Origin of the sequence: Paenibacillus ginsengarvi (assembly GCF_003626695.1) — a bacterium.
Classification (GTDB): Bacteria; Bacillota; Bacilli; order Paenibacillales; family NBRC-103111; genus Paenibacillus_AB; species Paenibacillus_AB ginsengarvi.
This window is the reverse complement of record NZ_RBAH01000013.1, coordinates 173,014-217,190: the sequence shown is the minus strand read 5'-3', so window position 1 is coordinate 217,190 and position 44,177 is coordinate 173,014. Positions and strand designations below refer to the sequence as shown.

Genomic DNA, 44,177 nt, shown 5'->3' with positions numbered 1-44,177 from the left:
CACCGACAAGCATAGCGAATGAAGAAAATCCCGCCATGCAAAGTGCGGATGGTTCAAGAAACGGTAAACGACATCCTTGCCTGGCAAAGAAGATCCGCGGCTGCTTTCTAATAAACGAAACCAATTCCTACCCTCAAAGACAAGCGAAAACAGCAACTGAAAAACAGCAAGTGCAGGGAGACCAAAAGATTTTCGAATCCCCGCCTCGCGAAGCAACTTGCCGATTTGAAGAGAATGGAACACGGAAGAAAAACGAGACTGGTCAGATAGGGAACGATGGTGTACCATTGAGATTACACACCTTTCTTTGTTTGCATGGTTGCTCGACACTTCCATGATATCAAACAAAGAGGGTGTTTTTTTGTCAATCAATAGAAAAAGAGGCTTTGGCTCTTAGAACCACAAGGGATTCGACCTATTTTGTTGCTGCGAAAGTTGAATAAATTATATTATTGGGGTTTGGTCTTTGTTCAGACTTGGCCTCAAGGAATTAAAAAACTTCTTCAAAACCGTTTCTTCGTCATCTAGAGCGTGTCTTCAAACTATAAATCCATCCTGAAACATGGTAAACTTCTCCTATGAGAAGACGATACGAAATACGAGATGATCAGTGGAATCAAATTAAAGATTTACTACCACCAGAACGTAAACGTCAAGGCGGACGAATTGCGAAAGACAACCGTATCATGTTGAACGCTATGCTTTGGGTTGCGAGGTCCGGAGCACCATTGCGAGACCTACCCGACGTTACGGCTCATGGAAGACGGTAAATACGCGTTTCCGTCGCCGGCAGATTGCGGGCATATGGGATGAAATCCTGAAGCATGTTTCCGTTTCTCCTGATTTTGAACATATCATGATAGATGCCACCATCGTCCGCGTTCACCAGCATGGTTCGGGTTCAAAAGTGGGCAACAATTCCAAGCAGTCGGACGCTCCAGAGGCGGAATAACGACCAAAATTCATGCCATCATAGATGCACTTAGTAATCCGCTACGCTATGAACTGACCGCTGGCAATAGCCACGACTGTGTGAAAGGCAATGAAATGCTTCAAGATATGGATCTAGCCGGCAAGACGGTGATTGCCGATCGAGGTTATGACATGAACAACATTCTGGAACTCATTGAGAAGCAGCAAGCGATCGCCGTCATTCCGAGTCGGAAACTTCGAAAAGTCCAGCGAAAGTGCGATTGGTGGCTTTACAAAGAACGCCATCTTGTGGAATGTTTATTCAACAAACTTTAACATATCGCAGACTGGCTACTCGTTGCGATAAGCTCACCTGTACTTTTGCGGCCTTTTTATTGCTGGCCTCTATTTTGTTATGGTTAAATTAGGTTTGAAGACACACTCTAGTCGGGGATACTTTAAATCAAGATCCCTGATTCCCCTGTGATTAACCGCAGCTAGTCTATGTAAATATCCAATTTTAGATCCATATTGATAAATAGTTGGACGATTTAGCAAGAGTCGCAAATGAGTCAACTCCAAACAAAAACAAAGTCAGGCAAATTTTTTTCATGGCTGACCTTGTTTTTTTTGTATATTTGTTCAAAAAAATGAATATACTAATTTTTCTAATATATTCTGGAACAATCCGTTTATCGAATTATGAAACAAATCTAATTAATTCTGGAATTTCACACAAGGAGAAAGGATGCGGCGATGATCGCACGCCGATCGTTACGTCCGATGCGGTCAAGAAGGAGCTGGGCAAAGACTCCGTATACAAGGATCGTAACTGGAATGCGCTCGTCGAGTACAAATTCGCGCCGCTTGCGCTCAGACCGGCCTACTATTCGCAGCTTAATGCGATCTACCAGAAGTATTTCAAAGCAGCCTCTCTTGGAGAGAGCGATTTGAACACCGCGTTGCGCTCGGCCGAGGAGGAAGCGGCTAAAGCGATCTCCGAATTCAAGAATAAATAATACGGCGAAAATCCGGTATGGCCGGGGAAGGCGGCTAGAAATGCGCCTCCCCGGCGACTCCGGAACACTTACACCTGTGCATACAACCGCCGCAGTTGCGGCTGCCTCGGGATTTTACAAGGGCTCGAAGGCGATATTATTCTGAATCGAAGTATGGCTGCCCAGAACTTACATTCGCATCTTTGTAATTGCAATCGTTTACAAATCGCATCGAAGCTGCCAATTTACTTCCGCGGCATTTCCGCGATCTTCCGGTTAATTTCTTCTTCCGTTTCGCGAAGAATCGTATTGACGTCTTTGGCGCGGGTATAAAAATCTTTGCCTAACGCCGTCTTGTAAAAGACGTCCTTGGCGATGCCGTCATACGGGGTCACGACAGCCGGTTTCCCGATTTTGTCCTTCAGAAAAGCCCCCATATTTTTCCCCGCTACTCCCGGCAAATCCGCCGCATACACCTGCGTTGCAGCGGGACTGTTCACGATCGGCACCTTTCCCTGTCTTGCCTTGGCTACCTGCACTTCTTCCGACAGCAGATAAGCAATCAGCCGGAACGCCTCGTCCTTATGCTTGCTGGTCGGAGGAATCGCATAAAACGGCGCTATCATCTGCGTTCCGCCGCTCGGGTTGTCGGCAAATTGGGGCAGCGTGGTTACATCCCAGTTCAAACCGTTACTCGCCGCGGCTTCGACTACGGACGATACAATATTCGGGCCGGTCCACATGGCAATCGTCTGTTCCTTGTAGAAGGTCAAGCTTTTGTAGTCGTTATTCGGTAGAAAATAAAATCCGCCCATAACGTCCAGCCATTTTTTCCATTCCGACGTATTGATCGCCGCTTTGTTCGTCTTGGGATCGACGAAAGGAAGACCGAGCTGGTTTTTCCATACCAGATTCTGATGCTGGAACATAAAGCCTTTATACTCCGTACCGCCTTCGATTCGGGATACTTTGCGCGCCAGCTCGGAAATCTGTTCCCAGGTCATCCCGTCTTGCGGATAGGTCACGCCGAACTTGTCGAATATCCCTTTATTGTAGAAAAGAACGTTGCTGTTCAGCTCGAACGGCAGCAGCAGCACCTCGCCCCGGTCGGAATACGACCGCACACCGTCCATCACGCCAGGAATAAACCGGCTTTCGTCGAACTTGTACTTCTTCATCAGCGGAGTCATATCCGAAACAAGCGCATAGTTCTTCAAATCCCAGAACGAGCCGAGACTGAACGAGAGGAAGTCCGGGATCTCCCCGACGGCCGCCAGCTGATCCATCTTCTGTTCTTTCTCCAGCGTTACTTTCAAGGTTACGTTCGGAAACTTGCTGGCAATCAGCTTCTGCTCGATCTCCAGCCACTTTGTGTTGTCGTTCGTATAATAGTGCAGCGTAACCGGTTCCGGGAAGCCCGTTTCGGGTGCGGGGGCCGTTTCGCTTCCGGCAGCCTTCCCCGGATCGCCTCCATTTTGCGAGCAGGCGGCCAGCAGAGCCGCGCCGATGGTCAGTACATAACCCGCTCGATACCATCTTCTCATTTTCGCCATTCGATTCTCCCCTTCTGATTGTACTTCCGCCAAGTCCAAAACAAGCCTGCGCCAAGTTGTATTCATTCCCAAATTCAAATTGATTGTATTGAAATAAAAGCTTCATTTCCAGTTGAAAAATACTTCAATTTTAACTACAATCAAATTAGAAATTGAAATAAAGGAGCTTCAACATGCGGAGGAAGAAAACGGTAACTTTGCAGGACTTGTCCGAGCAGTCGGGGCTTTCGGTTCATACGGTGTCCAAAGCGCTTCGAGGTCTGCCCGGCATGTCGGAGGAGACGCGGAATCATGTCCATAAAATCGCGCGGGAGATCGGGTACCGAAGCAAGGATCAGGAACGCGCTCATGCGGTCGAACGGATACCGGTGCATCCGCTTAAGCCTTTAAGGTTCAAAATGGTCATCTCCGACAGTACCCAAACGTTTGATATGATCCATCTGATATTAAGCGGACTTCAGGAGAAGCTGTCGGAATACGGCCACTCGATCGAAACGGTGACGATCCCGTATCGTCTCGAAAACAAAGCCACACTTGCGAACTGGGCGAAAATCCACCAATTGGAATATTGCGACGGTATTTTTATTACGCCTATGATCGGCCAGGAGCAGGAGGCGCATTTGCTGCGCTATGCGATTCCGCGCATCCTGATCAATTTCCCCGGACCGGCCGCCAAGGTCGATAGCGTCGCTTGGGATGTCGGGACAGCGATACACGAATCGGTGCGTTACCTGCGGTCCAAGGGCCATACCCGGATCATGTACATCGGCAAAATCGGCCATCACAGAGGGTTTGTATTGCGCTGGCAGGCGTTCGTGGCTGCGATGAACGAAGCGGGGATCCTGGCGTCCCCGGACGATCATATGACAGGAGGTTTGGAAGGGCAAGTCAATTGGAATCCGCAGTTAATCGAAAAGCTGAATCATTTTGAGCCGACGGCCATCTTAAGCGCAATCAATCACGATCTCGTCTGGATTTATAACGCTTGCAGCTCGATCGGCAAACGCATCCCAGACGACATTTCGCTCATCAGTCTCGCCCATGCCGAGAATCCCTTCGTGCCGGAACTGACGCGGCCGCTGCTCATGATTCGCGAATCCGGAATCCGCGCAGCCGAGCGAATGCTATGGCGAATGGCGAATTCCCACCTGCCTTACGAGCATATTTTGCTCCAGGGAGGTTTTTATGAAGGGGCCACGGTGAAGTCGTTTTGAATCCTACGAGAACCCCACAAAGTGGAGTTTAGGCTTCGAAGCTTATTCCAAATACTTTGTGGGGAGCCCCGAAACTTATGAATTCCATAGAGGTAACAAAAAAGGAACACCTGACCGCCGTATAGGCAGATCGGTGTTCCTTTTTGCGCGGGCGGGCTGCCCGGCCTTTTGCCGTTTAGGCATGTGGCGCATGGGACGATTTGACGCGCTTCATGAACAGCGACAGCACCACCGCGAGTACGGCAAAGCCGAGGCCGTACAGGAAGGCATTGTGCACGCCGGACGCCATCGCCTGGGCGATTTGGCCCGGATTGGCCGGATCGGTCGAATTTTCGAGAAAGTGACGCTGACCGGACGTCATGATGCCGATGAAGAAAGCGACGCCAATCGCTCCGGCTACCTGCTGCAGCGTGTTCAAGATCGCCGTTCCGTGCGGATAATATTGCGGCGCCAGTTCGTTCAATCCGTTCGTCTGGGTCGGCATCATAATCATCGAGATCGCGACCATGATACAAATGTGCAAAATGAGAAATACGGTTTTGGACGTATCCACCGACACCTGCGTAAAAAACCACATGATGATGGCGAGAAACACGGTGCCCGGAATGACGAGCGCGCGCGGACCGAATTTGTCGAACAGCTTGCCCGTCACCGGCGAGATGAAGCCGTTCAGCAAGCTGCCCGGCAGCATAATCAGGCCGGACGCGAATACGGTCATCCCGAGAGCGCCTTGGAACAGGAACGGCAGCAGGGCCATCGTCGAAAACAAGGTCATCATCATAATGATCAGCATAAGGGCGGTCAAGGTGAACATCGGATAGCGGAATGCCCGCAAATCCATAAGCGGCTCCCTCACCTTGAGCTGCCGGATCGTAAACAGCAGCAGCGAGATGCCGCCCACGATTACGGTGCCATACACGGATGGGCTTGACCAGCCGCCATGTCCTTCACCCGAGCTGCTGAACCCGTATACGATGCCGCCGAAGCCGATCGTCGAGAGCAGAATGGATACTACGTCCACCTTCGGCTTCGTCGGCTGCGACACGTTTTTCAGATAAATGGAAGCAAAAATAATCGAGAAGACGGCAAACGGCAGCACCATGTAAAACAGCCAGCGCCATTCGAGCGAATCCAGAATAAGACCGGAAAGCGTCGGTCCGATGGCCGGCGCGAACATGATGACGAGGCCGATGCTCCCCATCGCGGCTCCCCGCTTCTCAGGCGGATACAGCACGAGAATCGTGTTCATCAGCACCGGCAGCATGAGGCCGGTGCCCGCCGCCTGCAGCAGACGGCCTACGAGCAATATCGAGAAGTGCGGCGCAATGCCGCAAACGAGCGTCCCGATTGTAAATAATGACATGGCGCCCAAAAACATTTGCCGCGTCGTAAACCATTGCACGAGCAGCGCCGAGGCGGGCACGAGCACCCCGACAACGAGCATATAGCCGGTGGCCAGCCATTGCATCGTAGGAGCCGACACGTTCAGCTCGACCATTAGCTCGGGAAAAGCGATATTTAGCAGCGTTTCGTTTAGTATCGAGAAAAAAGCCCCGATAAGAAGCGAAATCAAAATCGGCAGCCTTTTGACGCCCTGCAAATCGAAAGGCGCCGGAGCCGATGCAGCATGATCGGTATTCAAAAAAGTTCCTCCTTTTAAAATGGGCAACCTTCCCCAGACACGTCCCTATTGTAGCATGGAGGGCGCGAAACGGTTTCTTATCGATTGCTAAAGTTTGTGTAAACCTGAACTCGAAAAAACGGCGCAGCTAACATTTTAATACAAATGAAGCATTTTTCAAAATGAGGATATCGTTATAGCCAAACTTTCCTTCTTTGATCTTTTTTAGTATACCCGTCAAAGCGGACAACCTCTGTCATATTGAGCTTTTTGCAGAAAAACGAAAAACTGCCCGGATACCCGGACAGTTTCCTGCTTGCCTGTTCAAGTTTGATCGAGCCGCTTGAACTCGTAGCCTTGCGCACGCGCCTGATCGATAATATCGCCCATCGCATCGGCGTTGTCTTTGGACACGGAATGGAGCAGAATGATCGCGCCGGGATGCAGCTGGCTGACCACTTTATCGTAGGCGTAGCGGGCGCCCTTTTGGTTTTTCGGCTCCCAATCCACGTAGGCGATCGACCAGAACACATTCGTATACCCGAGCTTGCGGCTTACATCAAGCACACGGTCGTTAAAAATGCCGCGAGGCGGACGCACGTAGCTCATCTCCGTCTGCCCGGTAATCGCCGCAATCTGCTGCTTGACCTTATCCAGCTCGGTCGCCATCCGCTCATCCGAAATTTGCGTCATATCGGGGTGACTCCAGGAATGGTTGCCGATCAGATGCCCTTCTTGCACCATCCGCTTCAGCAGCTCGGGCTGGTCTTCGATATAGTGGCCGGTGACAAAAAATACAGCCGGCACATTTTTGGCCTTGAGCGTATCGAGAATTTTCACGGTATGCCCGTTCTCGTAGCCGTTGTCGAACGTAAGGTACAGCGTCTTCGCTTCACCTTCCATGCGGAAGAGCGCGCCGTTCTTGGTCAGTACTTCCTTGAAGCCCTCTTCGTCGATCGAAGCGGGGGCTCCGTTTTTGCTTTTTTTGAAGCCGAAATGATACGGTCCGTCGCCTTGCGCCAGCGCCGTCCCGCCCCATGCCGCAAGCAGCATAAGCAGCAGCAGCGCCGCTTTTACAGGTAAACGTTTCATTCGCGTTTTCGCGTGCCCCTTTCCGGTTCACAAGTTTTGGTGATCGTTCCAGCTTTCTGAAGCTTTCCCGCGAACGCCGAAATGTATGCGAAACATGCAAAAGAGCCCGGTTCGGGCTCTTTATGCCTGACTTAAACTTGCGGCAGCAGACGCAGCAGCCGGGCCGCGCCGGCTTCCAGCCGCAGCTTCCAATACCCCTCCGAATCCGGCCGGATAGCCGCTTCGCTCGCCACATCGATGCCAGCCGCGGGCATCGCAATCGCCCACTCTTCGTCCGATTCGCCGAAATTGGCCGCCAGCATATACATGCCGCCGTTCGCCCCCCGTACCGTTACGCCGCGAAGATAAGGGGAATCCGAGTCAATCGCGGACAAGAGACGGCTGTCGCCCGCCAGCTTCGCCGTCTCGTCGCAGGTTTTGCCGGATAGCATGACGTAGCCGGTATCGAGGATCGTATCGCCCGCCGCATACGATTGCAGCTTGGCTGTACATGGTCCGGCGATTACGTCGGCATAAAGCGTCCGCTCCATGCCCGTCGTCTTCGGACCGTCGGATAAGCCGATCTGCCTGAGGCCCGGCCGGCTTATGGCGATTTCGTCCGTACCGTAAATGGCGATGACGCCAAGCTTGTTGTCGACACAAAGCCACCTGGAACCGGTCGGCACGATCTCCTCGGCGCTTCCGTAGCCGTGCAGCAACAGCTTTCCGTTCGTCGTATAATAAGTCCGGTGGTTGCCGTTGAACACATCGTTCGGCATAAGCAGGTTCAGTCCTTTGACGGAACGGATAAACGTTCGCTGTTTGACCGCTGTCGCCTGCTGCAGAACAATCATTGTCGCATCGTCGGGCAGCGCCGCGCAGACGATCCGGCTCCGGGCCATATCTTCGTCCTGCTCGCCCTCGCCGAGCAGCGCCATCGTCCGCACCGTGGTGACGCCCGAGGTAAGGAAGCCGCCGGGGAAGGAACATCCCGCGTGCTTTTCCAGCTGCTGCTTCGTTATTTGCCCGAGCCCATGAAGCCGCGCGGCCATATTTTCCTTCCATTCCGCCATATCGCTTGCTTCCGGCGGCAAGCACAGCCCTTGCGGCTTCTCGGCCGCATCCCATACCCAGGAAGCGATTCTGCGTTCGCCGCGCTGCAAGTAAGCTCCGTGATAGTCATCGTGCCACGCCCCGTAAGCAGTAACGGAAACCGCCTCCGTCGCTGCCGCGCTCGCAGCCGGAGCCTTGCATTCCCCGCCGTCGCGCTTCTCCAGTACCATATCCCGCCATGCGAGCGCCATGGACAAGACGCACGCCCGGTCCGACTCGAGCCGGGTGAAATACAGCGGCGACGCCTCTTGAAGCGACCGGCAGCGATAGGACAGAAACGTCCCGTCGCCGCTCGCTTCCATTTCCGACTCGATCTGCGCCAGCCATCCTGCCTCGAAGCCTTCGCAGTCCGGGTCGCCCGCGAGGTCCGCCGCCATGTGCCACACCGGAATGACGTAATCCTGGCAGTACGTGTAGCGCACTCTCGTGTCGCCGCCGATCCGCGCGAGCCTACCGTCCGGAAACGTGCACAGCTTGACGACGTCCCACAGCTCACGCCAATGACGGTACAGCGATTCGGGCGGACGGAAGCCATTTCGTCTGCAAGCGAAGTGGTACATAGCCATGTTCGACAAACAGATGACCATATAACCGACATTCAAATAGCCGTGATGGTTAAGCGCATAGGAGGAGAAAAAATTCGCCCCCGCATATCGCTCGGCGATCCGTTTCCCGTCCACAATCTCGCCGCTCTCGGCATCTTCCGGCACCGATATCGCATTCACCAAAAAGACGCTACCCTTCTCCCGGTATAACGCCGCTCTCGGGGCGTCCGGGTACATCGCCGCCGTGCGGTGCAGGAAGGCGCCGTTCCACAAATTGCTCTCCGGCTTGTTGTTCCCGTCCTTCGCGTATAAGCCGGCTACGATCTCGTAATGCTCGAGCAGCCAGTCGCTTTCGGACAGCAGCACCGTCCGCAGCAGCGAGCGGTCCTCTGCGGTCATAAAAGGCTCAATCGCCTCTACCGCATGCATCATCCGCTCCGTACCGAGAACGCTGATCCAGGTATGCCCCCATGAGGTGCCGTCCGTGCACGTATACGTCCCTTCCTTGTGCGTATGCAGGCAGTAGCGCAGCAGCCGCAGCGCGGTGTCCAACACGTAGTCGCGGCTTCGGCCAGCGCGCGCTTCGTCGTACCCCGGATGCGCGGCCAGCATCGCGAAGGCGGTGAACGCCTTCTGGTTCGTTTGCACGCCCCATGTATTGACACCTGTGCCGTAGCAGGTCAGCTCCGGCCGATCCGGACAAACGTACAAATACGGCTTCGCCCCGCGAATCCATCTCTCCAGCAGCCTTACGTACCGCCCCGTTTCTACTCCGCCCATTCTCCATGCTCCCTTTCGCGCCGAAATCCGCGATTTATTTTTTCAGATTGGCAATGGCTTTGTCCGCCGCTTCCTCCATCGCGCGTAACGCCGTATTCAGATCGGTTTCGCCCAGCATTAACTTGATGATTTCCGAGGAATACGCTTTCTCTACGGGACCGTCATAGATCGTCCGGGGTGAAATCGGAGCGAACTGATCGTAGAAAGCCGCTTTTACATTTTTCCCTGCGTATGGCGTATCTTTGGCGAACGCGTCCTTCACGCCTTGTGTCTTGATAACCGGCAGCGCGCCCTTCTTCGACAGCTCGGTCTGGTATTCGTCCGACACCAGATACTGAATGACGTCCATCGCCTGCTCCTTATTTTTGCTGATCGCCGATAGGCCGAAGTAAGTCGGGTAAGATTGCGGCCCGGTGTTCGGCTTCTCCTTGAATACGGGGTAGGAAACCGCGTCCCAATTGAGCGACGAAAAATCCGGGTTGGTGTGGGTGTTGGCCAGCGCAGCCAGCATCGCGACGTCTTTGTTTTTGACGAAGGCGTTCACGTCGGGCACTTTATTTTCCTTTCGCACCTTGTCCTTGAACGTTTGCGTTTCCGCCATCCGCATATAGACCTGGTAAAGCGTTTTCCATCCCGGGTCCGAAATCGCCGGCTTTTGCGTCTGCGGATCGACAAAAGGCAAAGAGAGCGAGTTGGTCGTGAAAAAATGGCCTAGGCCGAGTCCCGCATATTGGACCGAGCCGTCGGTGCGCGAAAGCCGGGTATTCAGATCAAGCACGTCGTCCCATGTCATGCCGTCCTTCGGATACGTGACGCCGAACTTGTCGAAAATATCTTTGTTGTAGTACAACATGACGGTATTGTTGAGTACCGGAAGCGCATACATTTTGCCTCCTCCGGACATGACCTTCATCGCATCGAGCAGAGTCGGCTCGATCCGGCTCGTATCGACGCCCCTCAGCTTCATCAGCTCGGTCATGTCGTATTGCAAGCCGTATTGCATCGGTCCTTGCGGGAATAAGCCGACCGATTCCCAGACGATGTCGATCGCCTGTCCGGCTGCGATCAGATCCGGATATGTCGATCCCTTAGCGCTCTGGATGTAAGTGAACGTATGCTGAGGAAATTTTTTGCGGATCGCATTTCCGAACCGTTCGTCGAATAACGCCTCGGTCCAGCCGCTCATCGAATGGATGACGAGGTGCGCCGGAGGCGCTTCCTTTTTCACCGGTGTGGCGGTGTCGCTCCCCATATTTGCGCTCCGGCTGCATCCGGCCGCAAGCGACGCACATAAGATTCCGGCGGTAACCGCTGCTGCGGCAGTGCGGTATCGCATTTGCATCTCTCCTTTTCTTTTTTAATTCCCCTTGATTCCCCCGATTCGACACAACCCGGCATAAGATCAGCTCTACTTACCAGATCATCCCTTATCCATTATGTAATTCCCCTTGATGTACAATCATCATAAATCGAGCGAATCAACGTGTCAATCTAATTATTTTTGTTCCATAGCGATCCGCTCGGCCCGCTAGTTCCGCGAAAGGGAACCAATGTGCTGTACAATCGGCTGTTTCATTTGCTATCATAAACCATAGCCCATTCTGGAAATACGCATCAATTCCTATAGATCAAGCAAAGGTTGGAGACGTGAATGAGCACTACGGAATCCGGCAGAAGAACGTTTCGTTCCCGCTTGAACGAAATGATCGATCAGCTGCGCGACGGGATCGCTACCGGCAAATATAAACACGGGACGTATCTTCCTCCCGAAAAAACGCTCGCCGCCCAGTTCCGGCTCAGCAACAAAACGGTCCGCAAAGGACTTGAGCTGCTTATGTCCGAGGGGCTTATCGAGAAAATACCGCGTGTCGGCAGCATGGTGACGGCCGCTCCTCTCCTGTCCGAGGCGGAGCCTGCCGTTACGATCGTAATGGGCTGTTATTCGACGAATGAAAAGACACTGATCTTGTCCCCGCTTCTGGACGACTTCCACAAGCTGCATCCTTCGATTCGCGTTGAGGTTGTCGCTCTTCATTCCAGCAGCCAGTTTATGGAGACACTGCGCCCCTGCCTCGACAATGCCTTACTGGACGTGTTTACTGTTAGGGACTGGCACTTTAGCGAAATCGCCGACGGCGGCTTCGCGGATTTGCTCTTACCGCGTTCAGGAAGCGAGCAATATTATCCGTTCCTCGCCGGTTCGTTTACCCGCGGCGGCGTGCTGTACGCCGAGCCGCTATCGTTCTCGCCCGTCGTGCTCGCCTACAACAGGAAGCATTTTCGCGAAGCCGGCTTAATGGAGCCGGACGCCGGCTGGACATGGGACATCGCGGCGGCGAATGCGACAAAGCTGACGGTTCCCGGACAACGCTTCGGCCTGCATTTTCAGGTACATATGGACGACCGCTGGCCGATCTTCCTGCTGCAAAGCGGGCGGCATCTACCGTCCGGCAGACCGCAGGATGGCGAACAACGCAAGGTAGTGAACTGGATGAGCGGCATTCGAATCAGCAAAGACATCATCGGGAATCAGGCTCTCTTCCCCCATCCGCTGTACGGCTCCGACAACGATATCGGCACCTTGTTCATGCAGGAGCGCACTTCGATGATTATGACCGGCTACGAGTCGCTGAACCGGTTCGCCGCCACAGGCATCGAGTACGATATATCGTCCGTGCCGTACATCAGCGATCCAAGGACCCTTATGACCGTTACCGGAATAGCCGTAAACAAACAGTCCAAGCACCGGACGGAAGCGGATTGCCTCGCCGTTTACCTGGCATCGCCCCGCGCCCAGCGGCTGCTTCGCGAGCGCACCCTATGCATCCCGGCCCTGAAGCCTGCTGCGGAAGCGCCGGTCGCCGCGGTTGATACGCTGAACAGGCCGTCCCGCTTCCAGCTGTACCGCGACATAATCCCGAGCTTCCGCAAGCTCGGCGAGCTGCAGCTCCCTCCGGGCGGGCTTCGGCCGCTGCATGAAGCGATGAAAGATTATTGGACCGACTCCATCGACGAAACGGCGCTGCGCGTTAGGCTGGAGACGATCTTGTCCGCCCCTGCCGATTGCCCGGTCCATTCTTGACCGTTTCCAGTCGGTCTCCGCGGCATTAGGCGCGTGCGGAGGCCGGTTAGCCGCAATTGGAACGACCTGACGGGAGAGATGCCCGATGAGCAACTGGCACCGCCTGCTATGGATCGACAAACAAATTCGCGAACGCCGTTATCCGAACGGCCCCGGTATCGCGGAGAAATTTAACATATCCGTCCGCCAGGCGTCGCGGGATATCGAATATTTGCGCGACTCTCTGGAAGCCCCGGTCGTCTACTGTCCGAGGCGCAAAGGGTACCGTTACGAGGAAGCTTCGTTTCAATTGCCGGCAACTACGATTACGGCGGAACAAAGACTGGCGCTCCGGCAGCTTTCGACCTATTTCGGCATGAAACCCGAAGAAGACCAATTCGGTCTCGGCGAACTGTTCCGCAGGCTGGAACGACTGGCCGGAGACGGTGCTCCCTCTGCGGCGTTATCGCTGCCGGACGCTGGGCGCCGGGAGACGGAGCGGCACATGGAAAGCGCGATTCAGGCCGCAGCAACAGCCGCTGTTATGCCGAGTTCGGAGCCGTACTACGCGGACATCCAGTTCGAAGCAGCCGGCATAGCGGAAGCCTTTCGATTGGACGCGGTCGATCTGGGGAACCGTACGTTTCGCGTTCGGTACGACAGCGTAGAGCGTTTGATCGGCTTTCTGCTATCGATTCCGTACCCGTTTCGCGTTTTGTCGCCGAGCTGGCTCGGCACTATGATGAAGTTTAGGCTGGAAAAAAAGCTGCGGGCCATGAACAGGTAATGATTGACAATCCCATGGACCCGTAGTATCTTTTGATGTAATAGTTAAATATAAATTTAACTAATTAAATTATAGTTAAATATATTTTTAATAAAGGAGTGTGCACTAAATGCCTCCCCCTTCTACTCGGCCCGATCTTACGTTTGTGTTTAACCCTCTGTTTGAATATTGGACTGCGCTCTCCATCATTGCCAATCAAGCCCAGGTCCGCCAAGCTTTTCAGGAGCATGGGGAGAAGCTGGAACAGATCGGGCTAATCGAGCGAATGGACGAACATCTGTCCCGTTTTATGCGGGATGAGCTTGTTTACTTTTTCGGACATGCGCCAAACCAAACGCCGCTGGGCGATGAAGCGATCGCAACCGTTGCGTTTGCCAGTCCGTCTCCGCTTGCCGTCCCGGACGGTTTGCACGCCGTGGAACAGCTTGCCCCCATACCGTTAGTCGCCCAAATGGTCAAGTCCGTATTTAAGCAGCAGCTCCCCGCCTTGCTGGCCGGCCGGTCGTGGGAGGAAACGCGTAACGACCGGGATTTTCTGTTACATGTGCTGGATCAGGCCGCTGCGCCGGACCAACAATTAGCCGGCCGGCTGCGCGAATGCTTGAAGTTTCCGGACGAAACGAAGGTCCGATTTTTGATGCTGCTGAGAACGTTTTACGAGCATGTGTACAAACCGCTCGAGGAACAGATCGCCCTCTTATCCGGAAAAGGCGCTGAGAAATATAACGATTATTACAAGCAGCACCCCGACCATTTTCTCGAAGCATACTTGATCGGTATATCAGAAGACGCCCTTGTGCGGCCTACCCGGATTCACATCAGCCTATTCGATCAGGCGTGCAGCGACATGCATTCGCATGTTCGGCAGGATGAGGCGCACAACTGGATCCGGATAGGGGTTCATCTTGACCGATTTCTCGGCGGCAAGCCGCAGCGCAAGCAGGCGGAGCTGTTTCTCAAGCTGCTCTCCGACCCGAAACGGATCGCGATTATCGAGGCGCTCGCTCAGCGGCCGTGGTACGCTCAGGAGCTGGCGAAGAAGATGAATTTGACTCCGGCGGCGATTTCCTACCATATGAGCTTTTTTTACGGGCTCGACGCGGTGCGCATACGCAAATCGGAGCAAAGGCATTATTATTTGCTGGATAAAGAGAAGATGCGAAGCTATTTCGCTTTGACGGAACAAGTGCTGCTGCAAGATTGACCAGTCGCGGGCCAATACGATTGGAGGCGTTCCGATGCCCAAGCGCGTGAGCAAGCCGGTATTCGTTCAATTGCTGCTGCCCTATGTCGGGCGATTTTGGTTCATCTACTTTTGTTTGGCTCTAGTGTTGCTTGCCGGCATCGCCGACGGATTGCTGTTTACGTGGTTTTTTCAGACGATTACGAACGCGGCGGTCAGCGGGGATGAATCAACGGTACGTACCTATTTCGCACTTGGCTCTATCCTTGTTATTGTCATGATGACGGTGCAGTATATGAATATGTACTTGGAGTCGCTGGCAACAAGCAAGGTCAAAACGAGCCTGGCAAACGATCTGTTCGCCCACCTTATCAAGCTGCCCACCCGGTATTATACGAGCCATCATTCGGGGGATCTCGTCGCCCGAATGACTCAAGATGTAGGGCAAATCGGCGGAGCGATCGGAGGAAATCTGCTCAGCTTGATCCGGCAGCCTTTATGGGCGGCAGCCTCGTTTGCCTATTTGGTGACGATCCATCCTCCGCTGGCGTTAATCGCCCTTATGCTGGGTCCGCTCACTGCGGTGCTGGCCCATAGCTTCGGCCGGCTCATGCGACGGAACGGGCGACACATTCAAGAGCTGACTGGCAAACAAACCGAATATGTAAACGATTCGTTCGCCGGGCATTTGGTCATCCGAGCGTTCGGACTGGAAAGCGATCGGTCGCGGGGATTTCGCAGGCAAAATGATAGGCTTCGGGGACTTCAGTTGAAAGAGGGACGATTGAAGGCGGGCTTGCAGGCTGGCTCGACCGGAATCAGCATCGCCGCCCAAATCATAGTGCTAGGCATCGGCTCGCTCCTCATCGTTCGCCAGGAGCTGTCCATCGGGGAACTCGTCGCTTTCATTTCGCTGACTCAGGGTCTGATCGGACCGTTCTCGAGCATGGCCGGGACGTGGGCGGGATTTCAGCGGTCGCTCGCTGCGGCGGAGCGCATTTTTCAGGTTATGCGGGAACCGGCAGCCATTCAGGCTCCCTCCGCTGCGACGGACAGCGCGCCAGCCTTGACGGACGGAATCCGTTATGAGAACGTTTCCTTCGCATACGATACGAACCGTACCATACTGAAACATTTCGATTTGTATATTCCCGCCGGCAAAACAGTTGCGTTCGTCGGACCAAGCGGAGCAGGCAAAAGCACCGTTTTTAATCTGACGCTTGGTTTGTACGAGGTAAATGCCGGGATGATCCTGATCGACGGACAAAGGCTCGGTGAATCGGCAGACCGTAAGCGGAACTATCTCTCTCTCGTGCCTCAAGAGACGTTTCTGTTCAGCGGTTCGATCCGCTCCAATATCGCGCTAGGCCGAAGCGGAGCAACGGATGAGGACATTACCCAGGCGGCTATAGCGGCGGAAGCGCACCGGTTCATCATGGAGCTGCCGCAAGGATACGAAACAGAGGTCGGTGAACGGGGAATCCGGCTGTCCGGCGGACAAAAGCAAAAAATCTCGATCGCCCGGGCGCTGCTTCGGAACGCCCCGGTGCTGCTGCTGGACGAGGCGACCTCCGCCCTCGATTCCGAATCGGAGGCTTCGATTCAGAGGGCGCTGCGGACGCTGATGCAAAACCGGACTACGCTCGTTATCGCGCACCGGCTGTCGACCGTTCTCGATGTGGATTTGATCGTAGTGATGGATCAAGGGCGGATCGCCGAAATGGGGAACCACCTTCAACTGCTTGAGCAAGGCGGCCTGTACGCCAGCATGTTTGCGATTCAGTATAGAGAGTACATGAAAGCCCCGGCCGTCCAAGATTTAGTCTAGCGCTGCAAACGGGTAGGACACTATATGGCGTACCGATCCTGTATACTGGATTCAAATGGGCTGAGGAGCGTGAACGGGTTGGCTATCAAGCACGAGAAGCTTTTGTGGCGTCCTTTCTGGGCGACGCATATCGGGGCGATCAAAGGGTGTACCGACTTTCTTGGCATCGGAATGTCCGACGCCTGGTTATCCGGCGGCAGCGGCCACGCGTTCGTCCTGAACGTAAACGATACTGTATCGGCAGCAGGTCCGACAGCCTGGAATACGGAAATGGTAAGGCTGCTGGGCCACAATCTCGGCTACGGCATCTCCGGGGTATTTGCACGGCGAAGCGACCCGCAATTCCAATCGAAACAAAAGCTGGCTTGGGAAACGGCGAAGCAAGCGCTCGACGACGGACTTCCGTGTTACGGCTGGGAGCTCGGCCTGGCCGAATATTATGTCATTAACGGCTACAATCAGTACGGCTACTTTTATTCCGGAATCGGGACGGCTGAATACAGGTTCGATCTGGTGCAGGAGAGGAGAGCCGAACTCTCGGACGGCCTGTTTTCTTCCGCGCATCGGCAAGCTTTCTCCATGCGGGGCTTCGAGCTGTCCGGACATGTCCGCATTGAACGCCGTTTCGGCTGCTGGATTATTGTCGATGAGGCAAACGGCGACCGTTTTTCCGTGCTGGAGGATGCGAACGGCAGGCTGATGGTTCACGGCGACTATGCGATCAGCCAGGGTTTCAAGCAATGGGACGATTTGGGAGCGGCTCAAACCGGCCTGCTCGAGCTGTATACGGTGGAGCGCGCCTACAGCTCCGACGACAAAGCCGTCGTCAAGGAGTCGCTCGAATTCGCATTGGAGTTTGCCAAAGCTCCGCGCAAATGGGTAATGGAAGGGTTTCATACGGGGGACTCCGGCTATGGCACGTGGATTCGCGCCTTGGAGAACCACCGTGCCGACGGCTTCGGAACCGCGTACAATGCGGCGTGCTGGCAGGAGAGCCGTATGCTGGCGGCGTTGTTTCTGAAGGAGGCGGCCGACCGGCTTGGCGAGCCGTATGCCGACCGGCTGCGGGAAGCGGCGGACTGGTACGATACGGCGGCGCAGCAGCTGGACGTCGTCGCGAGGCTTTTTCCGTTTCATACGCGAAAGTTTCAGCATATTCGCGAAGATGAAGCAATCCGCGATGCGGTCCGCGCGTTGTCCGAAGCCCGACATGCCGAGCGGCGGGGGATGGAGAAGTTGGAGGGTATCGTAAAAGTTCTGGGATAAATACATCTATTCCATCTTCGCATGTACAATAAGACGGTGTGTTGCATTTACGACCGGATCACACGTAATCAAAGTAAGCCGCTTCTCCTTCCCGTCGCTCTCCAGCACGGATACATCGTCGGGCGCCACGAGCAGCGTCTCGTAAACGGTATACTCGTATGTCGCGTTGGCCGTTCGAATGAGAATCGAATCGCCCACTTTCACTTCGTCGAGACGGTTAAACAACCGCCCCTTCGTGCGCGCCCGGTGCGCGGCGATGGCGGCGTTACCGACTTCGCCGAGCGGTGCGGTCTCCGTCATATGGGTGGCGGCAGCGCTCATATTCGCTTCCGTCGCTCCCTCCAGCACCGGGAGCTTGACGCCGATCGAGCCGATTTCAATGACCGCGATCGCTTTCTCTCTCGGTTTGTCGGCCACAGCCTGCGGCGCCGCTTCCCGGACGTCTGCTTCGTTTGCAGCGGCGGGCACGGGGAGCGCAGCCGCTTCCGTTTCGGCCGGCACGGAGGGCTCGTCCTCTTCGGGACGCGTGCTTACTTGCGCGAGCAGGTTGGACACGCGCTCGTAGCCGGAGATAACCGAAGTATCAACGATGGCCCCTTTCGGCTGCACCAAATGATCGGCCTCCCGCAGCAGCTTGTTCATCTCCCAGTCCGACCGCCATTCCATCCATTTGGGCGCAACCAGCACGACAAGGCCAAGCACGATCAAGCTGTACGAGAGCACTCTCCATCTCATGTGATTTCCCTCCTTTGCTTCGATTATACCGGTAAAACGCGGCTCCCCTTATCCCGACAAGTTTAAGCAGGACAAGGGGAGCCGGCCGCTTACAGGCCTTTTTTCGATTTCATGCTTTTGCGTCTGGCGTAAAGTCCGGCAGCGATCAAAGCAATACCTGCGATGTACATCGGCAAAGGATTCGCCTCGCCGGTTTGCGGAAGCGCCGGAACCGCTACTTTTGGAACTCCGCCCTTCGGCGTTTCCTCATCCACGATTTCGATCGAAGGTACTACCGGCGTTGGGGCCTCAGGCTCCTTCGGAGTTACACCGCCTTTCGGCGTCTCTTCCTCATCGATTTGGACCGGAGGCACCTCCGGCGTTTTCGTCGAAGGCTCTTTCGGAGTCACCCCGCCCTTCGGCGTCTCTTCATCCGTTACAATCTTTTCTCCGGTAGGCGTTTCCGGCTTGCCCGGATTTACCGGGGTTCCAGGATTCGAAGGAGTGTCCGGATTGCCGCCCGGTTCCTCTGGATTGCCACCCGGATTGCCCGGATTGCCTGGCTCCACCGGCGTTTGCTTCTTGCTGTTCGTTACCGTTACTTTCACGGCGGACGAACCGATTGTCACTTCGTACTTCGCTTGATCGATCGCGTAGCCGTTCGGAGCCGTCAGCTCTTCTAGGATATAGTCGTCGTACGGCAGATCGCTGAACGTCGCTTTGCCATCGGCATCCGTCGTTTGCACGAGCCGCGCTCGCTTGCCCGCTTTGTCGTACAGGGCGAACTCCGCTCCCGCCAGCACCTTCGCCGAGTCGTCCTTAGCGACCTTCGTCACTTCCAGACTTCCCTTCGGCTCCACCGGCGTTTGCTTCTTGCTGTTCGTTACCGTTACTTTCACGGCGGACGAACCGATCGTCACTTCATACTTCGCTTGATCGATCGCGTAGCCGTTCGGGGCCGTCAGCTCTTCCAGGATATAGTCGTCGTACGGCAGATCGCTGAACGTCGCTTTGCCGTCGGAATCCGTCGTCTGCACAAGGCGCACACGCTTGCCCGCTTTGTCGTACAGAGCGAACTCCGCTCCTGCCAGCACTTTCGCCGGATCGTCCTGAGCGACCTTCGTCACTTCCAGACTGCCCTTCGGCTCCACCGGCGTTTGCTTCTTGCTATTCGTTACCGTTACTTTCACGGCGGACGAACCNNCAGAGCGAACTCCGCTCCTGCCAGCACTTTCGCCGGATCGTCCTGAGCGACCTTCGTCACTTCCAGACTGCCCTTCGGCTCCACCGGCGTTTGCTTCTTGCTATTCGTTACCGTTACTTTCACGGCGGACGAACCGATCGTCACTTCGTACTTCGCCTGATCGATCGCGTAGCCGTTCGGGGCCGTCAGCTCTTCCAGGATGTAGTCGTCGTACGGCAGATCGCTGAACGTCGCTTTGCCATCGGCATCCGTCGTTTGCACGAGCCGCGCACGCTTGCCCGCTTTGTCGTACAGGGCAAACTCCGCTCCTGCCAGCACTTTCGCCGGATCGTCCTGAGCGACCTTCGTCACTTCCAGACTGCCCTTCGGCTCCACCGGCGTTTGCTTCTTGCTATTCGTTACCGTTACTTTCACGGCGGACGAACCGATCGTCACTTCGTACTTCGCCTGATCGATCACGTAACCGCTTGGTGCTGTAAGTTCTTCCAGAATGTAATCGTCGTACGGCAAATTCGTAAACGTCGCTTTGCCGTCGGCTCCCGTCGTCCGGGTAATAGGCGCTAGTTTGCCCGCCTTGTCGTACAGGGCGAACTCCGCTCCCGCCAGCACCTTCGCGGGATCGTCCTTAGCGACCTTCGTCACTTCCAGACTGCCCTTCGGCTCGGCCGGTGTTTGCTTTTTGCTGTTCGTTACCGTTACCTTCTTCACATTGCCGTCTTTCACAATGGCGGAATCGATCGTTACATCCCGCTTGGCCTGGTCGATCACATAACCGTCCGGGGCGGTAAGCTCCTCCAGCACGTAATTATCGTACAGCAGGCCGGTGAACAAAATTTTGCCGTCCGCACCGGTCGTCTTCACCTGCGGCGCCCGGCTGCCCGCCTTGTCGTACAGGGCGAACTTCGCGCCAGCGAGCACTTGCTGCGGGTCGTCCTTAGCGACTTTCGTTACTTCCAGACTGCCCGTCACTCCGCCGCCGGAGCCCGAACCGGACGAAGTGCGCACGACAATATCTTTGCTCGTTTCGCGAACCTCGGTTGTCAGGCGCTCTCCCTCGAGCGATACCGCGTTGCTCACCATCTCTTTGTCGGCAGCAGTAATGAACGACTGGTATTCCAAAATGTACAGCGAAGCAATTTCTTTGGTGAACACAATCTCGAACGTTTCCTGATTGCCGCCAGCATTTTTGATCGTCAGCGTATAATCCGTTCCTTTGACCAGCTCGCCATCCTTGACCACGGCGTTTTTGCTGTCGTACTTCGTTGCGAACAAATGGAACGAATCTTCGATCAGAATCTGGTTGGCGCTCGGCTGATCGATAATTTTCGCATTAGATACATAAGACTGCCCTTCGTTGATCCGGATCGTCCAATCGATTTTGTTGCCGTTTTGCGCGCCGCTTTTCGTCACATACTCGCCGCCGTGAGGAACAGTAACCTTGGCGCTCCACTGCGCTACCTGCGTGGCCCCGTCCTTCAGAACGGCGACGTTCTGAATCTCCTTCTCGATCAGCGCATCCTTCAGCGTCGTCTGGAACGTAATCCAGTACGGCGAGTCGATCGGGCCGAGGAAGCGAACGGACAGCTCATTGCCGTTTGCAGCCGACGGAGGCGTTACTTCATACAGGCTAGTATCGACCGCGTTGCCCTTCGATACGCCGTTGCTGGATCCGAGCAAATTCATCTCGTATACTTTTACGGAGTTCGGCACGAGAGCTTGCCCTTGCTTCAGTACGTCGGTCACGACCGCCTGGGCGATCGAATCCAGATTGTAATTCAGCATGACATCCCATGTAATGATTTTGTTAACGGGATCGTATTTGCCACTTTTGGCGCCGTTATTTTGCGTATAGGTGTCCGGGTTAAAATTGGCCGAGGACTCGACAGGCCCTTTCGCCTTGCCGCCTTCTACCCAAGTTACGATCGCTTTGTTCGTGATGGCTTTATTTTTGTCCGTTTTCCAGTCCAGGTCGAATTTCGTGTCGAACGTAATGACATAAGGCTGGTCGAGCGTTTTCGTGAACTGAATGTCAAAGCCGTTACGGTTGTTAGCAGCGACGAGCGTGTAATCGCCCGGCTGATTCAGCACCGTCTTGCCGTCCGCGCTTTTGATTTGCAGCGTTCCCGGCACGAACTCGAGTCCGCCATTCGTAAACGTATCCTTCAGCAGCACACTATCCATGCTGTAGTAGGTGCCATCCGGCTTTTTGTCGTTATTGACCGTAATTTTCCACGATGTCGTTTTGGTCTTGTAGTTAGCGCCCGTATTCTGCTTCACGACAATTCGGCTGGACAGCGTGACGCTCGACTCTTTGGACACGTTCCCGGCCGTCGTTACTTTGTTCACGATCTTCTCGTTCGCTTCAATCCGTTGAACCGGCTTCGTTTTATACTTGATCGAATACGGCGAGTTGATGTCGTTATTGAACTGGAGCGTAAATCCGTTCGCCGTTTCGGTCAGCGTATAGTCGCTTGCCGGAACGATATCGCTCGTATCCGCCTTGTACACAGTGAACGTGCCCGGCACGAGCGTTTGACTGGCGTTGAACGTATCGGTTAAGTAGGCGTTAGCTTTCGTTATGTTTTTTTCGCCGAAATTGTACTTGATGACCCATGTAATGATACCGGTTTGCAAGTCGCTGCTTTCATACCCTTTGGTCAGCAATTCGCCGCGCTGAATCGTTACCGTCGAGGTAGCGGTCGCATTCGCCATACTGTCGCCCGAAAGCACCGCCGTATTCTTGAAGTCGCTTTGCTCTCCCGTTACTTTCGTCGAAAACTGCACCTGATACGCTTTGCTGATCGTTTCGTCAAGGAACTTCAGCTTGAACCCGGTACCGCTGCTCGTATCAACCGAATACAGGCTGGGATCGGCAAGCGCGCCCAGCACGGTTGTCCCGTCGCCGTTCACTTGCAGATGGTACATCTTCACCGAGCCCGCAATCAGCTCCAGACCGGCCGGAAGCGTATCGGTCATGACGGCATGCTTGATTTTGTCGAGCGTCTTGTTTACCTGGACCGTCCAGTCGATCTGGTCTTTGCCGACCGCAATGCCTTGCTTGTCAATGACTTTGCCGGTTTGAGGTTTCAAGTTCACTACCGCAGTCTGCACGCCGCTTCTCACCGGAATGGCGATCACGACCTCCGTGCTGCCCTTGATCGTCTGCAGGCTGAACTCGGTCCGAACTTCCAGCTTGCCGCTTACGTTGGAATGACTCTCCACATAGTCGTTGAAGGTCATAACAACCTTGCCGCTGCGATCAACCGTGAAACTGCCGACCGTGCCCTGTCCGCTTACGAGCGGAGCGGATATGTCCGTATAAATCTCGAACTGGGACGGCAGGTTGAATGTGAAGGTGTCGCCGTCCTTGTAGCTATGGCCGTTCGGAAGCTCCCAGTCATAGCTCAGTCTTACGGCCGCGCCTACATTCAGCTGACTGCCCGGATTGTACACGGCATCGATAACCGTACCGGCATCGTCCATTATCGTCAGCTTGGTCAAAATGCTGCCGGTGTTGACGCCGTAAACGGAGCCGTACACCGAACCGTAAACGGAACCATACACCGAGCCGCTGCCCCACAAAGCTCCGCCAAACAAGGCCTGAATAAACAACATAATGGCAAAAAACAAAGAACCGATTTTCTTTTTCATAACTATTCGTTTCGTCTCCCATCACCTTTTTCCGCGCACCCGGAACAGGTGCGTACTCTCTCATGTGCCGGCGCCGTCAATCTGTAGCAGCACTAGTGAGCGGCTGGACTTGATGACAGCGCGGAAAAAACGTACATAACCTCCTTTCACCCGAGCAATCTGCTCATCAAATGGATACTCGATTTCTTGCAGTATAGACCTCGAATCTGTACAATTTCTGAACAACTGGAAAAAACCCCGGACCTTATGGTCGGGGCTTCCCAGGCTGCACAAGCTTAATACGTCTTGGCAGGGTTATATTTCGCAGCATCTTTTTCCATTTGGAAGGCGGTGCCGCTTCCGTTCCAACCGGCATCAACCGTCGTATCGATCGTGACCCATTGGTTATTTACATAAACTTCGTTCCAGGCGTGATAGGCGCTGACGTATTCCGTCGTTCCCATGATAAGCTTGGCCGGAATATCTATACCTCTCAGCATACCGGCAAACAATGCTGCGTAGCCGTAGCAAATGTCTGTTTTGGCCGCGAGCGTGCGGTCGATATCCGGTATATAATCGGCGGGTACATTTGCAGCCAGCGCTTCGTCGTATTGAATGTTGTTGATGATATATTCGTAGATGGCTTGTACTTTTTCCCGATCGGTTGCCAGCGTAGCTGTCAATTCCTTCGCTTTTTTTACGGCTTCATTCGCAGCCGTAAAATTTACATTTTGGATTGGGTTCAGATACACTTTCGTGCTGTCCGCGACTTCGAGCTTGACGGTTGCTTCTTGCACGATCTTGTACTTGTTTCCTTCCATTTGCTCCAGAACCGTAACCGTATAATCGCCGTTGCCCATTTGCAGCGCGAATGTCTCTTCGCCTTTGTTCGGCAGCAGTGTGTACGTATATTTGTCTTGACCCTTCTCGATCATTAGCTTCGTCTTGACGCCGGGCTTGACATCGTAGGCGACGCGGATGGCGCCGTTAGTTACACCGTCCAGATTAAGCCAATCGCCGACCGGAGCGGCTTGTATAGCAGGCGGATGGACCAGTAAAGCGAAAACGAGCGCTAAGGCAAGCAGCATATGGCGCATGCCCAAAACTCCCTTCGGTAGCCAGGCTGCCATCTGACAGGAATGTCAGGAAGGCCCTGTAGCTTTGCGTCCTTGCCTTTCGGCAAGTTTGCTATTATCGTTATAGAGTTTCATATGCATATCTGGTAGAATCGACAACCCGGAAACAAGCACAAAAAAAGCATACCCGTTCGGTAGCTGGCTGCCATTGACCGAGGTCAAGAAGGCCCTGTAGCTTTGCGCCGCTGCCTTTCAGCAGGTTTGCCGTTATCGTGAATCAGCTTTCCTATTTGTATCATACCAAATTTGACGAACAAATCAATAGAAAGTCCGAAAAAGATGAAGTTTGTCGAAAACAAAGAAAAGCTTCCTGCCGAAGCTTTTCCATGGGTCTTAAAACGGGAGCTGGAACAAATCATCCGTTTCGATCCGATACGTCCGTTCATCAATGAGTACGGCATCGGGACGTTTTCTCGCGAGCCACTCCTCGCTGAACGGTTTGTAATATCTCGCTTCGAATACATACGGCGCCCGCAGCCGGTCAAACGGCGGAATCCGCTCCATACGGCGGACGGCCCGCGCCGCTCCTTCGCGGATACGCTCGACCGATTCGTCTAAGCTCAAATGGTCGGCGCTTTCCAGTCCTTTGCCGTACTTGGTGACGACCGTTTCGATTTCGGGTACGAACAGTTTCGCCTCCAGAGCGGCCTTGTCGTCCCCGGCCAAAAAGATCGTCGGAACCGACCACACCCCCGCTTGCAAGGCATGCGTGGCGAACTCGCCGACAAATACGCCGTTCAGCCGGTAATACATCACTTCGACCGAGGAATACGTATGGCACAGCGGAGCGTCGATCGTGCCCGCCATCGCGTGCTGCCCGACGAACAGCAGCGCCGAGTAGCCGTCCAGCCTATGATGGGGACGCCGTCCTTCCTTCGTATCGAGATAGCTGCAGTTTACGAGATCTTCCGGAAACAAGCCCCCGCTGCCGTGGCCGTCCAGCACATCCACGACCGCCTCCGGGTAAACGGAACGGATCCCTTCGACACAGCCGTTCACTTCCCTCGCTAGTTGCTTCATGGAAGCTTGTTTGGCAAGCACATCGTTCGTGCGGGTTTGGGTAAACGAATCGGTTCCGGCGACACCCTCCAAATCGGTAATGATGAAAAATTTCATCCCTGTTCCTCCTGAATAGGTAATCGAGCAAAACTCCTACTCTAACGCGCAATCAGCAAGTTTCGTTCTCGTTCTCATAGTAGTGCATCCCCCGAGTGAAGACAACGTCATCATGTTGTCCATAAATGAATGGCTAAAAGCCCGGGTTCTCCGGGCTTTTCAGCGTGTTGGGCTCTGCAGCTGCCGCCAACGATGCGAATTCGTTTACGAACGGGTGAGAAGTCCTGCGTAAAGCTGGGCCATCAGGCCCATTCCCATCTGCGACAAGACACGATAGCCGCCGCGCTGCAGCTCCACTCCGCCGGCATTGTGCTGGGCGACGCCGGAGAGGATACCGTCCGGCGTCAAATACGGCCGCAGGGAGGCCAAACTTTCGGCCGCCGCATCCAGATGGCGCTGCGCCAGCAGTCCATGACCGGCTCCGAGCGCCAGCGCGGCGGCGATGCCGGACGAGCCAGACGTGTCGATTCCCGTTTGCGGCTCGTCCAGAAAGCACGACCATAGACCGGACGACTGTCTCCAGCCGAGGGCAACGTCGGCGATTCGCACCAGTTCCTCCTCGATCGCCGCCATTTCGGGCAGCCCGGCGTGATCGGACTGCTTCAGCTCGATCCACGTTCTCGTCATGCCAAGCATGTACCAGGCAAAGGCTCGCGCCCAGCTGCGGAACGTGCGCTCTCCCGTCCGCTGCGCGTACCTCAAATATACGTGTGGGCCGACTGCGAGCGTATCCCGGCGAAGCAACATCTGACGTACGGCCTGCTCCGCCAAGTCGCCTCGCTTTTCCCGTGAAGCAATAACGGCAAGGGGATACGCAACTGTGTACATCCCTTCCGCCGTGACAGTTTGGCCGTCGGTAATCGCTCCGGCGCCTCCGTCCGACTTCGCCGTCCAATACGCCAGCGCGCGCTCCACGACCGGATGGTCCGGCCGGTATTTGGCGATGACGGCGAGCGGGAGCGTCGCCTCGATCGTTGTAAACGAGTCGTCCGCAGCGCGGCCGTGAAGATCTTCATAATGTAGGCGGCCATCCGCTGCGACATATTGAGCGAGGTGATCATCCAGCGCCGGATCGATCTTCACAGCGCCCAGGACCGGACGAAGCGCGTACAGTCCGTCCAGCACGCAGCCTTCGAGCCAGCCGAAAGGCTGCAGAGACGAAAGCGAAACGAAACTGTCCAGAAAACGCTCCATAAGGTCCGTCTCAGCATTAGCATCCGCGCCGGCAACCAGATGCGGGGCAAACAGCCGAAGTTTCACCTCGCCCCCCAACTCGTCGAAAATCCACAGCGGCAACTCGCCGCCGCAGCGCCGCAGCACGACACCTTCGCACAGCGCCGCTTCCGCTTGTTCGCTCGTTAGCGGCAGTTCGAATAGTTGGAAAACGTAGGCGAACCGGATATCAAAGCAGCCCAGCAAAGCGCCCGACTCGGCCAGACGCGCCTCCACGAGCTGGGCATCGCGGTAGTCGAGCGCGACCGACAGGCGCAGGCGGCAGTCCGTGCCTGCCGGAAGCTTTTGAGGGCGAGTATCGTCCGCTGGCCACGTCAGGCGCACGCCCGCAGCTTGGTCGAGCGGCACCGCCGTCCAGCCGCTCGGCAATCTTTTGCCATCCGGTACGTTTATGCTCGCTTTGTCATCCATCCGCGCCGGGTAATGGATTACTGTATCGATAGAACTCCCTCCCTAGTAACCTTGTCCCGCCTGCCGATAGGTGAAAGACGGCAGGCTGGGGACACTATCTACTATTTTATTCCTATTCTGATAGAGTGCCATAAAGAATACTCCGATTTGTTTAACGATTATTGGTTAGGTGTGTCTGGATAGGCTTTGGAGCGAAAAGCAGAAAAAGTCCCGTATCTTCCCAATGTCCGCTAAGATTCGGCAATTCTTGTCTAGTAATTCTTATGCAATAGAAGCTATGTGCAAGTGCGATCGCCGCGCGTTATCGATAAGGAGCATTCCTATGTTTGGTCGTCAGCAGCCAATACTTTTGCTATACCACGAACTTAAACTTTCTTAATCGTTAAAAAAAACTGTTCCGTAAGCAGATCCCTCTGCCGCGAAACAGCCTTTTTTGAACGTCATCCTGCACTCCATGCAACCATTCATTACGGGCCAGCCCGGAGTAAAAATACTTTCCCGGCAAATGCACTGGCATTCCGTTGCCGGAAGGAGCAGCTAGTATTGTTTGGCTCCCCGCTCCCTTCGGGCCTGGGGCAATCTTTTCATGTATCGCTCCTGTTCGCGCACAAACCCGAATTGCTCGTACAACCCGTGCGCGTCCTTCGTTCCCAGAACGCCCGTCATCCATTCGAACTGCGGATCGTTTGTAATGACTTCGATCAGTTTTTTGGAAATTCCCTGGCCCCGGTACGGCTCCAATACAAACACATCGCACAAATAATACATCGTTGCTCCATCGGTGACGATTCTCGCGAAACCGATCATGCGCTCTCCGTCGTAAACGCTGTAACAAATCGAGTTTTGGATTGATAGTTGTATCGTTTCCGGGGACCTCCGGCTGGCCCAGTAACTGTTTGCCAAAAAATCGATGACGGTCTGGACGTTAACTTTCGATCGATCGTCGCTAATGACATACTGCTTATACGTCATTTCCATGAGTCAACCTCCGCATCTTTTTACAAAGACCAAACAACCTTCCCTTCCGGCTCCAGAAATTTGACACGCGCATTGAAGAACGCTCCTCGTTGAATCGCTCTCGCCATTATTTCTTTATAATACTCGGGAACGGACGCATGAGACGGCAGCTCGTCCAACTCCACCCAATAAGGGATATGCTTGTGAGGCTCCTTAACAAGCAGCTCACCGTTCACCTCATCCGTCACGAAATAGAAAGTAACGGTATGCGCGCCGTCTCTGCGGGACATGGAAGTTTCCACACCTGTCATCTGCGGATTGCGGACGATCAGCCCCGTTTCCTCATCCATTTCTCTTATGCACGCCTGCTCCAGTGTCTCCTGAAATTCCACGCCCCCGCCGGGTGGCGTCAGTTGATTGTAGGTGACATAAGAGGGCACCAGCTTTTTCATCAATACGATTTTCCCATCCCGAATACAAATGCAAGTTACTCTAACTCGAATGGACATTCAAACCGGCTCCCTTCCTCTGGATCGCCCTCTTCAGGGGAAAACGGGTCGCCGCCGTCAGGACCGGCATCGCCTTGTTCCACCTTTGGTCAGAGGGCCGAATACTCTCCGCCGGAATTTGCACCGCGCCTGTACGCCGGTTGCCGCGGCATCATAGGGCCACCCCTCCGCCGAAACTGGTTGAAAAGATCGTATTCGGTTTGCTCTATCATACGGAATTTTCCTTAATTTTACAACCGGTGATTTGGGCCAGAAAATGTGGCCGAAAGTGTTCAAAAGAACACTACCATCCACCACCGCGAAACACTCGCGGAACTGGACGGCTCCATCGAACACCGGGCTCGCCTTCTGCCAACCAGCATCAAAAAAAGGCACCTTGGCGGATAGCTCCGCAAAGGTACCTTCATTTTTATTCGGCGTCAAGGCGCCGGATCGCCTCCGCGCCGGGCAATGCCCGGACATCGTCCATGCCGATGACCAGATGAATGTTGTTCATCGTCCGCAGCGAGCCGGAGACGATTCCCGCCACCCGGCCGAACCGGTCGAGAACCGGCCCGCCCGACATGCCGCTTGCGATCTGGGCCGAGGTCAAGATCCGGCTGCGCCCGTTAATTTCGGCGCTCGGACTGTTCACGATCCCTTCGGTAATGATCGGCGTGTTCGCCATCGGATAACCGATCGCAAACACTTTCTCTCCGTACAACACCGCCGTCTGACGAACCGGCACATAGTCGTAGCCTTCCCCGTTCCCGCCGGGCAGTGCCGGCAGCCGGATCAGCGCCGCGTCGGTCAGTTCGTCGTAGCCGACCACCTCGATCGGGCTTACGACGCGGCCGTCGCGAAGCGTTCCTTCGATACGCTCCGCCTCCTTGACCACATGGTAGGCAGTTGCCGCAAGCCCCTCCGGGGAGAGTATCACGCCGCTTCCCGTCGCCTTGAGCGAGCCGTCTTCCCATAAAATCCGGATGTACAGGACGGTCTGCCCGCTTTTCGCATAAATGTCCTCTGCATTGTAAACGACGGGTGTGTCCGCCCGAGCGTTCATCCAGACGGCTGTGCCGGATACCAGACAAATGAGGATGCATAATGCCGCTGCCGCGATTTTTCGTTTCATCGGCTGTTCCCTACCGCCTTTCCGAGTATCGAGGTTTTACTCCGCCGCCGCCATAATGTCCTGGAACGCCCAATGATCTGGGGTCAGGTCGCCGAATACGGCCGGCGCGTCCTGCTTCTTCTTGCCGATAATCCGGTTGATGATGACAACCGCCTGAGCCCGCGTAATTTCGCCGTCCGGCTGGAACGTGCCGTCCGGGAAGCCTTCCACATAACCCGCTTTCGTGAAGGCGTTAATGTACCATTCGGCCCAATGTCCGTCTACATCTGTCAGCACCGTATTCCCGCGAGTATTCGCATCCAGTCTCAGCACCCGGGACATCATAACGACGAACTCGGCGCGGGTCAATCCGCGGTCTCCGCCGAACGTGCCGTCCGGATACCCTTCGATAATACCCGCCGACGTAAAGAAGGCTACCCGGTCCTTCGCCTCTTCCTTCACTTCCGCCAGCAGATTGTCTACACTGACGTCCTCCTTGTCCAGCAAGGAAGACAGCGCCTCGATCAGCTCGTAGCGGGTAATGGCCGCATCCGGCCGGAATTCCTTACTGCCGCTACCTGCGCCGATATACTTCACATCCGCCGCGTCTTTCTTGATATCGAATTTCGCGTTCTCGACCTTGTACTCGATCGTGATGAGGCGATCATCTTTATCGGTTATCGCCTTGATCGTCATATTGCCTGTGATGACGATATCGCCTTCCTTGTACACCTTGCTGTTTTTGGTCGGCGTGCTGCCGTCGGTCGTGTAATAGATCACTTGACCCGCCGGAGCCTTCAGCTTCAAAATGCTGTTTTTCGCCACTTGGAGCGGTTCCTTGACTCCGACGGCATTTTTACCGCTGCCGATAGAAGCTTCAATCGCAGGTGGAGAAATGAAAGCTCCTCCCCCGCCGCCTACAAAGGCGAACCGCTTCGTCCAAGTCCCGCTCATCACCGGGCTATCCTCCCTATCTTCGGCAACCGCGATCGCCTTGATCGTCGTTGTCGCCGTAAGCGTAATCGGCGCCGTATATCGCGTGGAGTAGACGCTTGGCTCGCTTCCGTCCAGCGTGTAGTAGATGATTGCCGAAGGTTCGGCGGCCGAAAGCGTAACAGCGACGTTTTCGTTAAATGTAGCGCCCGCTGGAGTCGCCTCCGGCATCGAGGCCGTTTCCGTGTACTTAAGCGCCGGCGTATTGACCGCGATGACGCGGCTCTCGTTTCCGGCTTGGACCGTCAGCAGGGCGCGCTCGCCTTTCTTCACAGTTCCCGTCAAAACACCCGCAGCGCTACGGGTTAACGTCGCTCCCGCATCCGCTTGCCACTGAAGCGAAGCGTCCGAGGTAAGCGTAAAGCTTGTGCCGACCCGGCTCATCCAATCTTTCTCGTTCAGGATGACGGCTGCAGTGCTCAGCTTGGACGCGTTCGAGCGGCCAAATGCCTTGAGCGCCGGGTAATAGCCCTCGTACGCTTCCCAAATCCCGTTGTCGAACCCTTGAGGCAGTCCCTGCGTAAGCTGCTTGGCAGTCAAACCTGCTGCTCCGCTGCTTTCTGCGATTGCCTTCTTGCCGTCTGCGCCGTAATAAGCCACGTCGGCTTTCAGAGCTTGCTTGTTGTAGTAACTGTTCGTTATGACGGCCTCGGCCGCCTTCTGTCCGGCTATACCGCCGAAGAACGTCTTGCCCCGCTCGATCTTATCGTTAACGCCGGCGACGACTTCGCCATAGCCGAGCGAGCTGCCGATCGTGCCGGTCGCCGCATAACCTGCGATGCCGCCCGCCCTCGCGAGCGACCCTCCCGCGGCTTTCACGCTGCCGGAGGCGTACGCATGGCTGATCGTACCGCCGCTGATGCCTGCAATTCCGCCTGCTGTCGCGGAGTCGCCCTTGGCGGCAACATCCCCGTATGAGAACGACTGCTCCACAATTGCGCCCCGGCTCAGTTCGCCGACAATACCGCCTGCTGCGCCGCCCGCAGCGGTAACGGAAGCGTTAGCGGACGAACGCTCAATCGTACCGCCGTTGATACCGGCCAATCCGCCGATACCCGATTCGCCTTCTACGCGCAAATCTGCCGCCGTAACCGCGGTCAGCTTGCCTTTGTTCTCCCCGGCTGCGCCGCCGGCAGTGTCCCGGCCTTTCACTTGTCCGCCGATCCGAACGTCGCGGATAACGCCGTTCGCACCGTTAACGCCGGCAACGATGCCGACCTTCGATCCGGCCGATACGTACGCGCCTTCGAATTGAACGCCCGTAACAAGACCATTGTTTTCGGCCATAAAGCCTTGAGCTTCAGCCGTATCGCCTGCCACATGCTTGAAGCCTGTCAGCTTAAAGCCTTGACCGTCGAATTGTCCGCGGAAATCGGCAAACGGCGTCCAACGTTTACCCGCCAGATCGATATTCGCGCCAAGCGCGATTTTGCCGATCGACGGCTTTTCAGCAGCCGTTCTATGGAACAGGCTATAGTAAGCCGGTCCCGTGTCCGCATTGTACAGACGAACGACACTGGACAATTGCGATCCGTTCACGATCGTCCAATCGGCTGCGACCTGACTATTCAGGAAAGCCGCATCCAGATCGAAGTTCCAGCCGGCGAAGCCGCTGTACGTACTTGAAACGTCTTCCCGCACATTGCCGTTCGAAGCGCCCAGATTGTGTCCGATCGGGCCTAGCTCTGCCGTATTAGCGGACGAGAGCAATTTGCCGTCGCGGAAATTGTAGCCTACGAGCGCTCCCTTGTATACGTTAGCTGCGCTGACATTTACCGCAAGTTCCGCCGTTTTGGCGAAAACCCCATCCAGCGTGCCGTCGTTGTAACCGGCGAAACCGCCCGTATACGATCGGGTCGGATGATTGACGCCCGTCGTGCTGAGAATAGTCTGCGCCGCGTAAGCATGGCGGATCGTCGCCCGCCGCTCCACGGCGCCGGCGAAGCCGCCGCTGCCGGTATCGTAGCCGGTATTGACCACTTGACCGGTCGCATAAGCGTCCGCGATATCATACCGGTCTACAGAGCCGGCAAAGCCGCCCGCATACGAGCCGGTAATGCCTTTCGCCTCGACCGAACCTAATGCATACACCCGTTCCATCGTGCCGGTGCCGCTGCCTGCATCGCCCAGCAATCCGGCGAAGCCGCCGGCGTAAATCGTCGTATCCGCGTTATCGTCGGTTACCTTGACCGGCATCGCCGCGTACGCGTTCGTTACCTTCGTATTGTCGCCGCGTCCGATAAGGCCGCCGGCATGTACTGCCGGTACCGTTCCCGGCTTCGTTACGGCCCGTTCCACAACGATCGCTTGTCCGTCCGGAGATGCCGCCGACGTGTAATGAATTTGTCCGCCGGACGCCCGGCCGACAACGCCGCCGATATCGTATACGACGCTGGAATCGGCCCTGATGTTCTGAACCGGCTCCGAGCTGACGATGATGCCGCTGCTGGCCCCGGCTATGCCGCCCGCCGCCGCGATTTTAGCGCCGTGCACCGCCAAATCGACATTCGTCTTGGCATAATAAACGGAAGCCTGATTCAGTTTGCCGGCAATGCCGCCTACGTTCAGATCGGCGCCGCCGTCTCCCCCAGACGCGCTGAGTGCGTTTCCGCGCACTTTCGCTTCATAAATACCTGGATATAGCGGCGCCTTTCTGCCGAAATCAAACGCCTGATCCGGAGCGTTCGCCGTCATTACGCCGGCGATGCCGCCCAGGGAGCTGTCGCCCGACTTGGCTGCAAACGTGATGTCGGCTGCCGCCTCGACTTGATCCAGAATGGAATCCACTCCGTTGCCGATGATGCCGCCTGCGCTCACTTCTCCTCCTGCCGCACGCAGGGCTACCTCGGAAACCGCCTGATGCACGGCTGCACTGTGCAGCTTGCCTGTTATGCCGCCAAGCGTCGCTTCAGGACTTGTCTCAAGCGAAGCGATCGTCAGCTTGTCCGCTTTGACCTGCTCCATGTCGAAGCGGTTCGTACCGCTTCCCGTCTTGCTGCCGACGATACCGCCCAGCGTTCCGCTGCCCGTAAGCTGCTTGCCCGTTGCCGAGGCGGTAACCGCTACGTTTTTCAACCCGTTGCCCGCTTCGGATACGCCCGTCACACCGCCGACGATGGAGCCGGCGCCAGAAGCCGTTACCGTTCCCGTCGTATACGTCAGCGTTATGTCCTCGGTATTGCCCGAAACATGCCGGCCGATCAAACCGCCCGCCACGCTATTCGGACCATACGCCGTTATTGCAAAGTCTACTTCGCGGCCGAAGGAGCGGACGGAGCCCGTCTGCTTGCCGATCAAACCGCCGAGCGTCGCATTTTCGGCCGAGCTGTTCAACGTTACGCCTGCCGAGCGGAAGGTGAACAGGCTCGGATCAAGCGCCTGTCCGTTGTCTCCGATCAAGCCGCCCGCAACAGCGCCCGTGCCGGAAGCTTCCAGCATGCTGCCACTGTCCATCGTAACGTTCACAGCACGGAACGTCCCTGTGTTTTTCCCAATCAAACTGCCAACCGTGCCGCCGCTGATCTTGAGGTCTTTGGCGATCCGGATCGACACATTCGAAACCTGGCCTTTGTTATACCCGGCGAGTACCCCGGTATAGCCGGTCCCGGCTACGGACAGAGGCTCCAGAACGACACTGCCGACTTTCGCCTTCTCGCCGATAACCCCGAACAATCCGGAATAGCCGTAATCCGGCTGCAGCATGAGACCGTCGATCAGATGACCGCCGCCTTCGAAAACACCTTGGAACGGCGTGTTTTCCTCCTTGCCGATCGGCACCCATTGCCGCGACTGCATATGAATCGGATTCGCGATGCGAATCGTGCGGCCTTCAAAATCGAACCGGTCGGCGCCGGTTACGGTGCCGTTTACAAGCGCCGCCAACCCGGCCAGCTCCGCTTCCGTCTTGATGTCGTACGTAAACGCGTATTTGTCGCGCATGTACCAGGCGATGTTGGCGTTGACTTCGCCGCCGCCGACTGTGCCGCCGCCGGTATTGGCGGTCCGCTGAAGCTCGGGATACTTGTACTCCGCCTGCTCGGAGCCGTATTTCCACGTATTCGCGAAATCCCACCCGGACAAGGTTGGGAATGCCGTACGATCCATCAGCGTAGCCGCTTGCAGCGTGCTAAGCCGCGCATGCACCTGCAGCCAGCGATGATTGCCTTCCGCGAAGTCCGGCAAATCCTGGTTGATCGCTTGCGACTCATCCTTAATATAGTACGCCTTGTACAAAAGCTCCTTGCTCGCATTGTCGTAACGCCCGGCGAAACCGCCTGCGTATGCGCCGCTGCCAGCCTGCACGAGCGCTGCGGAATAAACGGTGTTCACCTGACCGTTCGTAATCCGGCCGAGCAAGCCGCCGACGTAAGAGCCGTCAGCCGCTGCCGCGACGACATTGCCGGCATAGGAATTGGAGATCGTTCCGCCCGCCTGTTCGCCGACGAGACCCCCGACGTTCGTATAGGCACCGTTTGCCGTCACTTTGGAGACGGAATGCGATTTATCGATCGTCCCTGTATTGCGGCCGGCAAGGCCTCCCAAATAGACCGATTGGCCGGAAGTGCCGCGAGCGTTGCCGACGACGTCAATATCGACATAGGACGCGATCACGCTACCTCGGTTGTCGCCGACAAAGCCGCCTCCGAGCGTGCCTTCCCCATCAATCGTGAGATTCGAATTGGAGTACGTATAGTATAAAGTGCCTGTTTCCGCGTTAACTCCGGCCAAACCGCCGACGATGCCGTCCTGGCCTTTGGAGGAAACCGGAATTTTGTCCGTAATGCTATTATTGGCGATCAGACTGCGGTTTTCGCCGACCATGCCGCCGGTGACGGAGCTCGGCGCGGCAACCTGTACCGAGCCGACGAAACGGCTATTCTGGATCGTACTGACCCCGGTAACCGGACTTGCCGCAGGATCGCCAGTCTGTTTGTCGTTCAGACCGATATATCCGCCGATCGTCGACCCGGCTGCCGTTGCGTTCGTCTTGATGTTCAGCACGTCCATAAACGTATTCGAGATGAACGCAGACGGTGAGCTTCGGTTGTATCCGGCCATTCCGCCTACTACCGACTGCGGTCCGTTTACGATCAAATTGACCGTTTTAGCGTTTATTTTATCAATCGAGGTTTGATCCTGGTAAGCGGCGATGCCGCCGACATAGGCCAAAGGCGAACTCGTGCTCGTCATAATCAGCACATTGTCGATATTCGTCAGAGCCGCATCTCCGAGCAGTTTGCCCTGCTCGCTCCGGCCTACAAGACCTCCAACCCCGTTCTCGGCCGCTTGAACCGTCATCGCGACATAGTTCGGTGCGGCTGCCTCCACACGCGGATTGACGATTTCCGTCATCTTCGCGGTACCTGCGATGCCTCCGAGCCAAGAGCCTACTCCGGTGGTGACGATCAAGTTCGCATCCTCCGAATGAACATGCGGCGAGACGATTTTGGCTGCCGCTCCCTGCGCCGCGGCTTCCGAACGGCCTGCGATACCGCCGGCTTCGACTGCCGACCCGCTTGTTGTAATCGTAACAACGGATGCGTAGCTCCCGGTCAAAATACCCCGGTTCGTTCCGGCGATACCGCCGATCCGGTTATCCGCTCCGCTGGAGACGATAGCGATTTGTTCCGCCGAGGCTCGCGGCGTATCTCCGCTATTTTCGCCGAAAGCGCCGCCGACGGAAGCCCCGCTGCCTGCCGCCGTAAACGTCAAGTTACTCGCAGAGAGCGCAAAACCCGCTGCGCCTAAACCGTCCGCGGCCGGCACCGTTCCGACAGCAACATCGTGAACGCCGGAAATACCGCCAACCCTCGCCTGCGCCCCTTGAATGGTAAAGATCATCTGATCGGTCGTAACATGTACGTTGCCCGACCGGTTATAACCGATCGCTCCGCCGACCTGGCTGTCCGACGCCAGCAGTTCGATATTCGTATGCTCCGCCTTGACCGGCGCACCCGCCTGGCCGACTTGCGCGTCGGCCGCCAGGGAGCCGGCGATCGAGCCGAGCGTGTAGCGGCTTCTGCCCGCTTGGGTAAGCAAGCCGATATTCGCTGCCCGGCTGTTCGTCAGCGACAACGCACCCGCGTTCGCGCCGACGATGCCGCCAGACGTGATCCGGTCTTCGCCGGTGGCCGCATCCCGAACCGTCGCATCCAGCTTGAGGCTGTAGCCGGTCGTAAACACAGCGTCTCCAGCCGTCGCTGCTGTTATCGCCCCTTTGGCTTTGCCGGCGATACCTCCGGATACGCCCCCGGCCGTTTGCAGCGTGATCGAGGTGAACTTGACACTTGCCGTATCGATCGTTCCGTCCAAGTAGCCGGCGATACCGCCGGCATTCCCGTCAGTAAGGATAGGCGCGAACGCCGTCTCCGTATTCCCCGCGGCAGCTTGCCGGATGAGGCCGCCGTCCACATAGCCGGCAATGCCGCCTGTGTAGGTTTCGTTCCCGCCTCCGGTCGACCGGAGGCTTCCGCTGAAGGCAACATTGCCGATGGCCGCGCTGCCGTCGGTGCGGTTCACGTAATAACCGACGATCCCCCCGGTGCTCACAGTCCGGTCTGAAGCAGACGAGGTCGCTGTCACTGTAATTTCCTTTTGGTACGAGGCTCCGGTAATCGCCTTATCCGTTCCGTCCGCCGGAACGATGCCGATAAAGCCACCGGTATACAAACGATTGTCCCCGTTTACGCGGATATCGGCCGAGCTGATTACATTGGTTGCCGGTTGTCCGGACGTTCTGGCATACGCCTTATTCCCCACGATGCCGCCCGTGTACAGTCCCGTTCCGCCGTTTACGGTAATCTCGCCGCTATTGACGTACGCCTGGTCCGCCGCGCTGTCCAGCAGCACCCGCTTGCCCGCGTACCCGATAAGGCCGCCCGTGTAGGCCTCGCCCGGCTTCTGCGTTCCGGCGCCGACCGTAATCGCCGCGCCGTTCTTGGCCGTATCCGCAAACGTCGCATTGCCGCTGACTTTTCCGATCAAGCCGCCGGTAAACGTTTGGTTTTGTCCGCTGGCCGTGATGACAAGACTGTTCTGATACGGCTTGCTCCATACGAACGCACTGTTAATATTGCCCGCTAAAATGCCTGTGTGTACATTAGCTCCGCCGTGATTCGTGACCGGCGCAGAGTTTACGAACGCTGCCGCAAACAGCGGGTTCGATTGCTCCGCATCGATCGAGCCGATCAAGGCCGCCGCATAAGACTGCTCGGCCGAAGCCGCCTGAATCGTAACGGCTCCGCCGTTCGAGGTCGCGTCCGAGAAATTGACGTCCGCTCCCGCGCGACCGACGATGCCGCCCGCATAAGCGATCCGGCCGCCCGTAATCTGGACCGCTCCGTTATTGACGATCGGGGTTGCATCATCGGCCATCCTCAGCCATCCGGCCGCATGTCCGGCAATACCCGCCGCATGAATGGCGCCGCTGCCGCCCGTTGCCTGGATCGCAGCCTGATTCGCCACCTTTTTCACAACAAGCCCCTGATTCAGCCCGTAGCCGACGATGCCGCCGCTCTCGATATTGGGGCCTCTGGTCGTAATTGCCGCGAAATTGTTCGAGTTCGAAACGCTTCCTTCGCCGGCTCCGACGATGCCGCCCGCATAAATATGCTTGACGACGAAATCCGCCTTCACCGGAATGCGGTTCGTGACGTTATACACAATACTGCTGTTCACCATCTTGCCGACGGCCGCGCCTGCATACGCTTCGGTCGTATCCGGCACCGGTACGAGATGCCACGCCTGCCCGTACGTCTGCGAATAAACGGATTGCATCACATAAATAATGCCCGTGGTGTTGGACGATCCGATATCGATACTGCCGCTGCTCATAAATTCGAAGCCGCCCACCGTGCCCTGGTCCATATAACCGACGAGCCCGGCATACGTCAGATTGCCGGACAGCTTCATGCCGATGATCTTGAATACGCCCTGATTGGCGGCGATCAGTGTGCCGCGAAACGGATTCCGCTCGTCGCCGATCGGCACCCATTCATAGGCGGACAAGTCGAGATCGCGGTCCACCACCAAAATTTTATTGCGAAAGCCGTCGACGGTTCCTTCGTTGACCAGCTTGGCCACGCCCGCCAGCTTCGCCGGCGAATCGATCGTAACGGTTACGTCGTTCGGGTTGTACCAGTTGTAAAGCGCATGGTCGGTCCATTTGTCCGTATCCGCGTTCACCTTTATGGCGCCGACCGTTCCGAGCACCGCCAGCAGTATAGCGACAAGAGCGATCCCCAGCATCGCTCTCGCTTTATGCTTTCTTACCATTTGCACACCGCCTTCTTGATTTCGCAAACACATAGGAAAACGACAAAAGGCATGGCGCCCGCGCCATCTTTGTAAAAATGACGCGGGCCCGCTTGCCGCTAAATGTCAATCAGTTTCCCATCATCCACCGGTCCAGCCTGATGGCGATAGCCGCAGCCTGCGCTCTCGTGAGAAGCCCTTGCGGATTCACAAGGTCTCCCTCGCCCTCGATGATGCCGTACTTGACGCTAAGCGCCACCTGCTTGCGAGCCCAGTCGGGGATCCACTGCCGATCCTTGAAGCCGCCCAGCAGCGTTTCCACCTCATCGTCCGCAAGCGATTCGCCGAGTCCGAGCGCGGTGAGCGTACGTCCGGCCATCGTCATCGCTTCGGCGCGCGTGAGCGAGGCGTTCGGCGCAAAGCCGCCGTTATCCAGCCCGTTCACAATGCCGAGTCTAGCCGCGATTGAAACGCTGCGGTTGTACCATGCGTCGAACGGAACATCGATAAATTCCGAGGTAGCCGTCCGGTTCATGAGACCGGCTACGCGCAGAAGAACGGTCGGATATTCGGCCCGGGTAATCGGGCTGTCCGGATCGAACTGCTGCTCGCCCTTGCCCTGCATGAACAGCTTCGCTGCGGCCGACTCGATAGCCGGCTTGCCCCAGAACTGCTCCGATACGTCGGAGAAAGCAGCCTTCTTGGCGGACAAGAACGCTATGCTCCCGTCTCCGGTTAAGCGCGCTTCGATATACGCTGATCCGTTACGGATATCCGGCTTCCAAGGAACGGTTGTCCATTCTCCGTTCGGACCGACCAGAATCACCGCATCGATATCGCCGATTCCGATCGAAGCGGGAACCGGAACGATCGCCTTCAGATAACCGGTACGGCCATTCTCCGGCAAGTTCGTCTCGATCTCTACCCCTTGACCGTCCGCCAGCAGCGCCGCATTCACGCTCTCGGCAAGCTGACGCATGACAGGCAAGGAGGCTGCGCCGTTAGGACGAACCTTGATTTCCAAATCGCCCCGCAAACCTTCGAGCAGCTTCGGCGGAATGACCAGCGTCGCCTGCGGCAGCTCGATGCGGATCGTCCGCTGGCTTTCCAGCGCCTGCTTCACCGCTTCGGCGTCGAAGCGCAAGGCGAACTGCGTAACCGTCGCATCGGTCGCTTGCACGACGATATCCTGCTTGCCGTCCCCAGCTACGTTTTTCGCTGTCAGGCGAACCTCGAGCGTATCCCCGTTACGCGTAGCCGCAACGTTCTGATTGCCGACCGATACGGAATTTTGGCCTCCGCCGCCACCTCCGCCACCTCCGCCGCCTCCGAAGATGCCGCTAGAGGCACTCCATATGATGACGCGCGTGACGGCCGAAGCTCCGACCGCCGTTTTGGTTGCCGATACCCGTTTGGCGACGACGATCTCGTCACCCGGCTTGGCCGGCACTACTCCGTTCGACGGGAGGAAGCTCCAGCCGCTCAAGTCGTCTCCGAACTTGGGCGCAGCGGCTTGCGACGCTCCCGAAAAGAGTTTATACACCATTTGGTACCCGATCTGTTCTCCCGCATTTGCTACATTCACTTTGGTTTGGGAGCTGTTGCCCGAAATCGGCCCGGTCGTCAGCGTATAATGCTCGAGCTCGGAAGGAGCCGGCACTTTCACGGATGCGACCAGCATCGATTCCAGCTCGGCAACCTCGTCCGTTGACGCTTCCGCCCCATCGTCCGAAACGGCATAGCGGGCCTGAATGAGACTTGCGCCGGTATCCGGTCCAGCAGTCACCTGGAGCTGCTTCTTGCCGCCGGATGCCTGAACTTCCCTAATCGAAACGGCATCGCCCTTCACGACCGAATACGCAACGCGCTGCGATTGCTCCGCGCTCATCGGCTTTTCCTCGTAAGTCGCTATGCCGTCCTTCGTCTTTCCTTGCACCCGGATGTAAGGCTCGACGGTTACCGTCACGCCCGGCTTCAGCGTTCCGAGCGGCTTCAACACCAGCCCCGCCGCAACTTCATAGCCCGCGTTCGTAACCGCGACCGTCGCCCGATTTTCGTTACCCGCTCCGTCTCGTGCTACGAACAGCAGCTCCGCTTCAGGACGACCGGATACGACGGGAATTTTGGCCGAGAACGATCCGTCCTCTCCGACAGCAACAGAAGTGCCTCCCGTTTCGGATACGCGGTCAACATAAACGGTCAACTTGGCATCCTTCGAAGTCGTTCCGGTTACCTGAATCTTGCCGTCTACCGTCCGTTGTCCGATAAGCGGCTCTTTCAAATACAAGATCGGAGCGCTCGTATCGACGTTCAAATACATAAACGTTACTTTCTGATCTTTCGTCCGTTTGTTTCTAGCCATCAGCTCAATGCCGAATGTGCCATCCGTGGTGAACTGGTCCAGCGTCAAATCGCCTTCGCTGGTCGCGCCGTTGTTCGTCAGCTCAATTTTGCCGAGCGAAACGCCATTATACAGCGCCTCGACCTCGATATCCGGCTGGTCCGCCACAACATGAATCGTCTGCTTTGTCTGGCTCGTCAGCACATTCAGGTAGTCCGGATATTCGCCCGCCTTTTGTCCCAGCTTCGGCAGGACCGGTACCGGCAGCAGCGTATTCGCACTGACCGTTCTGCCTGCGAAATGGTAGTTCTCGTTCGCGTCGAGCGCCTTGCCCGGCTTCGTAACCGCCGAAACGCCAAGCGTATAATACTCGCCGGTTTGCAGGCCGAGGTAGGTCGTTTTCTCACCCGCCTGCGGTACGCTTCCGTCGAGGCTTCCTGTGTTCACCTGCTTCGAGTCGGAAAATGCCGTCCAACCGCCGACCAAAATTCCCTCGTATCGGCCGGTTTCCGCATTCCAGTAAGGACGAAGCTCCTCCTCCGTAAACAACTGTTCGGCAAAATGCGGGTAAGTAGCCAGCTTGCCGTCCTGCTGCTGCAGCGCGGAGATCGAATAGCTCGCCTCCACTCCCTCCATGCCCGGCTTTTTCGCCGCCGGCTTAAACGAGAGGGCGAAGTAACCTCCACCCGCCGGCTCGATCCGCACGTCCGACACTTCGCCCGGCGCCAAAGGATCGACGATCCGGAACGTCCCCGCCGACGACTTCGTCTGGAACGATGCCGGAGACTTGAGCGCCGCGCGCAAGTAGTAATCGCCCTGCTGAAGCAGACCGCGTAAATCTTCCGTCTTGCCCATCAGCGTCACTTGGCTGACGTCGATATCCAGCTTGCCGCTCGTAATCGTGCCGTCTGTACGGCCGCCGATGTCCGCCGGAAGGCCGCTCGCGATCAGCACGCCCGGCTCGCCGGGATTCAGCACCTCCGCCCCGCCGACGGCCGTTTTGGCATCGCTAACAGGCTCTCTGGTCAAATACAGGTCGATCGTATCTTCCGGTCTCGCATTCTCCACTTGCCACGATGCCGTAAACTGATTCCCGTTCGTACTGCTTGGGGTCAAGTTTACCTGCTTCAGATTGGCCGTCGTAGGCACGTTCAGCAGGCGCGTAGCGACCGGTTTCGCCGAGGTGAGCGTCCACGTTCCGCCTTCCAGCGCCTTCGCCTGCGGAATTAGAATGTAGGCTTTGCGCACATCGGCCTTCGTAGCCGATTGAGCCGCAGGGATATACTGTGTAAAGGCGTTCGCCTGCGGATTCGTATTCGTATTGTCGAACACTACCGGATAAAGCGTGCCGTTTTTGTCCTTGAGCGCGAAGCTTGGCATGTCCGCCTGATCGTACTCGACTTCGATCATGCCGTTTCCGGAGACGGCGCCGAGCGGAATTTCGTGAATGCGGCCGCCTTCCTTGACGCGGATGCCGCCGATCCCCGCTTCCATCGCGCTGTTATCCAGCAGCTTGACGCCTTCGGCGATGTCCCGGAACACGATCTCTTGATTCGTCTTCTCGGATTCGAGCCAGGAGGTCGCCACCGTGCTCATCCCTTGTCCGATAACGAGCAGCTGCGGTCCTTTCTCCGGGTCTTCTATAAGCAGATGGGCGAAGCCTTCCGGAATTTGCTCCTGCGAAGTGCCGAACTCGACGCCGCCGCCCCAGTAATACGTAATCCCTAACGAGATGAACAAAATGCCGACGCTGCCCCAAAGCTTGTCGTTGTTCAGCCCGAGGAATACGCTCGCCAGCGGCATGCCGCCGACGACCGGAACGCTGTCCGGAATTTGCAGCCTCGCTCCGATATATCCTTCGAAATCGATTCGCTGCTTCTCCAGGTTTTGCCCGACGAAAATGCCGGCTTTGCCCATAATGACGCCCCAGCCGCCGATATCGATCTCGGCTTCCACGCGGACGAACCATGGGGTGACCCACTGAGCTTCCAGCAGCGCTCTCGTAATCATATTGATTTTCGAGCTGCCCTTCGGATCGAAGGAATAGTCCAGCTTGCCCAAAATCGCCAGGCCGGTCCGCTTCACCGTCAAATCGACGCTGCCAAGCAGGTATACCGGCGGCACGCCGAAGGTTACGTCTACACCTGCCTGAATGACGAGCGGGAACGAATCTTTCGCCGTCCCGCCGGCGATCGTATCGGCCAGCTCGCGAACAGCCCCGCGCAGAGCGGATATATAGGTCGCGCCGGTAATGAGCACGCCCGGCTTGCCGACGTCCAAACCAAATGCCACCACGTCCGGCAGGATGCGTCCGTCCTTCACTTGCTTGAAGGCCAGCTCGGCTTGAACCTCGAACTTGTCCTTGACGCCCGCCTTGAATTCGATGCCGTATTGATTCGGCTTCTTCGGGTTCACATCCCGCTGCTCATAGTGAACGACGGTTATGGTCCCGCTGGCGCTGCTCTCGCCATCCTTCTTCTTGTCCTTGTCCTTCTTCTTCGGTTCGAATAAACCGAGGTCTTTGCCGAGATCGAAGCTAAGCTCCGCATCTACGCCGACGAAGCCCTTGTTGTTGAACACGACGTCCCTCGCTTCGCCCTCGATAATTTTCATCGAAAGCTTGCCGCCGAACGAGATGCCGCCCGGGCGCAAGAT

Annotated in this window: 24 protein-coding genes, 2 pseudogenes and 2 riboswitches (1 of these 28 running past the window's edge); of the genes and pseudogenes, 9 read left to right on the top strand and 17 right to left on the bottom strand. The window is 56.3% G+C overall.

What is annotated here, in order from left to right; all coding sequences use genetic code 11:
* A pseudogene (locus D7M11_RS37150) lies at positions 1 to 288 on the bottom strand (IS4 family transposase); the annotation flags it as partial.
* A 290-nt stretch (positions 289 to 578) separates the two neighbouring features.
* Between D7M11_RS37150 and D7M11_RS38115 the strand changes: the two are divergent.
* The 3 genes and pseudogenes from D7M11_RS38115 (at position 579) to D7M11_RS18900 (ending at position 1,931) form a co-directional block, all read left to right on the top strand.
* Entirely contained in the window at positions 579 to 770 is a 192-nt protein-coding gene (locus tag D7M11_RS38115) for a transposase (RefSeq protein ID WP_205127078.1), read from the top strand.
* A gap of 163 nt (positions 771 to 933) precedes the next feature.
* Positions 934 to 1,248: pseudogene (locus D7M11_RS37140) on the top strand (transposase); the annotation flags it as partial.
* 314 nt (positions 1,249 to 1,562) lie between these two features.
* The gene (locus tag D7M11_RS18900) at positions 1,563 to 1,931 is read left to right on the top strand and encodes a hypothetical protein (RefSeq protein ID WP_205127077.1); all 369 of its coding nucleotides are present in this window, start codon (positions 1,563 to 1,565) and stop codon (positions 1,929 to 1,931) included.
* 224 nt (positions 1,932 to 2,155) lie between these two features.
* Here D7M11_RS18900 and D7M11_RS18895 read toward each other — a convergent pair whose 3' ends face one another.
* Positions 2,156 to 3,463: an ABC transporter substrate-binding protein gene (locus tag D7M11_RS18895; protein WP_158606713.1), complete on the bottom strand. Its 1,308-nt coding sequence runs from the start codon at positions 3,461 to 3,463 to the stop codon at positions 2,156 to 2,158.
* Positions 3,464 to 3,636: 173 nt separating this feature from the next.
* Between D7M11_RS18895 and D7M11_RS18890 the strand changes: the two genes are divergently transcribed.
* Positions 3,637 to 4,677, top strand: coding sequence for a LacI family DNA-binding transcriptional regulator (locus D7M11_RS18890; protein WP_120748797.1), 1,041 nt, complete (start codon positions 3,637 to 3,639; stop codon positions 4,675 to 4,677).
* Between the two features lie 175 nt (positions 4,678 to 4,852).
* On the opposite strand, the gene D7M11_RS18885 is transcribed toward D7M11_RS18890, so the two are convergent.
* The 4 genes from D7M11_RS18885 to D7M11_RS18870 all read right to left on the bottom strand — a co-directional run bounded on the left by D7M11_RS18885 (position 4,853) and on the right by D7M11_RS18870 (position 11,143).
* Positions 4,853 to 6,277 (bottom strand): MDR family MFS transporter, encoded by a 1,425-nt coding sequence (locus D7M11_RS18885; RefSeq protein ID WP_420818434.1) that lies wholly within the window; start codon positions 6,275 to 6,277, stop codon positions 4,853 to 4,855.
* A gap of 345 nt (positions 6,278 to 6,622) precedes the next feature.
* Positions 6,623 to 7,390 carry a delta-lactam-biosynthetic de-N-acetylase gene (gene pdaA / locus D7M11_RS18880; protein WP_120748795.1) on the bottom strand — a complete coding sequence of 256 codons (768 nt, stop codon included), beginning with the start codon at positions 7,388 to 7,390 and terminating at the stop codon, positions 6,623 to 6,625.
* Between the two features lie 131 nt (positions 7,391 to 7,521).
* Positions 7,522 to 9,807 (bottom strand): hypothetical protein, encoded by a 2,286-nt coding sequence (locus tag D7M11_RS18875; RefSeq protein WP_120748794.1) that lies wholly within the window; start codon positions 9,805 to 9,807, stop codon positions 7,522 to 7,524.
* Between the two features lie 34 nt (positions 9,808 to 9,841).
* Positions 9,842 to 11,143, bottom strand: a complete 1,302-nt coding sequence (locus D7M11_RS18870; protein WP_158606712.1) for an ABC transporter substrate-binding protein — start codon at positions 11,141 to 11,143, stop codon at positions 9,842 to 9,844.
* Positions 11,144 to 11,458: 315 nt separating this feature from the next.
* On the opposite strand from D7M11_RS18870, the gene D7M11_RS18865 reads away from it, so the two are divergent.
* The 5 genes from D7M11_RS18865 (at position 11,459) to D7M11_RS18845 (ending at position 17,932) form a co-directional block, all read left to right on the top strand.
* Positions 11,459 to 12,889: an extracellular solute-binding protein gene (locus D7M11_RS18865; protein WP_120748792.1), complete on the top strand. Its 1,431-nt coding sequence runs from the start codon at positions 11,459 to 11,461 to the stop codon at positions 12,887 to 12,889.
* A gap of 85 nt (positions 12,890 to 12,974) precedes the next feature.
* Positions 12,975 to 13,655 (top strand): HTH domain-containing protein, encoded by a 681-nt coding sequence (locus D7M11_RS18860; protein WP_120748791.1) that lies wholly within the window; start codon positions 12,975 to 12,977, stop codon positions 13,653 to 13,655.
* A gap of 109 nt (positions 13,656 to 13,764) precedes the next feature.
* The gene (locus D7M11_RS18855) at positions 13,765 to 14,859 is read left to right on the top strand and encodes an ArsR/SmtB family transcription factor (RefSeq protein ID WP_120748790.1); all 1,095 of its coding nucleotides are present in this window, start codon (positions 13,765 to 13,767) and stop codon (positions 14,857 to 14,859) included.
* A gap of 34 nt (positions 14,860 to 14,893) precedes the next feature.
* On the top strand, positions 14,894 to 16,666 hold the full coding sequence (locus D7M11_RS18850) for an ABC transporter ATP-binding protein (RefSeq protein WP_120748789.1): 1,773 nt from the start codon (positions 14,894 to 14,896) through the stop codon (positions 16,664 to 16,666).
* A 78-nt stretch (positions 16,667 to 16,744) separates the two neighbouring features.
* A complete protein-coding gene (locus D7M11_RS18845; RefSeq protein ID WP_120748788.1) occupies positions 16,745 to 17,932 on the top strand; it encodes a hypothetical protein in 1,188 nt (395 codons plus the stop codon).
* A 6-nt stretch (positions 17,933 to 17,938) separates the two neighbouring features.
* Here the strand turns inward: D7M11_RS18845 and D7M11_RS18840 are convergent, their stop codons facing one another.
* The 11 genes from D7M11_RS18840 to D7M11_RS18785 all read right to left on the bottom strand — a co-directional run.
* Positions 17,939 to 18,667 (bottom strand): class D sortase, encoded by a 729-nt coding sequence (locus tag D7M11_RS18840; protein ID WP_120748787.1) that lies wholly within the window; start codon positions 18,665 to 18,667, stop codon positions 17,939 to 17,941.
* An 89-nt stretch (positions 18,668 to 18,756) separates the two neighbouring features.
* Positions 18,757 to 19,836, bottom strand: a complete 1,080-nt coding sequence (locus D7M11_RS18835; RefSeq protein WP_120748786.1) for an LPXTG cell wall anchor domain-containing protein — start codon at positions 19,834 to 19,836, stop codon at positions 18,757 to 18,759.
* On the bottom strand, positions 19,833 to 23,333 hold the full coding sequence (locus tag D7M11_RS18830) for a collagen binding domain-containing protein (RefSeq protein ID WP_476703836.1): 3,501 nt from the start codon (positions 23,331 to 23,333) through the stop codon (positions 19,833 to 19,835). The genes D7M11_RS18835 and D7M11_RS18830 overlap by 4 nt, the downstream gene beginning before the upstream one ends.
* 443 nt (positions 23,334 to 23,776) lie before the next feature.
* Positions 23,777 to 24,610: a transglutaminase-like domain-containing protein gene (locus tag D7M11_RS18825; RefSeq protein ID WP_240041197.1), complete on the bottom strand. Its 834-nt coding sequence runs from the start codon at positions 24,608 to 24,610 to the stop codon at positions 23,777 to 23,779.
* A riboswitch (cyclic di-GMP riboswitch) is annotated at positions 24,591 to 24,680 on the bottom strand. (Overlaps the previous gene by 20 nt.)
* 66 nt (positions 24,681 to 24,746) lie before the next feature.
* Positions 24,747 to 24,832: riboswitch (cyclic di-GMP riboswitch) on the bottom strand.
* 117 nt (positions 24,833 to 24,949) lie between these two features.
* Entirely contained in the window at positions 24,950 to 25,732 is a 783-nt protein-coding gene (locus D7M11_RS18820) for a M55 family metallopeptidase (protein ID WP_120748784.1), read from the bottom strand.
* A 204-nt stretch (positions 25,733 to 25,936) separates the two neighbouring features.
* A complete protein-coding gene (locus D7M11_RS18815) occupies positions 25,937 to 27,376 on the bottom strand; it encodes a glycoside hydrolase family 88 protein (protein ID WP_120748783.1) in 1,440 nt (479 codons plus the stop codon).
* 537 nt (positions 27,377 to 27,913) lie between these two features.
* Positions 27,914 to 28,354, bottom strand: a complete 441-nt coding sequence (locus tag D7M11_RS18810) for a GNAT family N-acetyltransferase (RefSeq protein ID WP_120748782.1) — start codon at positions 28,352 to 28,354, stop codon at positions 27,914 to 27,916.
* Positions 28,355 to 28,374: 20 nt separating this feature from the next.
* A complete protein-coding gene (locus D7M11_RS18805; RefSeq protein WP_120748781.1) occupies positions 28,375 to 28,842 on the bottom strand; it encodes an NUDIX hydrolase in 468 nt (155 codons plus the stop codon).
* A gap of 409 nt (positions 28,843 to 29,251) precedes the next feature.
* Positions 29,252 to 29,956, bottom strand: a complete 705-nt coding sequence (locus D7M11_RS18795; RefSeq protein WP_120748779.1) for a S1 family peptidase — start codon at positions 29,954 to 29,956, stop codon at positions 29,252 to 29,254.
* 36 nt (positions 29,957 to 29,992) lie between these two features.
* Entirely contained in the window at positions 29,993 to 39,202 is a 9,210-nt protein-coding gene (locus D7M11_RS18790) for a chitobiase/beta-hexosaminidase C-terminal domain-containing protein (protein WP_120748778.1), read from the bottom strand.
* A gap of 109 nt (positions 39,203 to 39,311) precedes the next feature.
* A protein-coding gene (locus D7M11_RS18785) for an S-layer homology domain-containing protein (RefSeq protein WP_120748777.1) crosses the window boundary here: on the bottom strand, positions 39,312 to 44,177 show its 3' portion. It continues 2,832 nt past the right edge of the window; 4,866 of the gene's 7,698 nt are visible here — the last part of the coding sequence; the start codon falls outside the window, past its right edge; it ends in the stop codon at positions 39,312 to 39,314.

What these genes read in the sequence shown, in the direction of transcription:
- D7M11_RS38115 (WP_205127078.1), top strand. Translation starts at nt 579, where the DNA reads ATGAGAAGACGATACGAAATACGAGATGATCAGTGGAATCAAATTAAA.
- D7M11_RS18900 (WP_205127077.1), top strand. Translation starts at nt 1,563, where the DNA reads ATGAATATACTAATTTTTCTAATATATTCTGGAACAATCCGTTTATCG.
- D7M11_RS18895 (WP_158606713.1), bottom strand. Translation starts at nt 3,463, where the DNA reads ATGGCGAAAATGAGAAGATGGTATCGAGCGGGTTATGTACTGACCATC.
- D7M11_RS18890 (WP_120748797.1), top strand. Translation starts at nt 3,637, where the DNA reads ATGCGGAGGAAGAAAACGGTAACTTTGCAGGACTTGTCCGAGCAGTCG.
- pdaA (WP_120748795.1), bottom strand. Translation starts at nt 7,390, where the DNA reads ATGAAACGTTTACCTGTAAAAGCGGCGCTGCTGCTGCTTATGCTGCTT.
- D7M11_RS18875 (WP_120748794.1), bottom strand. Translation starts at nt 9,807, where the DNA reads ATGGGCGGAGTAGAAACGGGGCGGTACGTAAGGCTGCTGGAGAGATGG.
- D7M11_RS18870 (WP_158606712.1), bottom strand. Translation starts at nt 11,143, where the DNA reads ATGCGATACCGCACTGCCGCAGCAGCGGTTACCGCCGGAATCTTATGT.
- D7M11_RS18865 (WP_120748792.1), top strand. Translation starts at nt 11,459, where the DNA reads ATGAGCACTACGGAATCCGGCAGAAGAACGTTTCGTTCCCGCTTGAAC.
- D7M11_RS18860 (WP_120748791.1), top strand. Translation starts at nt 12,975, where the DNA reads ATGAGCAACTGGCACCGCCTGCTATGGATCGACAAACAAATTCGCGAA.
- D7M11_RS18855 (WP_120748790.1), top strand. Translation starts at nt 13,765, where the DNA reads ATGCCTCCCCCTTCTACTCGGCCCGATCTTACGTTTGTGTTTAACCCT.
- D7M11_RS18850 (WP_120748789.1), top strand. Translation starts at nt 14,894, where the DNA reads ATGCCCAAGCGCGTGAGCAAGCCGGTATTCGTTCAATTGCTGCTGCCC.
- D7M11_RS18840 (WP_120748787.1), bottom strand. Translation starts at nt 18,667, where the DNA reads ATGAGATGGAGAGTGCTCTCGTACAGCTTGATCGTGCTTGGCCTTGTC.
- D7M11_RS18825 (WP_240041197.1), bottom strand. Translation starts at nt 24,610, where the DNA reads ATGGCAGCCTGGCTACCGAAGGGAGTTTTGGGCATGCGCCATATGCTG.
- D7M11_RS18820 (WP_120748784.1), bottom strand. Translation starts at nt 25,732, where the DNA reads ATGAAATTTTTCATCATTACCGATTTGGAGGGTGTCGCCGGAACCGAT.
- D7M11_RS18815 (WP_120748783.1), bottom strand. Translation starts at nt 27,376, where the DNA reads ATGGATGACAAAGCGAGCATAAACGTACCGGATGGCAAAAGATTGCCG.
- D7M11_RS18810 (WP_120748782.1), bottom strand. Translation starts at nt 28,354, where the DNA reads ATGGAAATGACGTATAAGCAGTATGTCATTAGCGACGATCGATCGAAA.
- D7M11_RS18805 (WP_120748781.1), bottom strand. Translation starts at nt 28,842, where the DNA reads ATGTCCATTCGAGTTAGAGTAACTTGCATTTGTATTCGGGATGGGAAA.
- D7M11_RS18795 (WP_120748779.1), bottom strand. Translation starts at nt 29,956, where the DNA reads ATGAAACGAAAAATCGCGGCAGCGGCATTATGCATCCTCATTTGTCTG.
- D7M11_RS18790 (WP_120748778.1), bottom strand. Translation starts at nt 39,202, where the DNA reads ATGGTAAGAAAGCATAAAGCGAGAGCGATGCTGGGGATCGCTCTTGTC.